The sequence below is a fragment of the Kluyvera genomosp. 1 genome (assembly GCF_001266615.1).
GTDB lineage: Bacteria > Pseudomonadota > Gammaproteobacteria > Enterobacterales > Enterobacteriaceae > Kluyvera > Kluyvera cryocrescens_A.
Window position 1 is genome coordinate 1 of record NZ_LGHZ01000009.1, and the last position, 56,109, is coordinate 56,109.

At 53.7% G+C, this 56,109-nt stretch carries 59 protein-coding genes and 1 pseudogene (1 of these 60 only partly in view); 37 read left to right on the plus strand and 23 right to left on the minus strand.

What is annotated here, in order from left to right:
- The 3 genes and pseudogenes from KP80_RS23050 to KP80_RS05555 form a co-directional block, all read right to left on the minus strand.
- A pseudogene (locus tag KP80_RS23050) lies at positions 1-108 on the minus strand (HTH-type transcriptional regulator RutR); the annotation flags it as partial.
- Between the two features lie 114 nt (positions 109-222).
- Positions 223-399, minus strand: coding sequence for a general stress protein (locus KP80_RS22250; RefSeq protein WP_053390153.1), 177 nt, complete (start codon positions 397-399; stop codon positions 223-225).
- Positions 400-647: 248 nt separating this feature from the next.
- A complete protein-coding gene (locus KP80_RS05555) occupies positions 648-950 on the minus strand; it encodes a hypothetical protein (RefSeq protein ID WP_052282600.1) in 303 nt (100 codons plus the stop codon).
- A gap of 311 nt (positions 951-1,261) precedes the next feature.
- On the opposite strand from KP80_RS05555, the gene wrbA reads away from it, so the two are divergent.
- Both wrbA and KP80_RS05565 read left to right on the plus strand, forming a co-directional pair.
- A complete protein-coding gene (wrbA, locus tag KP80_RS05560; protein ID WP_052282601.1) occupies positions 1,262-1,870 on the plus strand; it encodes an NAD(P)H:quinone oxidoreductase in 609 nt (202 codons plus the stop codon).
- A 15-nt stretch (positions 1,871-1,885) separates the two neighbouring features.
- Positions 1,886-2,113, plus strand: coding sequence for a YccJ family protein (locus KP80_RS05565; RefSeq protein WP_052282602.1), 228 nt, complete (start codon positions 1,886-1,888; stop codon positions 2,111-2,113).
- A gap of 80 nt (positions 2,114-2,193) precedes the next feature.
- Here the strand turns inward: KP80_RS05565 and KP80_RS05570 are convergent, their stop codons facing one another.
- From KP80_RS05570 to KP80_RS05585, 4 genes are read right to left on the minus strand one after another with little or no spacing between them, the layout of a single operon-like run.
- A complete protein-coding gene (locus KP80_RS05570) occupies positions 2,194-2,877 on the minus strand; it encodes an amino acid ABC transporter permease (RefSeq protein WP_052282603.1) in 684 nt (227 codons plus the stop codon).
- A complete protein-coding gene (locus KP80_RS05575; protein ID WP_052282604.1) occupies positions 2,867-3,649 on the minus strand; it encodes an amino acid ABC transporter permease in 783 nt (260 codons plus the stop codon). Before KP80_RS05575 ends, KP80_RS05570 begins: the two co-directional genes overlap by 11 nt.
- A complete protein-coding gene (locus tag KP80_RS05580; RefSeq protein WP_052282605.1) occupies positions 3,646-4,467 on the minus strand; it encodes an amino acid ABC transporter ATP-binding protein in 822 nt (273 codons plus the stop codon). The genes KP80_RS05575 and KP80_RS05580 overlap by 4 nt, the downstream gene beginning before the upstream one ends.
- A gap of 1 nt (position 4,468) precedes the next feature.
- Complete coding sequence (locus KP80_RS05585) at positions 4,469-5,296, minus strand: ABC transporter substrate-binding protein (protein ID WP_052282606.1); 828 nt, start codon at positions 5,294-5,296, stop codon at positions 4,469-4,471.
- Between the two features lie 391 nt (positions 5,297-5,687).
- Between KP80_RS05585 and KP80_RS05590 the strand changes: the two genes are divergently transcribed.
- The 4 genes from KP80_RS05590 (at position 5,688) to KP80_RS05605 (ending at position 8,247) form a co-directional block, all read left to right on the plus strand.
- Positions 5,688-6,092 (plus strand): Spy/CpxP family protein refolding chaperone, encoded by a 405-nt coding sequence (locus KP80_RS05590; protein ID WP_052282607.1) that lies wholly within the window; start codon positions 5,688-5,690, stop codon positions 6,090-6,092.
- A gap of 205 nt (positions 6,093-6,297) precedes the next feature.
- Entirely contained in the window at positions 6,298-7,035 is a 738-nt protein-coding gene (locus tag KP80_RS05595; RefSeq protein WP_052282608.1) for an SDR family NAD(P)-dependent oxidoreductase, read from the plus strand.
- An 11-nt stretch (positions 7,036-7,046) separates the two neighbouring features.
- Entirely contained in the window at positions 7,047-7,256 is a 210-nt protein-coding gene (locus tag KP80_RS05600) for a tautomerase family protein (RefSeq protein WP_052282609.1), read from the plus strand.
- A gap of 76 nt (positions 7,257-7,332) precedes the next feature.
- Positions 7,333-8,247: a LysR family transcriptional regulator gene (locus KP80_RS05605; RefSeq protein ID WP_052282610.1), complete on the plus strand. Its 915-nt coding sequence runs from the start codon at positions 7,333-7,335 to the stop codon at positions 8,245-8,247.
- 43 nt (positions 8,248-8,290) lie between these two features.
- Here KP80_RS05605 and KP80_RS05610 read toward each other — a convergent pair whose 3' ends face one another.
- From KP80_RS05610 to KP80_RS05620, 3 genes are read right to left on the minus strand one after another with little or no spacing between them, the layout of a single operon-like run.
- A complete protein-coding gene (locus KP80_RS05610; RefSeq protein ID WP_052282611.1) occupies positions 8,291-10,075 on the minus strand; it encodes an aryl-sulfate sulfotransferase in 1,785 nt (594 codons plus the stop codon).
- 23 nt (positions 10,076-10,098) lie between these two features.
- A complete protein-coding gene (locus KP80_RS05615) occupies positions 10,099-10,842 on the minus strand; it encodes an ABC transporter ATP-binding protein (protein ID WP_052282612.1) in 744 nt (247 codons plus the stop codon).
- Positions 10,842-12,407: an ABC transporter permease gene (locus tag KP80_RS05620; RefSeq protein ID WP_052282693.1), complete on the minus strand. Its 1,566-nt coding sequence runs from the start codon at positions 12,405-12,407 to the stop codon at positions 10,842-10,844. Before KP80_RS05620 ends, KP80_RS05615 begins: the two co-directional genes overlap by 1 nt.
- Positions 12,408-12,630: 223 nt before the next feature.
- On the opposite strand from KP80_RS05620, the gene KP80_RS05625 reads away from it, so the two are divergent.
- On the plus strand, positions 12,631-13,698 hold the full coding sequence (locus KP80_RS05625) for an ABC transporter substrate-binding protein (RefSeq protein WP_052282613.1): 1,068 nt from the start codon (positions 12,631-12,633) through the stop codon (positions 13,696-13,698).
- On the opposite strand, the gene KP80_RS05630 is transcribed toward KP80_RS05625, so the two are convergent.
- Both KP80_RS05630 and KP80_RS05635 read right to left on the minus strand, forming a co-directional pair.
- Positions 13,695-14,639: a LysR family transcriptional regulator gene (locus KP80_RS05630; protein ID WP_052282614.1), complete on the minus strand. Its 945-nt coding sequence runs from the start codon at positions 14,637-14,639 to the stop codon at positions 13,695-13,697. The two genes, KP80_RS05625 and KP80_RS05630, sit on opposite strands and share 4 nt — an antisense overlap.
- Positions 14,640-14,738: 99 nt before the next feature.
- Positions 14,739-15,209, minus strand: a complete 471-nt coding sequence (locus KP80_RS05635) for a GNAT family N-acetyltransferase (RefSeq protein ID WP_052282694.1) — start codon at positions 15,207-15,209, stop codon at positions 14,739-14,741.
- Between the two features lie 201 nt (positions 15,210-15,410).
- Between KP80_RS05635 and KP80_RS05640 the strand changes: the two genes are divergently transcribed.
- Positions 15,411-16,205 (plus strand): hypothetical protein, encoded by a 795-nt coding sequence (locus KP80_RS05640; protein WP_052282615.1) that lies wholly within the window; start codon positions 15,411-15,413, stop codon positions 16,203-16,205.
- A gap of 255 nt (positions 16,206-16,460) precedes the next feature.
- On the plus strand, positions 16,461-17,267 hold the full coding sequence (locus KP80_RS05645; protein ID WP_052282616.1) for a hypothetical protein: 807 nt from the start codon (positions 16,461-16,463) through the stop codon (positions 17,265-17,267).
- A gap of 176 nt (positions 17,268-17,443) precedes the next feature.
- Here KP80_RS05645 and KP80_RS05650 read toward each other — a convergent pair whose 3' ends face one another.
- Positions 17,444-18,160, minus strand: a complete 717-nt coding sequence (locus KP80_RS05650; RefSeq protein ID WP_052282617.1) for a YebC/PmpR family DNA-binding transcriptional regulator — start codon at positions 18,158-18,160, stop codon at positions 17,444-17,446.
- Between the two features lie 595 nt (positions 18,161-18,755).
- Between KP80_RS05650 and KP80_RS05655 the strand changes: the two genes are divergently transcribed.
- From KP80_RS05655 to KP80_RS05680, 6 genes are all read left to right on the plus strand, one after another.
- A complete protein-coding gene (locus tag KP80_RS05655) occupies positions 18,756-19,493 on the plus strand; it encodes a metallophosphoesterase (protein ID WP_052282618.1) in 738 nt (245 codons plus the stop codon).
- 139 nt (positions 19,494-19,632) lie between these two features.
- Complete coding sequence (locus KP80_RS05660) at positions 19,633-20,721, plus strand: ABC transporter ATP-binding protein (protein WP_052282619.1); 1,089 nt, start codon at positions 19,633-19,635, stop codon at positions 20,719-20,721.
- Complete coding sequence (locus tag KP80_RS05665; protein ID WP_052282620.1) at positions 20,714-21,343, plus strand: ABC transporter permease; 630 nt, start codon at positions 20,714-20,716, stop codon at positions 21,341-21,343. Before KP80_RS05660 ends, KP80_RS05665 begins: the two co-directional genes overlap by 8 nt.
- Complete coding sequence (locus KP80_RS05670; protein WP_052282621.1) at positions 21,343-22,020, plus strand: ABC transporter permease; 678 nt, start codon at positions 21,343-21,345, stop codon at positions 22,018-22,020. The genes KP80_RS05665 and KP80_RS05670 overlap by 1 nt, the downstream gene beginning before the upstream one ends.
- A gap of 29 nt (positions 22,021-22,049) precedes the next feature.
- Positions 22,050-22,940 (plus strand): ABC transporter substrate-binding protein, encoded by an 891-nt coding sequence (locus KP80_RS05675; protein WP_052282622.1) that lies wholly within the window; start codon positions 22,050-22,052, stop codon positions 22,938-22,940.
- 55 nt (positions 22,941-22,995) lie between these two features.
- Positions 22,996-24,312, plus strand: a complete 1,317-nt coding sequence (locus KP80_RS05680; protein WP_052282623.1) for an LLM class flavin-dependent oxidoreductase — start codon at positions 22,996-22,998, stop codon at positions 24,310-24,312.
- Positions 24,313-24,316: 4 nt separating this feature from the next.
- Here KP80_RS05680 and KP80_RS05685 read toward each other — a convergent pair whose 3' ends face one another.
- The 4 genes from KP80_RS05685 to KP80_RS05700 all read right to left on the minus strand — a co-directional run bounded on the left by KP80_RS05685 (position 24,317) and on the right by KP80_RS05700 (position 28,625).
- The gene (locus KP80_RS05685; RefSeq protein WP_052282624.1) at positions 24,317-25,117 is read right to left on the minus strand and encodes a phosphate/phosphite/phosphonate ABC transporter substrate-binding protein; all 801 of its coding nucleotides are present in this window, start codon (positions 25,115-25,117) and stop codon (positions 24,317-24,319) included.
- Positions 25,110-26,081: a fatty acid desaturase gene (locus tag KP80_RS05690; RefSeq protein WP_052282625.1), complete on the minus strand. Its 972-nt coding sequence runs from the start codon at positions 26,079-26,081 to the stop codon at positions 25,110-25,112. Before KP80_RS05690 ends, KP80_RS05685 begins: the two co-directional genes overlap by 8 nt.
- 219 nt (positions 26,082-26,300) lie before the next feature.
- A complete protein-coding gene (locus KP80_RS05695; protein ID WP_052282626.1) occupies positions 26,301-27,428 on the minus strand; it encodes an MFS transporter in 1,128 nt (375 codons plus the stop codon).
- Positions 27,429-27,566: 138 nt separating this feature from the next.
- Complete coding sequence (locus tag KP80_RS05700) at positions 27,567-28,625, minus strand: alpha/beta hydrolase (RefSeq protein WP_052282627.1); 1,059 nt, start codon at positions 28,623-28,625, stop codon at positions 27,567-27,569.
- 264 nt (positions 28,626-28,889) lie between these two features.
- Here KP80_RS05700 and KP80_RS05705 point away from each other — a divergent pair, with 264 nt between their 5' ends.
- Positions 28,890-29,774 carry a LysR family transcriptional regulator gene (locus KP80_RS05705; protein ID WP_052282628.1) on the plus strand — a complete coding sequence of 295 codons (885 nt, stop codon included), beginning with the start codon at positions 28,890-28,892 and terminating at the stop codon, positions 29,772-29,774.
- 183 nt (positions 29,775-29,957) lie between these two features.
- On the opposite strand, the gene KP80_RS05710 is transcribed toward KP80_RS05705, so the two are convergent.
- The 5 genes from KP80_RS05710 to KP80_RS05730 all read right to left on the minus strand — a co-directional run bounded on the left by KP80_RS05710 (position 29,958) and on the right by KP80_RS05730 (position 35,247).
- Positions 29,958-30,482: a GrpB family protein gene (locus tag KP80_RS05710; RefSeq protein WP_052282629.1), complete on the minus strand. Its 525-nt coding sequence runs from the start codon at positions 30,480-30,482 to the stop codon at positions 29,958-29,960.
- A 339-nt stretch (positions 30,483-30,821) separates the two neighbouring features.
- On the minus strand, positions 30,822-31,487 hold the full coding sequence (locus KP80_RS05715) for an HNH endonuclease signature motif containing protein (protein ID WP_052282630.1): 666 nt from the start codon (positions 31,485-31,487) through the stop codon (positions 30,822-30,824).
- Positions 31,488-31,598: 111 nt separating this feature from the next.
- A complete protein-coding gene (locus tag KP80_RS05720; protein ID WP_052282631.1) occupies positions 31,599-32,447 on the minus strand; it encodes a hypothetical protein in 849 nt (282 codons plus the stop codon).
- Between the two features lie 423 nt (positions 32,448-32,870).
- Positions 32,871-34,283, minus strand: a complete 1,413-nt coding sequence (locus KP80_RS05725) for a hypothetical protein (RefSeq protein WP_052282632.1) — start codon at positions 34,281-34,283, stop codon at positions 32,871-32,873.
- A 172-nt stretch (positions 34,284-34,455) separates the two neighbouring features.
- Positions 34,456-35,247: a PhzF family phenazine biosynthesis protein gene (locus KP80_RS05730; protein WP_052282633.1), complete on the minus strand. Its 792-nt coding sequence runs from the start codon at positions 35,245-35,247 to the stop codon at positions 34,456-34,458.
- Positions 35,248-35,589: 342 nt separating this feature from the next.
- Between KP80_RS05730 and KP80_RS05735 the strand changes: the two genes are divergently transcribed.
- From KP80_RS05735 to KP80_RS05745, 3 genes are read left to right on the plus strand one after another with little or no spacing between them, the layout of a single operon-like run.
- Entirely contained in the window at positions 35,590-36,168 is a 579-nt protein-coding gene (locus KP80_RS05735) for a TetR/AcrR family transcriptional regulator (protein WP_052282634.1), read from the plus strand.
- Positions 36,169-36,188: 20 nt separating this feature from the next.
- Positions 36,189-36,986, plus strand: a complete 798-nt coding sequence (locus tag KP80_RS05740; protein WP_052282635.1) for a winged helix-turn-helix domain-containing protein — start codon at positions 36,189-36,191, stop codon at positions 36,984-36,986.
- Positions 36,983-37,501: a FidL-like protein gene (locus KP80_RS05745; RefSeq protein ID WP_052282636.1), complete on the plus strand. Its 519-nt coding sequence runs from the start codon at positions 36,983-36,985 to the stop codon at positions 37,499-37,501. Before KP80_RS05740 ends, KP80_RS05745 begins: the two co-directional genes overlap by 4 nt.
- A 4-nt stretch (positions 37,502-37,505) precedes the next feature.
- On the opposite strand, the gene KP80_RS05750 is transcribed toward KP80_RS05745, so the two are convergent.
- Positions 37,506-37,925 carry a FosA family fosfomycin resistance glutathione transferase gene (locus KP80_RS05750; protein ID WP_052282637.1) on the minus strand — a complete coding sequence of 140 codons (420 nt, stop codon included), beginning with the start codon at positions 37,923-37,925 and terminating at the stop codon, positions 37,506-37,508.
- A gap of 466 nt (positions 37,926-38,391) precedes the next feature.
- Here KP80_RS05750 and KP80_RS05755 point away from each other — a divergent pair, with 466 nt between their 5' ends.
- The 18 genes from KP80_RS05755 to KP80_RS05840 all read left to right on the plus strand — a co-directional run.
- Entirely contained in the window at positions 38,392-38,670 is a 279-nt protein-coding gene (locus KP80_RS05755) for a BMC domain-containing protein (RefSeq protein ID WP_010634659.1), read from the plus strand.
- Positions 38,671-38,686: 16 nt separating this feature from the next.
- Positions 38,687-38,971: a BMC domain-containing protein gene (locus tag KP80_RS05760; protein WP_052282638.1), complete on the plus strand. Its 285-nt coding sequence runs from the start codon at positions 38,687-38,689 to the stop codon at positions 38,969-38,971.
- A 15-nt stretch (positions 38,972-38,986) separates the two neighbouring features.
- A complete protein-coding gene (locus tag KP80_RS05765; RefSeq protein ID WP_015585230.1) occupies positions 38,987-39,265 on the plus strand; it encodes a BMC domain-containing protein in 279 nt (92 codons plus the stop codon).
- Positions 39,266-39,317: 52 nt separating this feature from the next.
- Complete coding sequence (locus tag KP80_RS05770) at positions 39,318-40,919, plus strand: acetaldehyde dehydrogenase (acetylating) (protein WP_052282639.1); 1,602 nt, start codon at positions 39,318-39,320, stop codon at positions 40,917-40,919.
- A gap of 26 nt (positions 40,920-40,945) precedes the next feature.
- Complete coding sequence (locus KP80_RS05775) at positions 40,946-41,203, plus strand: EutN/CcmL family microcompartment protein (RefSeq protein ID WP_052282640.1); 258 nt, start codon at positions 40,946-40,948, stop codon at positions 41,201-41,203.
- 15 nt (positions 41,204-41,218) lie between these two features.
- Positions 41,219-42,376, plus strand: coding sequence for a 1-propanol dehydrogenase PduQ (locus tag KP80_RS05780; protein WP_052282641.1), 1,158 nt, complete (start codon positions 41,219-41,221; stop codon positions 42,374-42,376).
- 23 nt (positions 42,377-42,399) lie between these two features.
- The gene (gene cutC / locus KP80_RS05785; protein ID WP_052282642.1) at positions 42,400-45,786 is read left to right on the plus strand and encodes a choline trimethylamine-lyase; all 3,387 of its coding nucleotides are present in this window, start codon (positions 42,400-42,402) and stop codon (positions 45,784-45,786) included.
- 53 nt (positions 45,787-45,839) lie between these two features.
- On the plus strand, positions 45,840-46,787 hold the full coding sequence (gene cutD / locus KP80_RS05790) for a choline TMA-lyase-activating enzyme (RefSeq protein ID WP_052282643.1): 948 nt from the start codon (positions 45,840-45,842) through the stop codon (positions 46,785-46,787).
- An 11-nt stretch (positions 46,788-46,798) separates the two neighbouring features.
- Positions 46,799-47,203, plus strand: coding sequence for a BMC domain-containing protein (locus tag KP80_RS05795; RefSeq protein ID WP_052282644.1), 405 nt, complete (start codon positions 46,799-46,801; stop codon positions 47,201-47,203).
- Complete coding sequence (locus KP80_RS05800; protein ID WP_052282645.1) at positions 47,200-47,820, plus strand: phosphate propanoyltransferase; 621 nt, start codon at positions 47,200-47,202, stop codon at positions 47,818-47,820. Before KP80_RS05795 ends, KP80_RS05800 begins: the two co-directional genes overlap by 4 nt.
- 10 nt (positions 47,821-47,830) lie before the next feature.
- Entirely contained in the window at positions 47,831-48,514 is a 684-nt protein-coding gene (locus KP80_RS05805; protein WP_052282646.1) for a hypothetical protein, read from the plus strand.
- 20 nt (positions 48,515-48,534) lie between these two features.
- Complete coding sequence (locus KP80_RS05810; RefSeq protein WP_052282647.1) at positions 48,535-48,945, plus strand: DMT family transporter; 411 nt, start codon at positions 48,535-48,537, stop codon at positions 48,943-48,945.
- Between the two features lie 17 nt (positions 48,946-48,962).
- Complete coding sequence (locus KP80_RS05815) at positions 48,963-49,292, plus strand: DMT family transporter (RefSeq protein WP_052282648.1); 330 nt, start codon at positions 48,963-48,965, stop codon at positions 49,290-49,292.
- Positions 49,293-49,982: 690 nt separating this feature from the next.
- A complete protein-coding gene (locus tag KP80_RS05820) occupies positions 49,983-51,518 on the plus strand; it encodes a sensor domain-containing diguanylate cyclase (RefSeq protein WP_156315607.1) in 1,536 nt (511 codons plus the stop codon).
- Between the two features lie 475 nt (positions 51,519-51,993).
- A complete protein-coding gene (locus tag KP80_RS05825) occupies positions 51,994-52,971 on the plus strand; it encodes a TRAP transporter substrate-binding protein (RefSeq protein ID WP_052282650.1) in 978 nt (325 codons plus the stop codon).
- Positions 52,972-53,033: 62 nt separating this feature from the next.
- Entirely contained in the window at positions 53,034-53,543 is a 510-nt protein-coding gene (locus tag KP80_RS05830; RefSeq protein ID WP_052282651.1) for a TRAP transporter small permease, read from the plus strand.
- Between the two features lie 29 nt (positions 53,544-53,572).
- Positions 53,573-54,859 (plus strand): TRAP transporter large permease, encoded by a 1,287-nt coding sequence (locus KP80_RS05835; protein ID WP_052282652.1) that lies wholly within the window; start codon positions 53,573-53,575, stop codon positions 54,857-54,859.
- A 228-nt stretch (positions 54,860-55,087) separates the two neighbouring features.
- Positions 55,088-56,109: the 5' portion of an EAL domain-containing protein gene (locus KP80_RS05840; protein ID WP_052282653.1), read on the plus strand. It continues 541 nt past the right edge of the window; only the first 1,022 of its 1,563 coding nucleotides appear in the window; its start codon is at positions 55,088-55,090; its stop codon lies beyond the right edge, outside the window.

Here is a 56,109-nt window from a genome sequence, read left to right on the forward strand (position 1 = left end):
GATCCCATACTGTGAAAAGGTATTCAGCGCGGCGGTCAGAATGGCCTGTTTCTTTGCGCTCACCGCCTGTGAACGCTTGCCACTCTTCTTTACTGCATCCTGAGCCATGCGCCCTCTCCTTTATATTTACGGCTTCAATACCTATTTTGCGGGCTACGGCCAAAAAAAGAAACCGCCGGGATGAACCGGCGGCTTGGAGAAACGCTAACCTGTCATTCATCGCTAGGTGCCGCGATGACTACCATGGCTATTTTTCCCTCCTTTTTTGCCCGCTTCTGAGGCGCGTTGGGGATCGTTTTTAAAATTCCCGCCGCTATGCTGGCCCCCCTTACGACCTGCTTCTGATGCTCTTTCACGGTCTTCGGCAAAGTTGCCTGAACCGCCACGATGGTTTGCCATTACTGACCTCCAGTTGAGAGAACGATACAGTGCATTACGTAGATGAAAAGCGTAATCGCCCGCACAGTTGCGCGGGTACTGTTAAGGTTAGTCGCCACAGGGCCATACGAGGGGATTTGGTCATATTTTGTCATATCTGTCGCCGGATTTTCTTCCGGAAGACGGGGCCTGCGTCATAATTAGCTATTATGGCGCAGGAAAATGGACGCACAAAAATGTGTCATGATGCGTCAAACCAGCGCGCTGGTTTATTTCAGGATCCCCAGATACTGGCCGTCTTTCATCAACCGCACTTTACCGGTGCGCTGGTGAAACACGACGCGATAGGGTCCGTGAATGAACACATCGGCATCCACATTCGACTCTTGCTTAGTGGCCGTCTCGCCGTTCACCGTCACTCGGTCACCCACGCGCGTCACCGTCACGTCGAATCCCTGATAAACGCGCTGCTTCGCTATTTGTGCATACTGCACCACCGCCTGCGCAGGCGTCAGAGACGCCATGAATAGACTTGCCCCCGCCACCATTGCCGCTACCCTCAATTTGCTCATCCGTTGACCTTCCCTGTTTTCCTGTACTGCGATGAATTCTCCAGTAATCATCCCTAAAGATTGTTGATAATAATCAATCAAATAAATAGTTAGCGATCGGTACTATTGATAGAAAATATAAATTCAGCAAAAAACCTTCATTCAAAATAAAAGTGATTTTCGCTCAAACAATGGCCGCATTGCCTATTCCATAAGCAAAGTATCATCTTTTCACTGATTTATTGCTGGCTCGATGCAGCGCTCCCGCTATTTAGGTCTATGCTTAATAGGGCTTGTTATATGACCAACCAATTTGACACAGGAGAGTTAAGATGAGTGGAAATGCAAGTGTTCTGGTGCTCTATTATTCGATGTATGGACACATTGAGACGATGGCAAAAGCCGTTGCCGAGGGCGCGAACAAGGTCGATGGCGTAGATGTTGTCATCAAGCGTGTACCAGAAACCATGCAAGCTGAAGCCTTTGCAAAAGCAGGCGGTAAGGCACAGGCCATTCCCGTCGCGACCCCGCAGGAACTGGCAAATTACGACGCGATTATTTTTGGTACGCCTACCCGTTTCGGCAACATGGCCGGACAAATGCGGACCTTCCTCGACCAAACCGGTGGCCTATGGGCATCCGGCGCGCTGTACGGCAAACTGGCGAGCGTTTTCAGCTCAACCGGGACCGGCGGCGGCCAGGAACAGACCATCACCTCCACCTGGACGACCCTTGCGCACCACGGTATGGTGATTGTTCCTATCGGCTACGCAGCGCAAGAACTGTTTGATGTTTCACAGGTTCGTGGCGGTACGCCTTACGGCGCAACGACCATCGCTGGCGCGGACGGCTCACGTCAGCCAAGCCCTGAAGAGCTGGCGATTGCTCGCTATCAGGGTGAGTACGTGGCGGGGCTGGCCGTCAAAATGAAAAGCGAATAAGTAAGGGAGCAAGTTATGCCCACACAAGAAGGCAAAGCACATCGTATTGGCGAATGGGCCAGTTTGCGTAACACCTCACCGGAAATCGCCGAGGCGATTTTCGAGCTGGCGAAATACGATGAGAAAGTCGCGGAACAAATTTGGGAAGAAGGCAGCGATGCTGTCCTTGAATTGGCCTTCAGCAGAACGGATAAAGACGCGCTGTTCTGGGGCGAGCAAACCATTGAACGCAAAAACGTCTGATTGATAGCGTCTAATACGCCGACGGCCGGTACTACCGACGTCGGCGTTTTTTATACCTCACGCGCGGGCGTGACAAAAGACTACGCCGCCACCCGCCGCTGCCAGCGTTTCGCCACCCGCTCCAGTCCAAAGCACAATACGTAATAGACCGCGCCGATAAAGATAAAGATCGCCGTCGGGTAGATCTGCACCCGGTTATTCACCTGTCCCGCCACCGTGGTTAATTCCGGCACATTCACAATAAACGCCAGCGACGTATCCTTAAGTAGACCGATGAAAATCCCTACCAGTGATGGCAGCACGTTACGCAGCGTTTGCGGCAGCAGAATCAGCCGCAGACCCTGTCCAGCGCTGAATCCCTGAGTTAAAGCCGCTTCAAATTGCCCCTTCGGCAAGGCTTGTAAACCAGCCAGCACCGAGTGCATCACCATCGCCGCAGTAAACCAGGCTAAGGCCAGCGTCACGGTGACTGCCCCCGGCATGTCGCTACCGGTGAGCATGGGCAGCAAATACCACAGCCAGAAGATGACAAAAATCAGTGGGATCCCGCGAATAATCTCCGCCCATAGATACAACAATCGCCGCACGGTACCGGGAAAACGCCAGGCCACGCAGGCCAGTACTATCCCCAGCGGCAGCGCCAGTGCGCCTGCGCCTAGCGCCATCATTAGCGTCAACGCCACGCCGCCAGGCTCCCCTACCGCTAGTCGTCCCCACAAGAGATAGTCGAGATTGTCGTAAATCACCGCCAGATTAGCGTTCATGCTGAATTCCTCCCTCCACGTGGGCGGCTTCGCGCACCCGCCTTGCCTGGCCAACGGGCCTTGGCCCAAGTCGAGTCAACAGCAGCCCCAGCACCACGCCGGTCAACAAGTACAGCAGGGTACCGACGGCAAACGCTTCCAGCGCATGCGCGTTATAGCTTTCGATTTGTCGCACCTGATAGGTCAGCTCGGCAAAGCCGATGCCGCTGGCCAGCGATGAGAGTTTCATTAGATTGAGATACTGACCAACAACGGGCTGCCAGGCGTTAGCCAGCCCTTGCGGTAGCAGCACATGACGCAGCAATCCAGCGGTTGAAAAACCCTGAGCCAGCGCGGCCTCGCGTTGGCCGTTGGGAACGCTTTGCAGCCCGGCTGCTACCTCTTCAATCAAAAATGCCGAGGTAAACACCCCCAGCCCCCACGCCGAGCAGAGAAATTCCGGCGTCAGCCACCAAACGTCACCCGGCAGAATCGACCAATCGTGCGGGTCATTGACGAAATCTCGCAGCCCCTGCGGCAGGAAATTCCACGCTGCGAAGTACCAGAACAACAGCTGCACCAGCAGCGGAGTATTACGAAAAATCGATACCCAGCAGGCGGTGATCCCCTGCCCCAACCGACCACCCGCTAAGCGCAGCAGCAAAAACAGCGTCGCCAGTGCGCTTGCCAGTACCACACCGGCGAGCGTCACCCACAGGGTCGTGAGAAAACCGGAGACAATCCATTGCAGAGGCTGCCCGCTAAGCACCCCCTGCCAATCAAAATGCATCATGGCTCGCTCCGATCCTGATGCAGCGGGTCGAGCACCTTTTGCAGAAAACGGACCGCGCGCGGATGCTGCGGGTGGGTAAAGAACTCACCAGGCGGCGCCACTTCCAGCACATCACCACCGTCAATAAACACCACCCGGTCGGCAATTTCACGGGCAAACTGCATTTCGTGGGTGACCACAATCATGGTAATACCGCTGTGCGCCAGCGATTTCATCACCTGCAAAACTTCGCCGATCATTTCCGGATCCAGCGCCGAGGTCGGTTCATCAAACAAGATGATTTGCGGCGACGAGGCCAGCGCCCGTGCGATCGCCACGCGTTGCTGTTGGCCACCGGAGAGCTCAGACGGCATGGCATCGGCTTTTTCCGCCAGCCCCACCCGCTCAAGCAGTTCCCGTGCCCGCGTTTGTGCCTCGCTGCGCTTCCAGCCGTGCACCGACTCCAGCGCCAACGTAATGTTCTGCGCCGCCGTCAGGTGGGCGTAAAGGTTAAATTGCTGGAAAACAAAGCCAATTCGGCTGCGCAGCTGGCGTAGCGCTTTCCCGCTCAGTTGCCGGGTCGGTTTATCATCCACCAAAATTTCGCCGCCGCTGAGTGTCTCTAGCTGATTAATCAGGCGAATCAGGGTCGACTTTCCCGAACCAGAAGGCCCGAGGATCGCCACCACTTCACCGGGATTTATCGCTAAATCAATGCCATTGAGCACGCGATGACGACCATATTCTTTTACTACCTGGCGAAACACCACGCTGGCGTTGTCCAGATGTGAAAAATCCGCGGCCCTGGCCGCGGAGTGAGAGAGTAAAGCCGACAACATATTATTTTGCTTCTATGGTAAAGGAACGTGGCTGCGGGGCTTTGGTCGTCGGGCCAAACCAGGCATCATAGATTTTCGCCGCTTCACCGGATTTTTCCAGCGCCACCAGCTCATCATTCACCGCTTTCAGCAGCGCCGGTTCACCTTTTTTCACGCCGACGCCTATCTCTTCTTTGCTCAGCAGCTCCGGCAGAATTTTAAACTTGGCTTTGTCCGGCGCTTCGCCCAGTAGCCCTGCGAGAATGGTGCTGTCCTGGGTAATGGCCTGCACGTTGCCGTTACGCAGCGCGGTCAACGCCAGCGGGATATCGTCATAGGAGAGCACGCGCGCCTGCGGGAAGCGCTGGTGCAACGTCTGCTCGCCGGTGGTGCCTTTTACCGCACCGATGCGCGCTTTGCTGTAATCATCCAGCTTGTCGCCGCCTGTAGCGGGTACCAGGAACTGCTGTCCGGTGACAAAGTACGGCGTGGAGAAATCAACAACCTGAGCACGTTCCGGGGTGATGGTAATATCGGCGACAATCAAATCCGCCTTACCGGATTGCAGCAGTGGAATACGGTTTGCCGGGTTGGTCGCCACTAGCTCCAGCTTCACGCCAAGTGCTTTGGCCAGCGCTTTGGCGAAATCCACGTCGTAGCCCACCAGTTCGTGAGTTTTGGCATCCACGGAGCCAAACGGCGGGTTGGCGTCAAAGGTGGCAACCTTTACTACGCCTTTGGCTTTAATATCCGCCAGTTGGTCAGCCTGAGCGCTGAAAGTAGTTAGTCCAGTGGCCGCCAGGCCTACCAGCAGTGCGAGTTGTGTGAGAGTCTGTTTTGCCTTTGCCATAATTTTTCTCGATACCCTGTTTTTGTCGTGTCTTTTTACGCTCCCACAGTGCCGTCAGCGGAACAAATAACGATTCGTTATTCCTTATAACGAAAAAGGGTATACCCCAACCTATTGTTATTAAAAGGTAAAAAAACATCATGACTGGTAACCTATGCGCAAAAATCGCCATTGCTTTGACCCATTTCGCATTTGCAAAAATAATGGTTTTACTGCTGAAATAGAGAGGGCTGATGTAAGTAACCAATTATGATTTCACGATGTGATTGTTTCTTATCGTTACCAGTGGAAACAATAATCCGCAAGCGTCATCGACGACAGGCAACCTATGATGAACCCGGCAAAAAAGTAGGGTTTTCCCCCTGTTACTCGAACGTTATGGATGATTAAAATGTTTAAATTTACCCGCACGGCTTTATTGGTTGCCACACTGGCTGGCGCTGCTTTTGCTTCCCAGGCTGCCACCACCACTCCCGCTCCAGCACAAGATCCGATTGTTCAGCACCTGAAGCTGAGCGATGCGCAGGTTTCTAAAATCCAGTCACTGCACGATCAGATGGTGAAAAACGTCAAAGGCATTTCGTTGAAAGAAGTCAAAGACGGCATGATCATCGACATGATTCAGTCTGGCAAATGGGATGACAACGGCGTTAAACAGCAGCTTTCTGCGTTTAGCAAAGTTGACCAGCAGGTTCGCTACTACAAAGTGAAGTACTATTTTGACCTGAGCCAAGTGCTGACGCCTGAGCAGCGTAAACAGGTTCAGAGCGATCTGGCCCAGGCTGCAAGCGAGTAAGCCGCAAAGCCTCCTCCCGCGGTGGCGAAACCCGCCGCGTGGAATAACCCCCTTCCCCGATTCCCCCTCTTTTGCACACAACCGATTTATCTTCCACCTTTATTTATTCCTCAATGGAATAAAAGATGTAAGTCTGTGAGCGTTCAAACCCTTTCAGCACTGGAATATAGTTTCCCTCAGTTCATAACTCATAAAGGAAACAACCATGAAAACACAATCCGTTATCGTCACCGGTGCATCAAGCGGGATTGGCTTCGCCATCGCTCAGGCTTTCCTCCAGCGCGGTGATAACGTCATTGCCAACGCACGCACGCTGGCGGATCTGCAAAAAGCCGCGAAACAACTCGGTTCACCGGATAATTTACTGCTGGTTGCCGGTGATATTGCTCTGCCTGAAACCGCGCAAACTCTTTTTGCTCAGGCTGAGGAACGTTTTGGTCAGGTCGATGTTTTGGTCAGCAATGCTGGCGTGTTCATCTCTAAACCGGTCACTGACTATAGCGAACACGACGTTGAAACCATGCTGGCGGTGAATATGAAAGGCTTTTTCTATCCGGCCCAACAAGCGGCAGAACATATGCGCGCCCACGGCGGCGGTCATATCATCGCCATCACGGCGGCCATTGCCATGCAGCCGAATATCCATGTTCCCGCCCTGCTGCCCATCATGGTGAAGGGCGGGCTAAATCAGGCCGTGAAGGGGCTGGCGCTGGAGTTGGCAGATAGTGGGATCATGGTCAACGCGGTCGCCCCAGGTATTATCGCCACGCCGATGCACGCCCAGGATCCGCAAACGCTGGAGGCGCTAAAAACCATGGCCCCGACGCATCAGGTCGGCAACGTGCAGGATATCGTTAGCGCGGTAATGTACCTGGCCGACTCTCAGTTTGTCACCGGCAGCATAATGGCGGTAGACGGTGGTTCAACCGCCGGGAAGTGGTAATCGGAGGACAGATGCCATACGTCAATATTAAAGTGACCGATGAAAATGTCACCGCGCAACAAAAGCGCCAGCTGATTGAAGGGGCGACGCTGCTGCTTGAACAGGTGCTGAATAAACCCCGCGCCACGACCTATGTGGTTATCGATGAGATAGCGACCGACAACTGGGGCGTCGGCGGAGAGAGCGTCACCGCGCTCCGGCTGAAGCCTCCTCAGCGATAAAACGCCGGTGTGATGCCTGGCGCTTGTCATATATCATGAGAACGCTCCCGGCCAGCAGTAAGGATACCGACTCTCTATGACGCAGCGTTTGAACGACATTATGATCAGCAGCATCACGCTTTTTTGCCTTGCTGCCGAGCATCAAAGTTTCACCATAGCGGCGCAGGTCGCCGGTATCTCGCCGGCGGCGGTGAGCAAAACCATCGCGCGATTAGAAGAACGCCTCGGCATCGTGCTGTTTGTCCGGTCTACCCGGCAGGTCAGGCTCACCGATGCGGGCAGGCAATACGCGGCGCAGTGTCGCGCCGCGTTAGCGTTATTGCAGCAAGCTGAACAGCAGGCAACGGGAAAGCAGGAAGTCCCTTCTGGAACCGTGCGAATCAGCCTTCCTGCCGCCTACGCCCACTGGCGGCTCTTCCCGCTCATTCCGCAATTCCAGCAGCGCTACCCGCAGGTGCATCTGGAATTTCACATCAGCAACCGTTGCGTCAATTTCTCTCGTGATGATTATGACCTGGCGATCCGCGGCAGCGAACTTGCCGACTCCAGCTTGATTGCGCGGAAACTTGAAGATGCTGAACTGGCAATGGTGGCCTCGCCCAGTTATCTCCGGCAGCACCCGCCGCTGAAAACAGTCGACTGTCTTGCGCAACATCAGTGTATCCAGTTTGTGCTGCCCGGCAGTGGGCGACAGGCGGCGTGGCTGGTACGTCGTGATGGCAAACAAAAAGAGATTCTCCCCAGCGGTAATCTGCTGTGTTCGGAAGATTACCTGGGTGGATTGTCGCTGGCAAAACACGGGGCGGGGATTTATCAAATCTATCGTTTTGTCGTGGCAAATGCGCTGGATAGCAATGAATTGCAGGAAGTTTTACCGGACATCAACCGCGCTACGCGCCCTTTCTACCTGATTTACCCGCAGCTCCAGCATATGCCGCAACGAATCCGGGTATTTGTTGAATTTATGCTGGAAAATCTTCGCCGCGATTAGTCGCCGGGCCCGAACTGAAACATCCTGGGCCCAGCGACGTTTATCACGCCGTGACGTTGCTTAACCACGCGCCCAGGTTTTCCACCGACAGCTGCGACGGCGCGTGTTCGGCTGGCTGACCTTGCCTGATGACCAGCAGCGTCGGCAGTCCACGCACGCCTAAACTGGCGGCCAGTTCCTGATGCAGATCGGCATCCAGATAGCGGGTTTCCAGCGGCGCAATCCGTGCCGCCAATTTGTCATGCGCCAGCAGCTGCCAAAGCTTGCGGCAGTGCACACAACGCTCCGCGCCCACGAACAGCAGTATCGATTTTTCGCCATTCAGCTCTTGCGCGGTGCTTACCGGCGTAAAGGCGCTTTCCGTTACCCGGAACAACTTCGGGCTGCGGCGCAGAGTGTCGTTATCCGTCGCCACGCACAACGCATCGGCGCTTTTGCTGTAGGGCTGTACGCCCGCTACGCGTACCACGCTTTGTGCCGACCCCGCTGCCGCCCCCGGCTGGCGCAACGTTCGCACATCCACCGGTTCAATGGGCGTCTCCTGCTGCAGCGCCAGCTGAGGGATCCACGCATACGGAATACGATAGGCGCGATAGACCATATTGTTATTCAGGGTCTTACCCCAATACGGCGAGATATATTCCCAAACAATTTCATGGTCGCGCGTCACTTCAAAAATACGCCCGTTCGAGCCTTCGTTAATCAGGGTATTGCCGTTTTCCAGCCGCTGCATATTGCTGATGTACGGGCTGTAGAAACGGTAAGAGTCTGTCGGCTGCGGCAGATCCGCCTCATAAGGCGAGTAGCGCCATTCGATATCCAGCGTCAGCGGGTTGATCTCAAGGATGCGTGAATAGTCGCGCCAGGCGTTTTTTACTCCGTCCGCCGAGGCCGGGTTCGGCGCGCCGTATCCTGCCCAGCCACCGTTATCGAAAATCAGGATATTGCCCGCACCTGGCAGCCCTTGCGGGATCATATGCGCATGGTGCTGGCCGATAATCCAACCGATATGCTTAAGCTCCGGCTTGCTGTAATCCGGCCCCAGCTGCCAGACAATTTTGCCGCTGGATTTATCGATGATGGCGATAATATTGGACTCACGGGCGTCCCAGATAATGTTATCGGGGTGGAAGCGTTCATCCCCCGCGTCATACCATTTATTCGGCCCCAGCGCCGACATCGAGTTAATGTGCATCCAGTCGCCCATGCCGCCGCCACTGGCGCGCATGTTGGGGTTCTTGTACAGCGCGGTGCGCGCCGCATCGTCAAAACCCAGCTCGTGGAAATGGTCGCTGCAGCGCCACTCCCACACCACATTGCCCTGCCAGTCGACTTCAATAATGGTGTCATCGAGCAGCAGTTTGTCAGAGATGTCTTCGTTCACCAGGTTAGTGTGGGCAAGAATCAACGTATTCCCCCCCTCCACCTGTGGCTCCAGTCCAGGCGCATAGTAGCCCACCGGGTTGCCCGCACGCTGATAGTCGTGGTGCGCGCGCGCCATCCAGCGCGTTTCATTACCCGGATCGCTCACCTTCTCATAGCGGTCGAATGACCAGGTGACGTTCCCTTCCCAATCGACCTGGATAAGGTCGAGCATATCCTGCATGCCATAGCGTGGGTCGCGCTCGCCGCTATGGCCAAGGATGGCGCCACCGGGCAAAATTTTGTTCGGAAAACCGTGCAGCTCGGGCCATTCACGCACCACCTGGCCGTTCATATCCACCAGCACCGCCCCGTGTTCGGTGGCCTGAAAAAGGGTGTAACCACTCCAGGCACGCTTGGGATCGTAAAGGGTAGCGCCGGTCGGATAAACGGAAGGAAATCCCATGTTATTGCTCCTTAAATTAAAAATCAGGCAGAAGTAATCAGATTACGGATATGCCGGCAGGCGGCGGAAAACGCGGCGTCATCACGCTGGCGCGGATGCGGTAGCGCGAGGCTGACAATCTCTTTGATTCGTCCCGGCCGCGGCGACAGCACCACCACCCTGTCGGCAAGCGCTACCGCCTCTTCCACATCGTGGGTCACCAGCAGCGTCGTGGTCCCCGCGTCTTGATGAATGTGTAACAGCTCCTGCTGCAGGGTATGGCGGGTCAGCGCATCCAGCGCGCCAAACGGCTCATCGAGCATCAGAATTTGCGGCCGGGCGACGAGCCCCCGGGCAATAGCCACTCGCTGGGCCATGCCGCCGGAAAGCTGCGCAGGCAAAGCGTCAGCAAACTCGGTAAGCTGCACGAGGTCGAGCATCTCCAGCGCCCGCTGGTGCTTCGCCGCGCGGCTCAGTTTTTCCTCCGCCAGCCCCAGCATCACGTTGTCGACCACGTTCAGCCACGGAAACAGGCGCGGCTCCTGGAACACAATGCCGCGCTCTTTGCCGACGCCGGTGACCGGCTCGCCATTGATGAGGATCTCCCCCTGGGTGGCGGATTCCAGCCCCACCAGCATGCGCAAGAGGGTGGATTTGCCGCAGCCGCTGCTGCCTACTAGCGCCACCAGTTCACCGGCGGCGATGTCGAGGCTGAAATTGTGCACGGCCGTCACCTGCTGCCAGGATTTACGCACGTGCTGAAAAGAAACCAACGTCGAGGTTGTCATCATTGCTCCTGTTGGCGCCAACGGGTGGCGCGAATCTCCAGTAAACGCCCGGCTTTATCCAGCGCCGCGCCGGTCAGGCCGATAAGCACCATGCCGCAGAGAATGGTCGGCATATCCAGCAGCTGTTGGGCATTGATCATCAGGCTGCCGATACCGACGCCGGAGGACATGAAGTATTCCGCACCGATATTGCCAAGCCAGGCATAAATCAGCGCCAGCCGCAGCCCAGCAAAGATCCCCGGCGCGGCACCGGGAAGGATCAGCCGACGCAGGCGCGTCAGGCCGCTTAACCGCAGCACCTGGGCCACTTCATCAAGCTGCGGGTTACGCTGGAGCACCGCCTGAAGCGTGCTGAAAAACATCGGAAAGAACGATGCCAGCGCGATAAAGACGATTTTGCCGCCGTTATCGTTTCCGACCCAGGCGGTCAGCAGCGGCAGCCAGGCAAACAGCGCGATATGGCGCAAAACGTTAAGGGTGGGTGTGAAGATCTGCCCGGCGCGTGGACGCAGCGCCAGCAGCAATCCGCACAGCAGACCGCTGGCAATGCCGATAGCGCCGCCAACCAACGCCCGGCTTAGGCTTGCCAGCATCGCGTCGCTAAGCTCGCCGTTGACCACGCCCTGGACAAAACGCTCACCCACCGCCAACGGTGACGAGAAGAGCGCCCCGTCAATCCAGCCCCCCTGATTCGCCAGTTGCCACAGCACCAGCAGCACGACGGGTAATTGCAGCGCACGCCAGCTGGCCTGCGGCTTCCACGCCAGACGGCCGGCCGCTGGCTGCGGCCAGAACACCAGCCGGGAATAGGCGCGGTTCACCGCCCACTCCATGAGCATGCCGCTGATACCTACCACCGCGATGGTGACGAAGGCAATATCCAGTTGAAACAGCTGACGCCCCCAGACCATCAGGTAGCCAATCCCTTCCGACGAGGCCAGCAGCTCAACCACAATCAAGGAAACCCACGCTTGCGACAGCGCCAGCCTCAGGCCAGTAAACCAGCCCGGTAAGCTCGCCGGAATCACCAGCCAGCGTAGCCGCTGCCAGCGGGAAAAGCGCATCACGCTGCCCGCCTCGCTCAGCGCCTGCGGCACGCTGGTGACCGCCTGCTGGGTGTTGATGGTCATCGGCACCACGGTAGTTTTCACAATGACCGCCAGCTTGAGGCCGTTATCAATGCCGAACAGCACCATAAATAGCGGGATCCATCCCAGCGTGGGGATTTGCGCCAACGCATAAAACAGCGGTTCCACCCGCTGCGCGGCGGCGGGCACCAGGCCAAACAGCGCACCCAGCAGCGTGCCGGCTATCGCCCCTAGCAGCAGGCCCAGCGCCAAATGCTGAAGGCTAAATCCCCACTGCGCTAACAGATCGCCGCTGAACAGCGACCACGCGGTCTCGGCCACCACCGACGGCGCGGGCAGGATTTGCGCTGGCATCCAGCGCTCCTGCGCGGCGACGTACCACACCAGCAGTACGAGCGCCGGTAGCAGCCACGGCCAACCGTTGAGACTGAGGCGCGGCCTGCTGGCGAGGCGGGTTCTTAAAATCATCTGCGACATAGCGGTCCACATTTCAGAAAGTGATATCGCTATAAAAACGTGCCTTGCGCCGCACTGCCATTGCGTTAAGCGAATAATCCCGATGCAGCGAATGCATTTCAGCCTGCCGGGTACGCCGCCTCTGATTTAGCTTTTTTTCACCCATTCTTTGCCAATAAAAGCATTTAACACCCGGGCCATCGGCTCATTAGGGTGAGAAAAAAACGCACAGGAGCAATACGTTATGATGAAAGCATTTTTTAGCCGCACCGCGCTGGCGCTGGTTGCCGTGTTTGGTCTGCTGGCCAGCGCCCACGCCGAAGAGCTGCGCACCATTCGCATTGGCGTGCCGGACCAAAGCGCCGGAAGCCAGCCGTTTATCGAAGGGCCAGTCGGGATGGCCTATATCCGCCATCAGCTGGAAGAGGTATTCAAGCCCCAGGGCATAGAAGTGAAATGGCAATTTTTCAAAGGCGCAGGCCCCGCGGTGAATGAGGCGTTAGCCAACCAACAGCTGGATTTTGTCTATCTGGGCGATTTAGCGGCAATTATCGGCAAAGCCAACGGTCTGCCAACGCGCCTGCTGCTGGGTAGCCGTGGTTCGGAGTCATATCTGGCGGCGACCAAAGCCTCTGGCATTAAAACGCTGGCAGACTTGAAAGGTAAACGGGTGGCGGTGTATCGCGGTACGGCAGATCAACTGGCTTTTGACCGCGCGCTGGCCACCGTCGGCCTCAACGAGCGCAGCTTACAGGTGATTAACCTCGACTGGACCGCGGGGAAAGCGGCACTGGCAGCCGGGCGCGTAGATGCGGTGTGGGGCGGCGTTTCGCTGCTGGCGCTGCGCGGCGATAAAATTGATGTGGTGGTGAAAAGCGGTGACTCTGGCCGCCAAAACACCACCCAGGCGGCATTCCTCGGAACCCAGAACTTTATCGAAGCGTGGCCGCAGGCGACCCAGCAGATTATCAATGTGCTGGTCCAAAACGCCGCGGAAATCAGCGATTCGGCCAATACCCAAGCCTGGTCCGCCGAGATGGCGAAGCAAAGCCAAATCCCGCAGGCGCTGTTCCTGGAAGAGCTCAAACCGCAGGATCTTAACTTCACCACCTCACCACGCATCGATCCGTTTCTGACCGATAGCTTTAGCAGCAGCGTGGAACAGGCCAAAACGGGCCGCCTTATCCGCAGTGCGTTTGACGCCCATCAGTGGGTGGACGGTCAGTTTGTTGAGCAGGCGCTGAAAAACCAGCAACTGGAAAAACACTGGCCGCAGTACGATACCAAAGGCCAGCCGACCAACGCCGGTTAACCCCTCACCTCCTCCGTGAGCCGCCGCGCATGATGCTGGCGGTCAAGCTGGAGGATAATCGCCATCAGCTTTTCCACCAGCGGCGGCTGGGCCGCATGCACCGGGGAGATAATGGCAAAGCGGGTCTGCATCAGCCGCCACTCATCCGGCAAATCGCTCAGCTCCAGCTTCACCAGACGATGGCTGTGCTGGCACAGCGCAAAGCCATCTTCACTGGCAAAACTTATCGCATCGGTATGCGCCAGTGTGGAGAGCAGCGCATAGATATGATCGCACTGGATCGCTGGCGTAAAGTCCTGCTGCTGGCTGAGCGTCGCCAGCACCTTACGCACGCCAGGTGGTAAATACGGCGCAGCAAAGGGATAGCGCAGCAGGGTTTGAATGGATACCGGTCCCTGCTGCGCCAGCGGGTGATCGGCATGGCAGACAAAAAAGCAGCGCTGCGGGCTCAGCGGCTGCACGCGCAGCTGCGGATCCAGCTCGGCCTGCCAGCTATCGGCCACCACGAACGGATATTGCTGGGTGGTCAGCGCGTGATGCAGGGCAAACCAGTTATCGATATGAAAGCGTACCCGCGCCTGCGGGAGCTGACGGTGAAACTCGCCGACGGCGGCAGGAATCAGCCGCGCTGCAGGCGCCGGGCCGCAGCCAAAGGCCACTTCACCATTTTGTGCATCATCCGCCTCTCGCAGCTGACTGCTCAGTTCAACGTTGAGTTCCTGAAAACGACGCGCGTAGGGCAACAGCTTTTGCCCATGCAATGTGAGCGTCGGAAGCTTGCTTTGCCGGTCGAATAGCGGATGGCCGACGCTCTGCTCCAGCGCCTGAATGCTGCGGCTAAACGCCGACTGCGACAGACAAACCGCTTCCGCCGCACGATTAAAACTGCCGTATTCTACCAGCGCGACGAAATTACGGAGTTGGCGAAAATCCAGATGCATATGCCCGCTTTATGATTACCTTATTTCCAATAACACTACTGGATTACTGCCGGGTTAGGCAACGTTGAACATTTACCCGCCGCGTTAGGGAAATAGGATTTAGAGATTAATAGCCATATCAATGCAGCGTAATCCTTCAGGTACCAGCCGCGAGGGAGAGATATTTTCTTTGATAAAGCGAAAGCCATGGCGTTCGTAAAAGGTTTGCGCATTGGGCGTTGCGCAGAGAGTTAATTGTTTAAATCCCCGCGTCCGCGCTTCGTCTTTAATCGTGGTAATAATCCGGCTGGCCAGTCCCTGACCAAAATAACCCGGCAGGGTAAAAATCGCCTCCACGCTTCCCGCTGACACATCAAGATAACCTGTAGCCACCAGCCCCACATCCGGAATATCAACGGCAAAGAACGGATTTTCCGTTATCACCACTCGATAGCCTTCCGGCATCTCCTCCGGCGTCCAGGCCTTGAGCACGTCCGGGCTATAGCTGGCCTGACAGCCCTGTCGAATAGACAGATTGCGAATAGTCCAACAGGCTTCCGCTTCTTCGGGTGAGACGAGTCTTATCTTCATTTTATCGGTTTCCATTTTGCCATCATCACCCAAGTAGATTTATCATAGATGAAGACAATTTCGATATCTCTTCTCTGGAAAGTGCAAAACGGACTGACTCAAGAGACCGATGTATTGCCGTATTATCCGGGTGAAATCCCCCCATTTATTTCTTTGCGGCCCAATAACAAAGGCCCGAGCTATTTTTAAAACGAGTCACACATGGATAAGAGTAAAAAATCAGAATATATAAAATTAGGGGTGGTTTTGTTTATCGCCTTTGTGGTCATTAAAGCCTGTACCGACAGCGACAATAGCGCACCGCCTGCGGCATCAAGTGCACAGGCAGCGCCGGTTGCCGCAACCGCTGACGCCACGCAGGAAAAGACCGCTGCAGATAAGCCACCTGCCGTTGATACCGGCTACACCCGCAAAATAGCCGAATACGCCTTCGACGATTACACTCCCGACCAGTTTCCCATGCTGAATAAAGCGTTGGGTAAAAAAGGATTAGCCGAAGCGGCAAAAGGAACCCACTCCGCCGCCTTCCGCGCGGCGCAATCCCCGGACTGTGACCAGGTAGAAACCGCTGCTATCGTCAATGAATCGACGAAGAAGAACGTGCGCTATTTCGTGAACTGTACGAACAACAATCAGTGGCACTTTAAGGCATCGGAGTTGAAAGACAGCGCAGGGAAATGGTACACCGCGGAGAATGCTCCTGCTGTGGGTATGAGCGACACCGCCCGCCGGGCCGCAGAGCGTGAAAACCTGGAGAAAAATGCACCGGGAAGTATGGGGGAATGTGTCCAGTTGCTTAAATCTCGCCTAAAACATCCTGATAGCGCGGATTTTCACATCCTGATGGGATCAGCTGACTTTATTAATCAGGATGATGAACGCACTATCCAGGTCGAGTTTGAAGCGAAAAACGGCCTGGGTAATGAGTTAACCTATACCGGACAATGCGTCTTCCATAAAAATGGTAAAACCGCCGTCGATATTTTTGACCGTTAGCCCTACCCCGCCGCAATGCCGGGGGTTGGTTTGCAAACGGTAAAGTTAAACGCTTTTAAGGGCGATAAAATTGACGCCCTTAAAAGTCATTAGCGCCTGCCAAACGCCTCTCTTCTGTTTCTCCTGCGCACTCAACGACCGCACGAACAAGCACATCACGGTACTCTGGTGTGCCATGCTGAGTATGGTTAAATCGTTATGAAACAGCAGCTACCGAGCACGATGCTGACAAAACGGCACATTGAGGAGAGCGGAATGATTACATTATGCAAAGCCTGCGGGACGTCCTATGAAACAACCGATTCCCATCCCACACATTGCCCTATTTGTGAAGATGAACGCCAGTATGTCCCCGCAAGCGGGCAGCAATGGGTCGATTTTGACGCCCATTGCGCTTCGCACACCAATACATGGCAACAGCACGACAGTTCGCTCCTCAGCTTCCGCACCGTGCCTGATTTTGCCATCGACCAACGTGCGTTCATTCTCCGCACGCCAGAGGGCAATATTTTGTGGGACTGCATTGCCACACTGGATGACGCCACCAAAACGCTCGTTCACGCCCTGGGCGGCCTTAAAGCCATCGCGATATCGCATCCTCATTACTACAGCACCATGCAGGATTGGGCTGCGGAGTTTAACGCCCCCATTTATCTTCACACCAATGACCGCCAATGGGTCATGCGCGACAGCCCGTGGATACGTTTTTGGCACGGCGACACTCTTGAGCTGACTCGCGATGTCCGGGTGATCCGCCTGGGTGGACATTTTGCTGGCGGCTGTGTTCTGCATTGGGCACGGGATGAAGGCGTGGTGCTTTCCGGCGACATCGTTCAGGTTACCCCCGGTGCGCGTGCCGTCTCGTTTATGTGGAGCTACCCTAATCTGCTGCCGCTGTCAGCCGCAACGGTTCGCGACATCACCCAGCGTCTAAGCGTGGTGAAATTTAAGCAACTCTACGGCGCATTTGAAGGGAAGGATATTACGGAAAATGCCGATGAGATTGTGCGGGTTTCGGGAGAGAAGTATGTTTCTTGTCTTGGGGATGGGAGCGATAAATAACCAGCAGCGCATGGCTGGGCTGCCCCTCTTCCATTAAAGATACGAAGGTCAGGAATTTCAATGAGTATTATTGGGAGGGCATTCCATCGATTTATGATAAACAGCCTATCTTGTCAGATAGACTGTTTATAGCAGCTTTATCATTTAAAAAGCTGCCATAATGACAGTCGCTTTAATTAGAGATTAGCAACGTTATGATAGACTTTTTGAACATCATCGTCAGCTTCAAGCGCATCAACGAGCCCTTCAAAGATTGCTAAATCTTCTTCTGAAAGTTCAATTTCTGCTTGAGCAATCATTTCTAATTCAGTTGATGTAAATTCAGTAATGCCCGCTGCTTTCAGCGCTGCAATACCTTTGTGAAGATCGGTGGATTCAGTATAAATAATGATGTTCCCTTCTTCTTCGGTAACATCGCGAACTTCTACTTCAGCATCCAGTAAAATTTCAAAAATACGGTCTGGGTCAGTACCTGCAAATACAATCACGCCGGTATTATCAAACATATAGCTGACAGAACCCGCTGCGCCGATATTCCCGCCTTTTTTATTGAAGATGTTGCGGACATTAGCAATCGTGCGGTTAACGTTTGAAGTCAATGTTTCGGCGATGACCATTGAACCATTTGGCCCAAAGCCTTCATAACGGCCTGGCACAAACGTTTCGTCTCCGCCGCCTTTGGCTTTATCAATCGCTTTATCAATAACGTGTTTTGGAACCTGGGCCTGCTTCGCACGTTCAATAACGAATTTTAACGCCGAGTTTGATTCTGGGTCTGGTTCACCTTGTTTAGCAGCGGCATAGATTTCTACACCGAATTTTGCATATACGTTTGACGTTGCACCGTCTTTAGCCGTTTTTTTAGCAACGATATTGGCCCATTTACGTCCCACTGGAACAGTCTCCTCAAAAATGTATTTACATTAACGGCAGCTTAATAAAGCGACACGTTTTTCTGTCACATTATATCATGACATGTAAATTCTCGTCTATGAGAAATAAAAAAGTGAAATATTACGGAATGTTACTTTAAATTCATTAATAGTTAACATTATGGATAAATCATTCTAAAACGCCATTGTGATTCCTTTGCTTTTTATTCTCAATATTAAGCTGCAGCAAAAATAGATATCAGGCAAGGGGAACAAAATACAGGCTATGTGAGGATAAATACGAAAAGATGAGCCCGTTATATAAAAAACTCGCTAATACATTAGCTAAATCGCTATCGTTATTGCTGGATTTGACATTATGCAATCTACAGGGTCTGAGCAAGGAGTATTTATGATAAATACCATTCTGACCTTTTATCCAGAACGTTCTTATCTGATTCCGGTATGGAACGGACCCATCAAATTGGCGGGCGTTCTGCTATGCGCAAAGCGCGGACCTCTCGCATCCATACTATGATTTGTTCTAAACAACCGGAATTGAACCTAGCGATTCCTTGCTCTCATGTTCTCCACACCATAATTACATGGAGTCTTTATGTTGATAGCGCAGGTTTCAGACATTCACGCCTCACCCGAAAATGATCATCTGTTTCGGTTTGACCAGGTCCTCAATTGGCTTACGCATCTGAAACCAAATGTACTGGTACTTACTGGTGATCTAACGGATGGGCATTGGCTGGAAGGTTATAAACAGATAGCCGAGCACCTGAATCAACACAATTACCCTTCATTGATACTGGCTGGTAACTCAGACGACCGCAGTATGATGCGTTCTGTTTGGGGTGAGAATAAATGGGCGCGCGAGGCCCAAGGAGAGGCTATGCACTTTGTCCATGACACAGGAGGCATTCGGCTGATTGGTCTGGATTCAACGATAGATGGTCAGGATGACGGCAGCGTGGCTGACCATCTGGTATGGCTGGAGACTCAACTGAACGACGCAGGCAGCCTTCCGTCATTACTGTTCCTGCACCATCACGTATTTGCATCGGGTATTCCAACGCTAGACGAAATGATGTGCAGAGGTCTACCAGAAATGGAGGATTTGATCAGATGCGCTCCGGGCAGACTACTCGCCATTTCGACCGGTCATGTCCACAGACCGATAGCAGGGACGTTTGCGGGCATACCTGCATACATTTGTGGCTCCGTCTGCCCGGCTAATCCGGTTTGGTTTGGAACAGCCAACGTTCCTCCTGCGAATGACCCGGCAGCATTGATGATTCATCGCTACGTCAGTCACTCTCTGACCAGTCACCACGTTTGCGTTTAACGGGTATTCAGAAAACGCATCATTACCAAAAGCCAAATACCTGCAATACAAATGCAAATATCATATTTGCGCCCTGTTCATCGCCTCTGTAATTTGTGTTTTATATAAATGCAATAATTTCAGGGCGCTATTGTTTCATATGATAAAACTCGAAAACATAAACAAAACGTACCCTGGTAGTACGCACGCTGCGATCGGAAATTTAAATATCGTTATCAATGAAGGTGAATTCTGCACATTCGTTGGCCCCAGCGGCTGCGGGAAAACCACTATATTACGGATGATTAATCAACTGGATATCCCGGATGCCGGTTCGGTTTATGTTCAGGGAATTAAAATAGCCGATACCGATATTATTCAGGTGCGCCGAAAAATAGGTTTTGTGATGCAAAGTGCAGCCTTATTCCCGCACCGGACGGTTTCCCAGAATATCGCCACCGTTCCGCGCCTTCTTGGCTGGAATAAAAAGCATATTCAGGCACGTATTGATGAGTTGGTTGAGATCATGTCCCTCGACCCGAGCCTGCTTGCGCGCTACCCCCACCAGCTTTCAGGCGGACAGCAAGGGCGGGTGGCGATTGCCCGTGCGCTGGCGGCCGATCCCCCTATTCTGTTAATGGATGAACCCTTTGCGGCTATCGACCCGGTCGTGCGAGAAAAGCTCCAGGACGAGTTGTTGCAGCTCCAGCAGCGCCTGCACAAAACCATCGTGCTCGTCACCCATGACATCAACGAAGCCATTCGCCTGGGCGATAAAATTGCCATCTTTCAGGAAGGGGGTGTCCTGGCTCAGTTTGATACGCCCGATAATATCCTCGCCCAACCAGCCAGCGAGTTCGTGGCGCGATTCATCGGGCCTGAGCCCAATTTAAAACGCCTTGCCAGGCTTCAGGTTGGGCAACTGCCGCGTCACGATGTTCCCCTAGTGGACGAGGCGCTAACCCCCATTTTCAGTCAACATCCGGTGGTGGCCAGCCCGCTGCGGCTGGTGCTCGATAAACAGCTGCGCCCGTTGTACTGGCTCGACCCTGAGCGGCGTACCACCCTGCCCGTTTCACTCACCCTGAAGGCGCTTCACTCCCTGCGTTTCGCGTACAGCGCACTTCTGGATGCGCCGGGGGGTGTGCTGGTGCACGTCAACGGAGACGGTCAGTATCAGGGAAGTATTTCCCACGGGCTGCTCCAGCACGTACTCAACGGGCATGTGGATGTTCGCCGCTATGATTGACTGGCAATGGATTGCGGATAATCAGGGCCCGATTGCAGCCCTGCTCTGGCAGCACACGCTGCTGGTGGCGATATCGCTCTTTTTCGGCACGGCACTCACCGGGATATTGATTGGCCTGACCCTGCGCTGGCCCGCATCGTCTCCGATACTGCTCGGTCTGTGCGGGGTGCTGTTTACCATCCCCTCGCTGGCGCTGTTTATTCTGTTGATCCCGTTTACCGGTCTGTCGCTCACCACGTCAGTGATCGGCTTAACGCTCTATTCACTGCTGATCCTGCTACGCAACGTAGTCGCCGGGATAGAAAAACTGCCGTCGGACGTGCTCGAATCCGCCCGCGCGCTGGGCTACACGCGCTGGTACCGGTTTATTGACGTTGAGCTGCACCTGATGACTCCGTCTTTGTTTGCCGGGCTGCGTATTGCCTCGGTCACGCTGGTCGGGCTGGTCACGGTCACGGCGCTCATTGGTCAGGGCGGTCTTGGGCAACTCCTGCTGTCGGGCTTTAACCAGGATTTCCTTACGCCAATTGTGGTGAGCGTGGTGCTGAGCCTGGTGCTGTCGTTTATTTTTGACTCTCTGATAGCACGTCTGGGCTATTGGATAACTCCCTGGGCACGCTAATGGATATCTTAACCGCAACCTGGCACTGGTTAATTCAGCCGGACCACTGGCTCAGCGATACGGGGATCCTACTGCGCTTACGCGAGCATCTCTGGTATGTGCTGGTGAGCATGGCTATCGCCTCGGCCATTGCGTTACCCCTGGGAGTGGCGCTGGGCTACTGGCGCAAAGGGGCTTTCCTGGTCATCAACCTGTTCAACATTGGCCGGGCGATTCCCTCTCTTGGCCTGATTTTATTGTGCATTATTCTGGTGGGTTTCAATGATACGCCGGTCTTTCTTGCGCTAATCGCCCTGTCAGTCCCGCCGATTCTGACCAATACCTGGGTGGGGATTTACCACGCCGACCGCACCCTTTGCGATGCCGCCACCGCAATTGGCATGACGCCCATACAGAGCCTGTGGCAGCTGCGCATCCCGCTGGCGATGCCATTGATCTTTGCAGGAATTCGCACCGCGCTGTTGCAGCTTATCGCCACGGCGGTGGTCGCCGCCTATGCCGGGCTGGGCGGGCTGGGCCGCTTCCTGATTGATGGTCTTGGGCAGCGCGATATGCCGCAGGTCATTTCCGGATCTCTTGTGGTGACGCTGCTGGCACTGACCTGTGAGGGGATATTTTCACTTATCAACAACGTGTTATTTCAGTCAAAGGCCGCACCCGCAATAACGGAATCATGATAAAAACCACCTGCAAATAAAGAGGCACTATGAAGCAATCATTATGGCAAGCGTTTAACCGCCGTGGATTTAAGTTATCCCTTCTGGCGGCAGGATTATTCAGCTTAAGTTTTACCACCCTGGCGGAAACCGTCACCATTGGCGGGGCGAATTTTACCGAAAGCTCAATTCTTGCCAATATTTACGCCAGCGCATTAAAGAAAAATAATATTGATGTTAAAACGCGGCTTAATCTGGGTAACCGCGAAATTATTATTCCGGCCCTGAAAAGCGGCGAAATAGATATTGTCCCGGAATATCTCGGTGCACTGCTGAATTATTATGACACGAAAACCCTGGCGACCACCCAGAGCGATGTCAGTGCCGGGCTTGCAAAAGTGCTGCCGGCAGAATTCACACTGCTTACCCCCTCTCCCGCCAGTTCGGTCACAGCCTGGGCCGTCCGCGCCGAAACGGCCAAAAAATATGGGTTAACCAAACTCTCCGATCTAACGCCTGTTGCACACGAGTTGGTGATCGGCGGGCCGCCGGAGTTTCCGGTTCGCGCCCTCGGTTTGCCGGGCCTCAAGCGCGTCTACGGCCTTGAGTTTAAAGAGGTGAAATCCCTCGACATGGGCGGGCCGCTGTCCCGCCTGGCGCTGAACTCCGGAAAAATTGATGTGGCAACGGTGGTCTCCACCCAGGGATCGCTCGCCAAAGAGAACTGGGTAGTCCTGGAAGATGATAAACACGAGCAGCCAAGCCAGAATGTTGTCCCGCTGGTACGCAAAGCGGCGCTGACGCCAAAAATCGACGGCATCCTCAATCAGGTGTCTCACAAGCTGGATAACACCGCGTTGGTCGAGCTGAACAAGCAGGTCGATCTCCAGCACAAAGATCCGGCTGCCGTGGCAGAACAATGGGTCAACACCAATCTTTAACGCTTTTCATCATTCAATGGCCAGGGATCGGCCACAACCTGACGCAGGCACCACAATGTCGCACAACACCATGATCCTGAACCTGTTCTTTTTCAATCCACAGGGTGATTATCGGTTCTCATGGCGTCACCCGGACGCACCCGAACACGAGATTTTCACCCTCAGTTATTACACCGCCCTTGCCCGCAAGGCCGAAGCCGCTACGCTTGATGCCTTGTTCATTGCCGACCATACCGGGGTCTGGGACAGCGGCCTTGCCCATTACGCCAATGCCCGGCTTGAACCGCTGACGCTACTCTCGGCGCTGGCAGCCGTCACGGACAATATTGGCCTGATGGCAACCGCTTCAACGTCTTACACCGAACCCTATAACCTGGCGCGCTACTTCGCCTCGCTCGATTTCCTGAGTAACGGACGCGCAAGCTGGAATATTGTGACCTCCTGGCTGGAAGAAGAAGCCGCCAATTTTGGTCTGGATCAGATCCCGCAGCATGGTAATCGGTACCAGCGTGCCGGGGAGTTTATCGATGTAGTTACCCGTCTGTGGGACTCATGGGAAGATAGCGCGCTGCTGTTTGATAAACAGCGCGGCCTGTTTGCCGATGCCGATAAGGTGCATCATCTTAACCATCACGGCGATTTCTTTAAGGTGCGTGGCCCGCTTAATGTGCCACGTCCCCCGCAGGGGCATCCTGTTCTCGTGCAGGCAGGCTCTTCCGAAGCTGGTAAGCAACTCGCCGCCAGCCGGGCGGATATGCACTTTGTGTTTATCAAGTCCATCGAGCAGGGAAAAGCCTACCGCGAAGAGATGAATCAGCGCCTGAAAGCCCTCGGACGTTCCCCTGAAGCCTTTAAAATCATCGCTGGGGTGTTGCCGGTAGTGGTGAATTCCGAAGCCGAAAAAGCCGAGCGCCAGCAGCTCAACGCGCAGTTGATGAGCGATCGGATGGCTATCGACCTGCTGTCGGCTTATCTGAAACTGGATCTGAGCCCTTATCCCTACGATAAACCGCTGCCGCCGCTGCCAGACGACGCAAACTTCGACGGGATTCGCACCGTACTGCAACTCATCCGGGATTACGACCCAGCCCTGTCTATTCTCGAGCTGGGCCGTCTGTTGCTGCAAAGCTCCGACAGCTGGCTGGTGATGGGCAGTGCGCAGGAAGTTGCCGACACGCTGGCGGAAATCTATCTTTCCGGGGCCGCAGACGGCTTTAACCTGATGTTCCCACTGCTGCCGGGGGATTTTGACAGCTTCACTGAACAGGTTGTCCCGATTCTCAAAGCCAAAGGGGTGATGAAAGCCGACTATGCGGCGGGAACGCTGCGGGAAAAACTGGGCCTTCCAGTGGCCAGAAACAACTTTGCCTGAATAGCTACAGCCGGGTGACACCGGCTGTTTGCGCCGCATTGCGCCAGTCCAGTAACTGCGAGTAAGGCTCGCGCGTCACCGCACTAAACCCGCCAATCAGCAGCGCGGCACAAATTTCCCGGTATTGCGCCGCAGTCACCAGCGTATGAAGTGCATCCTGCAACGCAGCAAGCATGTCGGCAGAGGTTTTCCCCGCGGTGATGAGCGGTAATCCAGGCGCCAGCGGGCTGTGGTCGATAACCGCCAGCCCCTCCAGTAACGCGGGTTCATGACGTTGTAATAGCGCCCAGGTTACGCAGTCGATGGCTGCGATATCCCCTTCACCGCGTTTCACATCGATAAGCGACTGACGATGGCTGCCGCTCAGGACAACGCGCGAGAAAAAGCGCCCGTTCACCGCCAGTGGCGTCACCATTTTCATCAGTACGTTGTAACCTGACTGCGAATCGGTGGAGTTGCACACCACTGGTCGGCCGCGAAAATCAGCAAAGGTTTGCTGTTTATCCTTTTCGCGCGCCACCAGCACGCTGCGGTAATAGATGTTCTCGCAGCCCGGCGCGGTGTAGTGAAAACAACCGACCACCTGAGCGTCCAAAAGCTGCGTCACAAGCGGATAACCGCAGGTCTGACTCAGGATCAGCTGTGGGTTTTGCCAGTGTGCCACCAGCGCCTCCTGTGGCACCACTGGCGTGAGACGCTCTACCGGAACGCCCAGGGCCACCAGCAGTTTCTGCACCGCCAGCCACAGAGCATCGGTGTCGCGGCGGTTAACGGCGTACATCGGGAATGCCAACGGATCACTCATGACCTTCTCCTTTATCACTCCCCGGATGTACCGTCACATCCACCGGTTTCCCCCAGAACTGGCGTAACCATTCACCGTACCCCTTCACCAGAAAACCGTGGTTGCGCTGCTGATAGGCCTCGCGGTTGTGCAGGTAAACGGCCTTCAGCCCATACCAGGGCACACCGGGCAGATCGTGATGTACAGAATGATAGTTAAGATTCAAAAACAGGACCCGCCAGAACAGCCCGGCCTCGTTGATGACCGAACGCGCCAGCGGATCGTCCGCCGCCCGGTGCTCAAAAAAAGATCGCACTTTGGTCAGCGCCAGCGCGGGATAACTCACTGCCAGAACAAACCACAAAGGCGAGAAGCCAAGGTGCGACATCCAGCCAAAAAGCACGGCGAGTAAGGCCCCGTGGATGACCCACATCAGCATGGCGGCAACCTGCACGCGGCGAAAGGCGGACACGGCGCTTGCCAGCGTCTGCACGATATCGATCAGCGGCCCCAGCAACAGCCGTCCGATAAAGGTGTTACGCAGATGAATCACCCGCTTCTGCCACGGCCGAAACCGCGCCCAGCTTTCATCGCTAAAGTAATAAGACTCAGGATCGTCCACCGGGACGGTTAGATGATCGTTACGGTGATGCGCCAGATGGGAGTCGCGGTATAGGCCATACGGATACCAGACCGCCAGCGGCAGTGTGCCAAAAAGCTGGTTCAGCCGGGGATATCGGGTGGGATGTCCGTGGATCAACTCATGCTGTAGCGACATGTACCAGGCGGTAAAGCCGATAAGCAGCACGGTGGCGGGATATAACCCCAACGCCTGCCAGTTCGCCAGGATCGCAAACCAGCCGCCATAAATGGCTATCATGATTATCCAGGTCGGGAGTTCGCTGCGCCACAGGATGCTGGTTGAAAGCTGGTGAATATGTTCGCGTTGTTGTTGGTGCAAATAGAGGGAGTTTCGTTTACCCATTCCTTCAGACGCCCTTTCCGCCAGTGAATATAGGGTATGAAGATCCGGGATAACGCCTGAAATAACAAAGAACTTAAATCGCTATGCTTTGCCAGAAAAACAGGGGCCGTACCAGCGCCAGCCCCTATCCAACAACTTGATAAGATAACCATACTGACCAGCCCCTCTGGCGGTGGGACGGATGCTGTTAACATTTCTGGGGCGCGGGCCTTCGCCGGATTAAAGCGCACCGGCCTTATGGCGTGCGGTGAAAAAGGTCAATACGCCCGCGAAAAGGAGCAGTACGCTACTCATAGCAAACGTGCTGTGCCAGCCGAGGTGGTCAAACACAATGCCTCCTGCCGTTGATCCAAGGGCGATGGAGAGCTGAATCACCGCGACCATGAGCCCGCCTCCAACTTCCGCGTTGTCGGGCAATGTGCGCGCAATCCATGTCCACCATCCGGTTGGTGCGGCGGTTGCCAGCATGCCCCAGAGGCCTAACAGCAGCGAAACCGTCCAGACCTGATGCCCGGCAAACATCAGGCTGATGGCAATAACGGCCATCAATCCAGGTATGGCCATCAGCGTGGGGTAGAATTTCCAGTTGAGGAATGTCGAGACAATCAGCGTGCCAATAAACCCGGCCACACCGATAACCAGTAAAATCAACGACAGGCCTGAGGAATCCACCCGCGTCACGGTCTCCAGAAACGGGCGCACATAGGTAAATAGCGCAAACTGGCCCATGAAAAACAGGCCACAGGCCAGCATGCCAACCGCAACCCTGCGGTGGCTAAGTAAATGGAATACCGCGCTACGTGACGTGTGGTTTTTATTCGCATCCATACTGGGTAGGCTGACGCACTGCCAGATAAGGGCGACAACAGCGATAGGGACAAGGCACAAGAATGCGCCTCGCCACCCGACTGTGGCCCCAAGATAGCTCCCCAGCGGCGCGGCCACGACCGTCGCCAGCGCATTACCGCCGTTGAAAATCGCCAGCGCACGGGTGACCTGATGCTGCGGCACCAGACGAATCGCCGTTGCCGCAGACATCGACCAGAATCCGCCAATGGCCACACCAATCATCGCACGACCGGCCATATACATCAGATAACTGGAAGCCAGCGCAATAATAAGCCCCGATACGGCCATCAGAACCGTCATCCCCAGCAGCAGGAACTTACGATTCACATTTCCAGCCAGCGTCGAAAGCGTCAGGCTGGTCAGGACCGCCAGCGCGCCGGAGATGGCAATCCCCTGCCCTGCCATCCCCTCCGTCACGCCCAGGTCACGGGCAATCGGCGTGAGCAGGCTAACGGGCATAAATTCAGAAGCAATCAGCACGAAGACGCACAGGGTCATGGCAAAAATCCCTCCCCAGTAAGCGTGCTGATGATGAGGTGATAATGTTTGGTTTAGTGTCGACATAGGGATTCACAAAGATCAGGATAAAAGCCACCAGCCTTAGACCGGTGGCTTTTTATCAATTCAGGAGAGGGGTTATTTCAGCTTGGTTTGGAAAAATTGTTCAAACTTCGCGAAAGGTATTTTCCCGGCAACGTTATCGTACAGATCCACGTGATTTGCCCCAGGCACCACCACCAGCTCTTTATCTTTACTGCCGACCACCTTATAAGCATCTTCAGCAAAATAGCGTGAATGCGCTTTCTCACTGGTCACGATAAGCGTCGGAATGGTGATTTCACTGGCGTAGCTGAGCAGCGGCATATTCATAAACGACAGCGGCATCGTTGCCGTCCACGCCCCGGTCGAGTTCACGGATCGTGCGTGAAAACCACGCGGCATACGATAGTAATCGAAGAACTCTTTCAGTACCGGATGCGGATTTGCCGGCAGCGTTTCTGGCAGAATACGCTCGCCCGCGCTGACCTTACCATTGCTGTCGACGTTAATATCATGACCACCGTGAGCGAACGTTCCGCTCTGCGCGTCCTTCCAGCGCTGTTCATTCAGATACTGCAGAACAGCACGACGGTCGGCGGTGGAATAACGGTCCTTGCCATCACCCACGCCATGGCCCATCGCCCTGCTCATGTCGTACATCACGCTGGTAGCCACCGCTTTAACGCGGGTATCCATCGCGGCGTCGTTCAACGCCATGCCACCCCAGCCGCAAATACCGAGCAGCCCGATACGGTCGCGGTCCACCTCTTTTTGCAGCCCTAAGAAATCCACCGCCGCGCTGAAATCTTCCGTGTTGATATCCGGTGAGGCGACGTTTCGCGGATAGCCGCCGCTTTCACCCGTGTAAGAAGGATCGAACGCCAGGGTAACAAAACCTTGTTCCGCCAGCGTCTGCGCGTACAGACCGCTGGATTGCTCTTTCACCGCACCAAAAGGCCCACTGACCGCAATCGCCGCCAGTTTGCGATCGCCACGATCTTTTGGCAGATAAAGATCGCCCACTAAGGTGATGCCATATCGGTTCGGGAACGAAACTTTACGATGTTCGACTTTCTGGCTCTCAGCAAAGGTCTTGTCCCATTTATCTGTCATGGAAACAGGAGCATTAGGATTGGTTGAATCAGCATAACTCATTGTCGTGACTCCACTTAATGATGCGAATAGCAGCATGGCCGGTATCGCGGTTTTTAGCGTTAGGGTGAAGGCTTTCATAAAAATCCCCATAAAAAACAACAGAGAGATACAGGTTTCCGACGGACAACGCTGCGGTGCTTTTCTTTGATGGGGTCATTATAGTGAGCAGAATTAGTGCTGATTAGGGGGCGATTACTGCTAAGATTGATACCATATTGTTATAAATTAATACTGAGTTTGCTGTCATGCAGGGGGAATTGTTCAATGGCAAAAAGGGAGAATTACAACGAGCTGTACCTATTTATGCAGGTGGTACGAGAAGGAAGTTTTACCGCAGCGGCTCAGCGGCTGGGGCTTGCTCAGTCAGGGGTCAGCCGTTCCGTTCGTGAGCTTGAAGAAAGGCTGGGCGTCCAGCTGCTGGTGCGCACCACGCGTAAACTGTCGCTGACGCAAGCAGGCGAGCAGCTCTACCAAAAGACGGCATCGGGATTTGATACGTTAGATCTTGGGCTTGCCACGCTGGCGCACTATCGTGAGACGCCCTCCGGCACAGTGCGTATCAATGCCAGCCAGCACGCGATTGATAAATGCCTGCTGCCAAAGCTGGCGGTATTTAAACAGCGCTATCCTGATATCAGGCTTGAACTGATGAATGAGAGCCGGTTCGTCGATATTATCGAGGAGCGATTCGATGCCGGCGTCCGTCTGGGGCCTGAGGTCGGCCAGGGCATGGTCGCGGTGCGCATCACGCCCGATATGGAGATGGCCATTGTGGGGACTCCGGAACATTTTCGTCGCTACGGTTTTCCGCAAACTCCGGCGGATTTAAAGACCCATCCTTGTATTGCCTATCAGTTTGCCGACGGCAGCGAATACCAATGGGAACTCATTCAGGATGATAAAAAAATTACCCACCAACCTGAGGGACAATGGGCCTTATCCGACAGCTATATGGAAGCAGAAGCCGCCCGGCTGGGACTCGGGTTAGCCTATGTCCCTGTTGAACTGGTCGCCGATGATTTAGAACACGGTAAGCTTATCAGGGTATTACAGCGTTATAGCCTGCGAATGGAAGGATTGTTTCTCTATTATCCCCATCGTAACGTCTCCCCCGCCCTGCGGATGGTCATTGATACATTGAAAATCTGAGCATTAACGATGACCGACTCTTCACAGCGCAGAATTATGTTAGGGAATTTCTCTGCTTTCAATTCCAAGGGGCCGCTTTGAGCGAGGGGGGAAGCTAGCGATAACGGTGAGCTAGCATTGCAAAGCCATCGATATGGACTCTGACACATCGATTAGAGCAGTGGCGATTCAATCACGATATTTTCAGGATGACTGATTTTGCTCATGAACAATGAGAGCCAATCTGAGGTGGTGTTCAATGAATCCCGCCTTGAAAGCACTATAGCGACGAATATCGTTCTCGCTTGCTAATGCCCCAGCCCGTTTAATTTCTGCGTACTGTTCTGCTATGTCTTCATTTTTTATAAGGTAATTGCGAAACGCGAGAAGCTTCAGGATGTGTGCATCACCCATGACAAAAGCATGGACCTGATGGCTGCGTTGCTCACCGCCTTTAGAAAAATATCTGCGATTCGGAATTCCATACTCTCCACGAGCCATATAACCGGCGCTTTCCATAGCGGGGTCTAAGCTATCCAGAGCCGCACAATCAATAACCTCCAGTAAAATATCTATGACGGGTTTTGCCGCCATACCGGGTACCGAGGTGCTCCCGACGTGATGAATTCTCGAAATTTTGTTTTCAAGCGCAGCTAGCAACACTGCGGACTCCTCGGCAAACAGACTTGGCCACTGCGTATTGTAATCAACAACGTCTATTACTCTCATCACTTTCTCCGCCAATACCCTTTTATTCATTAGTGGGGTTTCAAATGACTCTTGTCTAGCGGGCCGTTTACATTGACTGGCACCGCTAGCCAACGGGGCATCGTATAGGCCGCTGTCAATAAAGGCGAGTTTTGTGAAAGGTCAGGAGGGTTATGGCAAATATTTCAATGATAATTATGACTGAAACCACCGAGTCCGGTTCTGGCACGGAGCGGACGAGCTAACTGAGATGAAGGTCTGCTGTGAGCGAGAAGCGGACATTCGTACAGATAGTAATCACTTCAGTAACATTTTAACGTCTGATTATGGAAATAAGTTAGCAAAAAACATCCGTGAATATCATGTATATTGTTTGTTGTATTCATTCCAGCCTTCTTCAAACCCACTCCAGTTGATATCGGTTTTAAATCCATTAATACTTTTCTCATTTAAATTTTTAAGATCAGAGTCCATATCCATAGCTGACTGTTTGAAATAAATTTTCTTATTAATAGGATCAATAGCACAATCCCCACTATCTAACATCAGGTGTATATCTGCACGTAGAAGTAATCCATTAGAAACGGAATAATCAATATCTCTGTTATGTGGAATGATGTGCGCAGCCTGGAGCCGTGAACCTACACAACATCCAGTAACAACGCATTTGTTGCCACAATTTTCTCTGACTGCTAAAGAAAATTCGGCTTGCCCATTTCTTATCTCTGCCTCGCCATAACGACGAGATGTATCAACTTCATTTTGTTCTGATTGTAAGGAGGGCGAGTTCTTGTTAATAGATGACAAGAAAAAGTGAATCAATATTTCACTTTGTTTTTCAAAGCCTTCTTCTAATAATTTTTTTATATTTTCATTAAGCCAATCCTTCCATTCTTGCCTCTGGTTTGATGGTATCAGTTCCTCCACAAGTTCTGACCAATCTTCTGTATTGGCTTCGATATCCCTTTCTAATGCCGCCCTCATTTTTAATATACTCTCTGAAGTTTTTTGCTTACCAAATATCATTTTTGATCCGATTTCATATAAAGTGTTAATGGTGTAAGAATAAACGCATGCCTCTATTTCTTTAAGCAACCACCACGAAACTTAACTCGATAGCTTTCTGATAAAATTGTTTCAGTCTTCGCTATAAGGGTGATCCATCATAAATTCATCTAAGGTTAAAATTTTCACGCTCAATAAATCTTTCGGGAAGCGTTGATAAATTTTGTCATTGGAAATAAATAAATCAATATGATCGCAGTACGCTATATGACATATGTCGTGACTATCGTTCTTACCCGGTTGGCTACCTGTTTTTATTGCATCTAAAATATATATAGTTAAACATTTCAAATAATTATCTAGTATTTTATTTTGATTGTATTTGTTGATGGCGTTTAAATACTCAGGAGTAAAATCCCTCTCAGGATCAGATTCAGCCCCCGGTCTAAATTTCCTTATTCCGAGCGAGTGGAGAAATTTGATTAAAGTTATTTCAGTATGCACTCTTATTTCTGCTGCTGTATAAGGATTGTTTCGAAGATATTTTCTATCTTCTTTTTCTGTTAGCATTGTTTGTTTGAAAAGTAATGTTGATTCCTCTACAAGCATATTGTCATAATTAGTTAACGTCTCAATGGAGTACACTTTTCCACCTAGTTCAACTTTTACATTCTTTGCCTCAGGTAGTGTGTCTGTTTTTATAATCTGTTCCATTAACAACTTTGTGGCTGGCACATCATAATCATTGAAGACAAGACCAAATGCCTTAGCCTGTAAGGTACCTACGGATTCCCATACGATTTTCACCTTACGATTCAATATATTAATCAGCGAGACTTTCCGTATATTGTACTCTTTTTCTGACGTCATCCCTGCAATCAGTTCCAAGATGCCAAGTTGTGAACATATTAATTCAATATTACTTTCGTTCGGGATTTTATTCAGCTGTCTTAGTATATTTGTATCCAGATAAGCTTTCATATATTTTAAATGCACCTTTTTTTTGTTATTTTTGTAAAGTGATTATTTATCACTGAATGAATACTCTTACATTTATAAAAAAAACTCAAGAGGCATCTTTGCTCACTTATTGCTGATGACCGTTCTTGGAGCATTTGTCGCAACAGACAACTCTGACGTGAGAGGGGCTTTACCCGCCCCCTTTACGGCTCGCTCCCGGGGAAACGCCCCTGATGAATTATGCACACCTGCATGCCTATGCGGTGAGATCTTTTCGCTTCAGACTAGTAAATACAGACTTTTGTGATGCCCGCTTTTGGCACCAAGCGGACCAAAGTACTGGCTTATCCAACCTTAAGAAAAGCATGGATGCTCGTAATTTTCCTCACAGACGGTTATTGTAGACGAGGGCTCACCAGTTTAAGTGGTGAGCCAACTGGTTGATTAGCGTGACACGCTAACGTTTTCCAATTTCACCGGGCTTTCAGGTTTATCCCCTACTTGCATAGTGACAGGGACAAAGACGTTTAACTCTTGCAACCAGGCGAGTTTGTTACTGCTCTCCATCTGCCCTTCATTCGTCTGGTGGCAGTCAACTAATAGATACTTTCCACTAAACTCGGGTGCCAGGTTGCTTGCATTCCCTTCTTCCGTTACATCGCAGCGTAAGGTCGCAGTAACCACTTTCTTATCGGCATCAATACTGTCCCATTGCGCCTGATATTGCTGGCCTTTTGCTAATGGGAAACGCAGATCCGTATGCAGCTTGTTGAGCAGTGAAGCACCACTGCTGATGGACATCGCGAATTTCAGTTGAAGTTGATTAGCTATCGTTAAACGTTGCACCGTCCAGATGCCGTATTCTTCCAACTTACGAATATAGCCATCCGCTTGCGCATCCAACTGGACATTGACCTTTCCAAACGCGCTAGATTCCGTATAACGAATCTGTTTAAAGCGCGGAAGCGCCCATGGTTTGATCAATAATTGTGCCTGCTGTTCAATTTCAGCCGAAAGGGGGTATTTGTTTAACCATTGCGGATTATTATTGCTCAGATCGGGCATCGTGGGCCCCATCAGCGCTGATGCTTTTTTATTAACCGCAGACTCAAAATGCCCCTTAGCAGTGAACATTTTACCTGCAGGTAATTGGCATAATTGCGTGAAGTGCTGCGTCTTTTCAGGGCTAATATTGAAGCTACTCTTGCGGCGAACAATATCTGCGGTGATAAGTGAGTCGGTCACCCGCCCATCACTATCGAAATTCATTGCAGCGACAGCATCACCCTTGTGGGTTTTACAGTTATATAAATAGTGTTCAACTTTTAATCCCAGCGGAGCATCGTAAGGGGGTTCCCAGATGATATCTGCAAAGTCATATCCCATACGTACCGATAAAATATCGCCATTACGCTGGATGCTATTTACATCAACAAGATCGGTAATACCCGTTGTAGAGGTGGTTGACAGTTTTTCCCACCTTGCCTCTTTTACCGGTAGCTTACAAACCGTACGGATATCCTCTGCTGTCATATACTTATCTTCTTGCGCAGGCGCATAACGGAGGTAGCTTTTGCCATAAAAACGAGCTTTAGTGAACCCCTTCTCGTTCAGTAAATCCTTATACAGGAGCTGCGCTTCCCCTCGTTTACAATCCACAGAGCGCCACTGCTGAGTTATTTTTCCATCATTGAGATTCAATGACATCATGTAATTCACACGATCGTGGATTCTGGTGACTGATAGGGGGTTAATGCCGCCACCAGTCACCATTGATTTATCCGCAGCCTGAACGAACAAAGAAGGTAGAAAAGTGAGAATAAAAAGTGAGCGTATTAAAGGGCGAGCGCTAGACATACATGTTCCTTCATATATTGATTAAGAAATAAAGGTATCGGCAGCAAGGCGTGAATTTTTAGATAAACATCGAGTGAGATGAGGGCAACGATAAACATATCGACAGCTTAGCCCCCATCAGAAACAAGCTGGTCTCCCACTTCACCCAGCGCCGAGACCAACTTTCCCCCATCTACCGCAACAACACCTTGCCAATCAAATATGTCGTTGCCTGGCCGCCGATATGCACCCGCTCGCCTAGCAGTTGGCAACGGAGATCGCCACCGCGTGCGGAGACCTGGCGCGCCAGCATTTGGGTTTTATTGAGCTTTTCCGCCCAGTAAGGGATCAGCATGCTGTGCGCCGAACCGGTGACAGGGTCTTCGGCAACGGCTTCGCCTGGGCAGAAGAAGCGGCTGACAAAATCATATTCCCCATCTCCGGGCGCGGTAATGCAGACCATTTTGCCCAGCGGCTGCATGGCGTGAATATCCGGGCGCGCGGCTTCCACCTGCTGTTGATTCTCCAGCACCACCATATAGTCTCGCGCCACGCGCACCTCCTGGTATTGCGTGATGCCCAGCGCTTCCAGCAGCAGGGCCGGTGGCGTGACCGGCTCGGTTTTCCAGGCAGGAAAATCGAGGGTGAGCCATTCGCCGCTGCGCGTCACTGCCAGCGGGCCGACAAAGCGGGTGTCGAAGCGCACCGTGGTGTCCGGGTAATCGAGATATTCAAAAATCACGTGGGCGGCGGCCAGCGTCGCGTGACCGCAGAGGTTGATTTCACCCTGGGTGGTAAACCAGCGCAGCTCAAAGCCGCTGTCGGTTGTCACAAAAAACGCGGTTTCCGACTGATTATGCTGCTGCGCCATCTTCAATAATGTCGCATCGGGCAGCCACTCGGTAAGCGGGCAGACTGCCGCGGCATTGCCGCCAAAGGTGTCGGAGGTGAAGGCATCTACCATATAAAAATCAATTTCTTTCATTACTTAAGCCTCTCGTTATTCTTGTGACCACTCACGCTCTACCATGCCACGACATCACGCAATGTCGAATGCTTTTCTGTGGATTCATCCCCGTCATAAATAGCAGGTATCCCCCGCCGCTAAAGATCGCCAACGGCCAGCCATCTCGCCATCAATCGGCTACAGCGAGAAATATCGCTGCCTCGCGGCGTTTCATCTCTTCAGCCTGTATGGCCCCTCCACTTCAGTACATCGCCCTATTGATAAGACAATTTGTGACCCGCCACGCATTAACCATATTCATGATAAGGACATCCTCATGCCTTTGATCGCTATCAAAAATATACATACCGTCTGGTCGGTATGATTCACCACATGAATACAGAAGTGCAGCACCGCAAAAAAGATCCGGTCCGTCTACACCAGCAATTGCTGGAGTCGGCGGCGATGATTGCCGGTCGTGATGGTATCGCCGCCCTGTCGCTAAACGCCGTGGCCCGCGAGGCAGGCGTCAGTAAAGGGGGATTAATCCACCACTTCCCCAATAAACAGGCGCTGATTTTCGCCCTCTTTGCCCGACTGCTGGCGATTATGGAAGAAGCCATCACCGCGCTGATGCAGCAGGACAATATCAGCTACGGGCGATTTACCCGCGCCTATCTGAACTATCTGGCCGACTTGACGGATACCCACGAAAGCCGTCAGCTGATGGTGCTGTCGCTGGCGATGCCCGATGAACCAGTGCTGCGAAAATGCTGGCGCGACTGGATGCTGGACCACCTGGCGCGCGGTGATGAACTGGATAACAGCCCCATCGGCACGCTGGTGCGCTATACCGCAGACGGTATCTGGCTGTCTGAGTTGACGGAAGGGATAACCATGAACGAGGAACATCGTCGGACGCTGGTTGCCTCTCTTAATAAGATGACGCTTCCCGCGTGAAGCCTACTGCTGAGGCCGCGATGCGCTACAACATCAATGCCCGTTTTATTTACGACACCACCGACGGCACAATCATGCTGCCGCAAAGCGATGAACCCGATAGCCAGCTGTCGATCACCGCCAGCGCCCTGCTCAATTATTTTCTGCACAACACCGGCATCATCAGCCGTGATGAAGTATTGAAAAAAGTCTGGGATGACAACGGATTAACCTCATCCAACAGTAACCTGAATCAGTACCTGAGCATGCTGCGTAAAACCTGTCGCCACTACGGTATCGACAATATTATCGTCACCGTCTCACGCGGCTATTTACAGCTCAACCCCGACGTGGTGATTCAAGCGTTGGATGAATCACCCGCTGCGCCGTTAAAACCGCCCGCGGCAGAAACCGATCTCGCCGTATCCGCACTGCCCGTCACGCCGCCACCAACACCGCACGCGCGCGGCATGTGCTGGTATATCGCCGGAGCCTGTTTGCTGACCATCGCAGTACTGCTGGTGGCGTTTAGCCTGGTCGGTACCCGTGAATCCCGGCCTCTCAACTTAACGCAGATAAGCCACAGCCAGTGTGAACTGCTGGCGAGCGATGAGATGCTGCGCTCCGTCAGCGCTAGCGGCTACGCCACGAATTTCGATAAGGTGCGCCAGCGGCTGAACGTGGAATGTAAACCCGGCGAGCGTTTTCTGTTCTTCTACGGCGACCGGCTCGAAACCAACGGCCTCGGGCGTGTGTTCTTAGCCCACTGCGCGATGCACGAAGACAACCCGTTTAGCTACTGCGATAACTACTTTTACTACTCCTGGAAGCCGCAATGAAACTTGCCCCGCGTCCTTTCTTCGCCCTTTGCGTGCTGGTATTTATCGCCGCTGCCGCCTTTTGCGCCTGGCGTTTGCTGCCGGCAGAAAACGAAGGCGCAATGAGCTGTTCAACCAAAGGCATTATGCGTTTTGAAAACATGGATAAAGAGAACGTGAACGGCAATATCCATTTTACCTTCGGCGGCAACGGTAAAGGGTCGATGGTGGTGGAAGGTTATACCGACTCGGCCGCAGGTTGGCTCTATCTCCAGCGCTACGTCAAATTCACCTACAGCAGCAAACGCATCTCCACCACCGAGCGCCATTATCGGATCAATAAGTGGGAATCCAGCGCATCGTCGATTGATGAATCGCCGGACGTGATTTTCGACTACTTTATGCGCGAGATGTCCGACAGCCACGACGGCCTGTTCCTGAATGCGCAAAAGCTTAACGACAAAGCCATTTTGTTAAGCTCCATCAACTCACCGCTGTGGATTTGCACGCTGAAATCCGGCAGCAAGCTCGACTAACCTCTCACGCGTCGTAGAACACCATTCCGGCATAGGGCTTTTCGCGGCAGGCATCCAACCGTTGAGCAAGGTTGCCAACGTGCAGTTCGAGCTTATGGCCGTCCGGGTCAAGAAAATAGTACGACTCCCCTTCACTGCGATTTTCCTTCCACACCACCACACCGCTTGCCGCCAGCTGCGAAGTGACCTCAGCAAACTGCTCCGCCGCCACGCTGAAAGCGTAATGGGTGTAGTCGCTCGCCTCCGGTGGCGTTATTCGTCGCTGAGCGTCAAGTGACAGGCACAGCCACAGTTCGCCGCAGGAGAGATAGGCGCCGCTGTCCCAGCGGGCGTGAAGCCGCATACCCGGAAGCTGCTGATAAAACGCCACGCTTTGCGCCAGTTCGCTCACGGCGAGGGTAAGGTGATTGAGTCCAGTTAGCATTGATTCCCGCTCTTTTTGTGATGTTCTGCCCGCACGGCTGCGCGGCAGAGTGTGACCCACCGCGCACGGCCATTTTCATGCCCGCTTTTCCCAATACAAAACCGCATTTTTTGCGTTTAGCTTCGTCGGCAAAATTTGCGCCGCCCCACAGATAGCTTCGCGCGATGTCACCTGATTCTCTTAATTTTTTAGCAAGTTAGCAACATTCTCAGCCTCCCTAATAAACGGCTAAAAAACCGCCATACACAACGCAAAATCCCCAACCGACAAACAGCATAAACAGATAAATCTAAGGCTAAATCACGCTAAATTTCAGAGCATTATTCTAATTACACACCCCATACGGATTTAAATTCCACCGAACTTGCCAGCCTCTATAGTGACCTTCGAACGCCGCTGCCGTGGGTTAACGCCGTGACGCGGACGGTTTTCCGGTAATCACACAACCTGTCCAGAGGAAAAAACCATGGGTGATGCATTAGGGCTTATCGAAACCAAAGGTCTGGTGGCCTGTATTGAAGCCGCGGATGCGATGTGCAAATCCGCCAACGTTGAACTGATTAGCTACGAGAACATCGGCTCCGGCCTCGTCACCGTGATGGTGAAAGGCGACGTCGGTGCGGTGAAAGCCGCGGTGGATTCCGGTGTGGAATCGGCGCAGCGCATCGGGGAAGTGGTGACGTCGCTGGTGATTGCGCGTCCACACAACGACATCAACAAAATCGTCATTAAACACAAGGCGTAAGGCCGGGAGAACGCAAATGGGTGATGCATTAGGTCTGATTGAAACCAAAGGTCTGGTGGCCTGTATCGAAGCGGCGGATGCGATGTGTAAAGCCGCCAACGTCGAGCTTATCGGCTACGAAAACGTCGGTTCCGGCCTTGTGACCGCGATGGTGAAAGGCGACGTCGGCGCAGTGAAAGCGGCTGTTGATTCCGGCGTGGAGTCCGCGCAGCGCATCGGCGAAGTGGTCACCTCGTTGGTGATTGCGCGTCCGCACAATGACATCAGCAAGATTATCTCGCACTACAAAATTACCGAATAAACCGGAGAGAACATGATGAAAGAAGCGCTTGGCTTAATCGAAACCAAAGGTCTGGTGGCCTGCATTGAAGCGGCAGATGCGATGTGTAAAGCCGCCAATGTCGAGCTTATCGGCTATGAAAACGTCGGCTCCGGCCTCGTCACCGCGATGGTGAAAGGCGACGTCGGCGCGGTTAACGCGGCGGTGGACTCCGGCGTGGAAGCGGCAAAACGCATCGGCGAAGTGGTCACCTCTCGCGTGATTGCCCGCCCGCACAACGACATCGAAAAAATTGCGTCGCAGCACAAAGCATGACTGAGCGGGTACGCCCCGTCTGCACTCTTTTAGTCTGATGAAGGATAGACTCATGATTGAACTGGATACCGATTTGCTCTCCCGCCAGAACGCGAGAGAACTGGTGCGCAACGCCAAAAAGGCACAGGCGATAATGGCCACCTTTTCGCAACAGCAAATCGACGCCATCGTGAAAAACGTGGCCCAGGAAGCGGCGCATCACGCCGAGTCGCTGGCGAAAATGGCCGCGGAAGAGACCGGCTTTGGCAACTGGCAGGATAAAGTCCTGAAGAACCGTTTTGCCTCGCTGCGCGTTTACGACGCCATCAAAGATATGAAGACCGTCGGCATCATTCATGACGATCAACAGAATAAAGTGATGGACGTGGGCGTACCGCTGGGTGTGATTTGCGCGCTGGTGCCGTCAACCAACCCTACCTCAACGGTTATCTACAAAACGCTGATTGCGCTGAAAGCCGGCAACGCCATTATCTTCTCGCCGCATCCGGGCGCACGGCAGTGCAGCTGGAAAGCGATTGAGATCGTTAAACGCGCGGCGGAAGCGGCCGGTGCCCCAGTGGGTATCGTCGATGGCGTGACCGAACTGACGCTCGAAGCCACCTCCGAACTGATGCACAGCAAAGACGTGTCGTTGATTCTGGCGACCGGCGGCGAAGGGATGGTGCGTGCGGCGTACGCGTCTGGCACCCCAACCATCAGCGGCGGCCCGGGCAACGGCCCGGCGTTTATCGAGCGCAGCGCCGATATTCACCACGCGGTGAAAGATATCATCACCAGCAAAACCTTCGATAACGGGGTGATCTGCGCCTCCGAGCAGTCGATCATCGTCGAACGCTGCATTTACGACGAAGTCCACCGCGAGCTGGAAGCCCAGGGCGCGCACTTTATGAGCGAAGCCGAAGCGGCGAAAATGGCGGCCCTGCTGCTGCGTCCAAACGGCACCATCAACCCGAAAGTGGTGGGTAAAACCGCTCTCTACTTAAGCCAGATGGCGGGCTTCTGCGTCCCAGCCAGCACCCGCGTGCTGATTGCCGAGCAGACCACCGTCTCGTCAAAAAACCCCTACTCCCGCGAAAAACTGTGCCCGGTACTGGGCCTGTACGTGGAAGAGGACTGGAAAGCCGCCTGCCACCGCGTGGTTGAACTGCTGACCAACGAAGGACTTGGCCACACGCTGGTGATCCACACCCGTAATCAGGACGTGATCCGCCAGTTCTGCCTCGAAAAACCAGTGAACCGCATTCTGATTAATACGCCCGCGGCCCTCGGCGGCATCGGTGCCACCACCAATATCACCCCGGCGCTAACGCTCGGCTGCGGTGCGGTGGGCGGCGGTTCCAGCTCCGATAACGTCGGCCCGATGAATCTACTGAATATTCGCAAAGTGGGCTACGGCGTGCGCTCTATTGATGAATTGCGCGCACCGGGTACACGCGTGGAGCCACAGCCAACCATCGTCGCCTCTGCCCCTGCCGCCGACCCGCGCCGCAGCATTCTCGACGATGCCCGTTTCGCCTCCCCCGCTCCGGTGAGCCACGCAAGCCACGCCGATGACCGCTTTGCGGCAACCGCGACGGCAAGCGTTGAAGGCGAGATCAGCGAGCAGAACGTGGAGCGCGTCATCCGCCAGGTGCTGGAACGCCTTGGCAAGTAACACATTGATATAAGGCGATATAAACAATGATTCTCGCAAAGGTAGTCGGACATGTGGTGGCCACGCAGAAGTGCGATGAGCTCCGTGGCAGCAATCTGCTGCTGATCTGCAAATTAGATGATGAACAGCAGCCGATGAAAAACCAGACCTGGGTCGCCGTCGATAGCGTGGGTGCCGGCATGCACGACATCGTGCTCGCCGAAGAGTACCTGGCGCTGAACAAAGACCGCTACCGGGCCATGTCAGTGGTTGCCATTGTCGAGAACGTGTTTCGGGACGCTTAAGGAGTCAATAACCCAATGAGTGAATTTTTGCTGAAACCCCGGATCCGCTTTGGCCAGGACGCGCTGTCGGCGCTGGCCGACGTGCCCGCCCACAGCGTACTGCTGGTCACCGACCAGGCGATGGTCAAATTTGGCCTCGCCGAGCGCGTGATAACCATCCTGCGCCAGCGCATCATCCCGTTCCAGATTTGGGACGATGTGGTCGCCGACCCGGATATTGCCACCGTGGTGCGCGGGATGAAGCTGATGGATAGCCACTATCCGGATCTGGTTATCGCGCTGGGCGGCGGTTCGGTGATTGATGCAGCCAAAGCGGTTATTTTCGCCCTGGCGCAAACGCGTCCGGAAAGCCGCCGCGAACGTCCATGCTTCGTGGCCATTCCGACCACCAGCGGCACGGGTTCCGAGGTGACCAGCTTCTCCGTGGTGAAAGCCCACGCCGAGAAACTGGTGCTGGTTGACCCGTCGCTGCTGCCGGATATCGCCATCCTTGACCCAACGCTGGTGGCCTCGGTGCCACCGGCTATCACCGCCGACACCGGAATGGACGTGCTGTGTCACGCGTTGGAAGCCTACGTTTCACTGGCCGCCAGCGATTTTTCCGATGCGCTGGCAGAAAAAGTGGTGCAACAGGTATTCCGCTATCTGCCGACCTGTTGGCGCAACGGCCAGGATCTGCAGGCGCGTGAAAAAATGCACAACGCCTCCTGCATGGCAGGCATGGCATTTACCAACGCCTCGCTTGGCATCACCCACAGCCTGGCTCATGCCCTTGGCGGCGTGTTCCGCGTGCCGCACGGCCGCGCCAACGCCCTGCTGATGGCCGCTGTGGTGGCGTGGAACGCCGACTTCAACGGGCAGTGCGATACCGCCGCCGCCCATAAATATGCCCGTTTAGCCCATCTGCTGGATTTGCCTGCGCATACCCCTCATGAAGGCGTGGCCAGCCTGCTGGTCGCCATTACGGCGCTGAAAGATGAAATGAACATGCCGGAGGGGATCGCCGATACCGGCGTTGACGCCAGCGAATTTGAGCGCCGATTAAGCGAGATGGTGGCACAGGCGCTGCGCGACGGTTGTACCCCAACGAATCCACGCGCGCCGGACGCGCAGGCATTAACCGAACTTTATCGCCAGGCATGGAACGGCCGCGCCGTTCACCGCCACGGATAACAAGAACTGGAGAAACCTTACCTATGGCACACTACAGCTTAACGCCGCGCGTCAAAGTGCTGGCTGAACGTTTACAGGCACACGCCAGCACGCTGTGCACCGAGCACGCAACGGTTCTGCATTCACTGGATGGCGATATCGCCGGTATTCCGGCCGCCGTCAAACCGGCACGCCGCTTCTATGAATTGATGCGCCAACTGCCGCTGACCATCAGCGCTGACGAACTGATTGTTGGCAACCAGACCCGTAAACCGCACGGCGCAATTTTCCACGACGAAAGCGCGGGCCAGCGGCCTTGCGCCTTCCAGTTCCTCAATCTCAACAGCGCTATCGATTCACCGGACTACAAGCTGGTGGTGGAAAAAGGCGTACTGGCGATTAAACACCAGTTAGAAGAGAAAACCCGTTCTCTGGGCAGCGCGGTCAGCCGCAGCGGCATGGATGAAGTCAACGGCTGCCGCGCGGCGATTTACGCCTGCGACGCGCTGATGGCGCTGGCGCAGAATCTGGCCAACAGCGCTGAAACACTTGCCGCCGCCGAAACCAACACCTTCCGCAAAGCCGAGCTGTTGGAAAGCGCGGCCATTTTGCACCACGTTCCGGCACACCCGGCACGCAGCTTTAAAGAAGCCTGCCAGGCGTTCTATCTGTTCCAGCTCGCTCTCCAGCTCGATAACGGTAGCTACGCGGTCAACCCGGAAGGCGCCGACAAAGCGCTGCTGCCGTACTACCAGCATGACATCGCTAACGGCACGCTGAACGAAGCCCAGGCGTATGAAATCGTCGAATGCCTGTGGTTCAAGCTGGCTGAACTGAGCGAAGTACGCGCCGCCAGCGCTATTGATGGCTATCCAATGTTCGACGCCCTGCTCCACGGCGCGAGCCTTGAAAAAGCCAATATCAACGCCCTGTCTGAGATGTTCCTTAGCGCCCAGCAAAACCTGAGCGCCCTGCATCTGCCGGTGCGTCTGTTCAAAGGCGTACAGGCCGTTTCCAGCGCACCGTTTGCCGCCACCAGCGCGACCACCACGGCCGAAGGCTTGACCCCGCGTATGCAGCGCCTGCGCAACCATTACCTGACCGTGCGTCCAAGCGTGTCGATTTACCGCGCGCTGGCCTTTACCGAAGTGGTCAAAGCCAACCCGGGCATGCCGACCATTCTCCTGCGCGCCAAAGCGTTCCGCCACGCCTGCGAAACCGCGCCGATTCTGATTCAGGACGATGAGCTGATCGTCGGCCATCCGTGCGGGAAGCCGCGCGCCGGGGCCTTCTCACCGGATATCGCCTGGCGCTGGGTACGCGACGAACTCGACACCATGAGTACACGTCCACAGGATCCATTTGAAATCAGCGAAGAAGACAAGAAAACCATTCGCGAAGAGATCGTGCCTTTCTGGGAAGGCCGTTCGTTGGATGAGATTTGCGAAGCCCAGTACCGTGAAGCGGGCGTGTGGGCATTCAGCGGCGAAACCTTCGTTAGCGACCTCTCCTACCACCAGATCAACGGCGGCGGCGATACCTGCCCTGGCTACGACGTGCTGCTGTTCACCAAAGGGATGAACGGCATTAAAGCCGATGCCGAAGCCCATCTTGCCAGCCTGAGCATGGAAAACCCGGAAGATATCGACCGTATTTACTACTACAAAGCGGCGATTGAAACCTGCGAAGGGGTGGTGAACTACGCGCACCGTATCGCAGCGCATGCCCGTGAACTGGCAGCCGTTGAGCAAAACGCCCAGCGTCGCGCCGAGCTGCTGACCATCGCGGAAGTGAACCAGAACGTCCCGGCCAATCCGCCGAAAACCCTGCAGGAAGCGCTGCAAAGCATCTGGACCGTGGAATCACTGTTTGAAATTGAAGAGAACCAGACCGGCCTATCGCTGGGTCGCGTTGACCAATATTGCTACCCGATGTTCGAGGCCGATATCCGCGAAGGCCGCCTGACCCACGACAGCGCGCTGGAGATGATGCAGGCCTTTATCATCAAATGCGCCGAGCTGATGTGGATGTCCAGCGAGCTGGGAGCGAAGTATTTCGCGGGCTACCAGCCGTTTATCAACCTGACCGTGGGCGGCCAGAAGCGCTCCGGCGGCGATGCCTGTAACGATTTGACCTATCTGATTATGGACGCCGTGCGCTTTGTGAAGGTTTATCAGCCGTCGCTGGCCTGCCGTATCCACAACCAGTCGCCGCAGAAGTACATGGAAAAAATCGTCGACGTGGTGAAAGCGGGCATGGGCTTCCCGGCCTGTCACTTCGATGACTCGCATATCAAGATGATGCTGCGCAAAGGCTTTGATTTCGAAGATGCGCGCGACTACTGCCTGATGGGCTGCGTTGAGCCGCAGAAATCCGGCCGCATCTACCAGTGGACCTCCACCGGCTACACCCAGTGGCCCATTGCCATCGAGTTCGTCTTAAACCGTGGCCGGATGGTGCTGTTCGATAGCTATCAGGGGCTGGATACCGGCGACCTGCGCGACCTGCACACCTTCGAGCAGTTCGATGCCGCCGTGAAACAGCAGATTGCCCATATCGTGCGCCTGTCGGCTATCGGTACGGTCATCAGCCAGCGCGTTCACCGCGACGTGGCGCCAAAACCGCTGATGTCGCTGCTGGTGGAAGGCTGCATGGAGAAAGGCAAAGACGTCGCCGCCGGCGGCGCGATGGTCAACCACGGTCCGGGGCTGATTTTCTCGGGCCTGGCGACCTACGTCGACTCCCTCGCCGCCATCCGCAAACTGGTGTACGAGGACAAGAAATATAGCCTCGAACAGATGCGCGATGCGATGCTCGCTAACTTTGAAGGCTATGAAGGCCTGCGCCGCGACTGCCTGAACGCGCCGAAGTACGGCAACGATGATAACTACGTGGATCAGTACGCGCTGGATATCACCGAGTGGACCGAGCGCGAGTGCCGCAAATACAAAATGCTCTACTCCACCCTGAGCCACGGCACCCTGTCTATTTCCAACAACACGCCAATCGGCGAACTGACCAACGCCACGCCAAACGGCCGACTGGCGTGGATGCCGCTCTCCGACGGGATCAGCCCAACCCAAGGCGCGGATAAGCAAGGCCCAACGGCAATCATCAAGTCGGTCAGCAAGATGAACGTTGAAACCATGAACATCGGCATGGTGCACAACTTCAAATTCCTGCAAGGGCTGCTCGATACCCCTGAAGGACGCTACGGCCTGATTACGCTGCTGCGCACCGCGTCGATTCTCGGCAACGGCCAGATGCAGTTCAGCTACGTCGATAACGAAGTGCTGAAAAAAGCGCAGCAGGAGCCGGAAAAATACCGCGACCTGATCGTCCGCGTGGCGGGCTACAGCGCCTACTTCGTGGAGCTGTGCAAAGAAGTTCAGGACGAGATCATCAGCCGTACGGTGATTGAGAAGTTCTGATAGACGGAACGCGTTGGGACAAGGAAGTCCGAAGTTTTCAGGAGACAAGCGTGATGGGCAAGACTCAAGAATTAACCGGTCGAATTTTTAATATTCAGAAGTATTCGATCTATGACGGTGATGGCATTCGCACGCTGGTGTTTTTCAAGGGCTGCAATATTCGCTGCCCGTGGTGCGCCAACCCGGAAGGGCTGAGCAGTCAGTTTCAGGTGATGTTCTCGCAGGACAAATGCATCAACTGCGGTGATTGCGTCAACGTCTGCCCGGCGGGGATTCACTACCGCGTGGAAGAAAACGGTGAGATGAAGCACTTCGTCAACCGCAACAAAGACTGCATTGGCTGCCGCAAGTGCGAAGAGATTTGTACCCAAAACGCGCTGGATATTATGGGCAAAGACGTCACCGTCAGCGAGCTGATGGAGATCATCATGCAGGATTATGATTTCTACATCTCCTCCGGCGGCGGCGTGACCATCGGCGGCGGCGAGATGAGCCTACAAACCGATTTTGCCGTCGCCCTGTTCAGCGAATGCAAAAAGATGATGCTCAACACCGCCGTCGAAACCCAGGGAACCACCCCGCTGGCCAACTATCAAAAGCTGGCGCCGGTCACCGATACCTTCTTATTTGATATCAAGCAAATCGACAGCGACCACCATAAAACGCTGTTTGGAATCGGTAACGAAGGCGTTCGCCGCAACCTCGAATGGCTGGTGGACTCGGGTGCCAATGTGATTGTGCGTATGCCGCTGGTGCGCGGCTATAACGATTCGTGGGAAGCCATTACCGGGGCAATTGACTACGTTCAAAAGCTGGCAAAACGCGGCAATATTCGCCGCATCGATATGCTGCCGTACCACCAGCTCGGACGCAAAAAGTATGAGCGCCTCGAAATGCCCTACCCGATCTTAAAGGATCCGACCTACAGCGTCGAAGAGCTGGACAAGCTGGAGACGTTCTTCACCCAGTTTGATTTTGATATTCGCTTAGTGCGTCATTAAAGGAGCCGAAAATGAAAAGTTTAGGCGTGATAGAAACGCGAGGATTGGTCGCCGCCATTCAGGCGGTTGATGCGGCCTGTAAAGCCGCAGGCGTCACCTGTATTGGCTATCGCAAGGTCGGTTCAGGGCTGGTGAGCGTCTGTTTTGAAGGCGAGATTAGTGCCATTCATACCGCTATCGAGCGCGGCGTCGCGGTGGCTTCCACCACCGACACGCAGGTGCATTCGCTAGTGATTGCCCGTCCGGAACGCTGCGTGGTTGAGGCACTCAGCAATCTAAAAGGCCAGCCGTGCGTCAAAGCCGCCGTGGCGGAAAAAGTGGTGATGGAAGACCCTGCCGCTCCGATTGCCATCCCTCAGGAGAAAGCCCCCACTCAATCTCCGGTCGCCAATGATAAGAAAGGGAAAAAGGCATGATTGACGCCCTGCTACAGGAGAAAATCAGCGCCCGACTGAGTGAGACCGCGCCGGCGATCCCGGTCGGGATCTCTAATCGCCACGTCCATCTGTCACAGCAGGACGTCGAGGTGCTATTTGGTAAAGGCTACGCGCTGACGCCCTTTAAGCCGCTACGCCAGCCAGGACAGTTTGCCGCCGAAGAGTGCGTCACCATCGTCGGCCCGAAAGGCTCGCTGACCCACGTGCGCGTGCTCGGTCCGACCCGCCCTGTCACTCAACTGGAAGTGTCGCGCGCCGATTGTTTTGCGCTGGGTATTAAAGCCCCGGTGCGCGAATCCGGCCAACTGGACGGTGCGGGCAGCGCGCTGCTGGTTGGCCCAAAAGGCCACGTCGAGCTGAACTCGCAGGTGATTTGCGCCTGGCGACACATTCATATGTCGCCGACGGATGCTCGTCACCTGAACGTCAGCAACGGGCAAAAGGTCAGCGTACGCAGCAACGGCGAACGTCAGTTAATCTTTGATGAAGTGGTGGTGCGGGTGCGGGAGGATTTCGCGCTGGAATTCCACATCGATACCGAAGAAGCCAACGCCGCCGGGTTGAAAAACGGTGCGCAGGTGACGCTGGTGCGCTAAGGAGGCCGTCATGACCGAGCAGCAGATTGACCATTTGGTCGCGCAAATTCTCAAGCGAATGCAGCCGCCGGTGCTAGTGCTGGTCACCGCCGCCTCCGGCTATCGCGACGAGATTCGCCAGCGGCTGGCAGGATGTGGTGAACGCCTGCATCTGGCGCTGGACGGTGAAATGGATGACGCTGCGTGCTGGCAGGCGCTCGGTCAGTTCCTGCCCGCCGCCGCCTGGCAAAACGCTCGGCCCGGCGTGGCCTATAAAGCGCTGCTGGTACCGTTTATCGACTACCCGCTGGCAGCGGATCTGGTCAGCGGCCGGTTAGACTCACCGGCCGCACGTCGGCTGCACGAGGCGCTGCTGGCGGATGTTCCAGTGCTGGCGCTGCGGTATCACTGTAGCCCGCACAGTGAGCTCAATCAGCTGCGCGGTACGGTCGCCGACAGCGCCTATGCGTCCCACGTGGAAACGACATTGAGTCAGCTGGCCGCGTGCGGCGTCAGCCTGTGTACGATGAATGAACTGCTGGAGAAACTGGCATTGGGAGAGCGCGAATCGACGGCGAGTGCGACGCCGCGTCGTTATCTGACTGTCACAGATATCGTTAATAATCCGTCGCTGGCCGGGACACCTAACGCCGTGATGACCGATGCTGCCGTCGATTTTATAAAAGCACAGAAAAAAAACACCTTACCTCGATAATACACACTGGAGTTTAGATTATGTCTTCGAAAACAAAATGCTGGCTATGGATGCTGCTGGTTATCGTGTCGGAAACCTCAGCCACGTCAACGCTTAAGATGTTCGATTCCAGCGAAGGGATGACCAAAACCCTGCTGCTGGCGCTGATCGTCGTGCTGTACTGCGTCTGCTACTACTCGTTATCCCGCGCGGTAAAAGATATTCCGGTTGGGCTGGCCTACGCCACGTGGTCCGGTACCGGCATCCTGGTAGTGTCCACTCTTGGGATGGCGTTCTACGGCCAGCACCCGGATACGGCGGCCATCATCGGTATGGCGATTATCGCCAGCGGCATTGTGATCATGAACCTGTTCTCGAAAATGGGTCATGAAGAAGCGGAAGAAACACCGCCAACGCCGGTTTCCACTCTCGATAAAAACGTTGCCAACTAATAGAAAAGGAATGACCTATGTTTAATCTTGGATTTTTATGGCTGGCACTGTCTATCGGTTCCGAAATCACCGGTACATCAATGATTAAAAAGACCAATGGCTTTAGCAAACTGGGGCCGTCGGTACTGGTGGTGTGCGCCTATGCGCTGTGCTACTTCGCGTTGACCCGCGCGATGAGCACCATTCCAGTCGGCGTGGCCTACTCGCTGTGGTGCGGTTTTGGTATCGTTGGCGTGACCATCTGCTCAATGATCCTCTATAAGCAAAAACCTGATCTGCCCGCCCTATTCGCCATGCTGCTGATTATCAGCGGCGGGATTATCATGAACGTCTTCTCCGGCATGTAAGTTTTATCAGGCCTTCCCCTCTGCGGGAAGGCCTTTTGCATCCTCACTCACGGTCCCCTTTATTATTTCATCCACGAATCGTCGTTGTCTGCTATATTCCTCTGAAAAAATACGCATTCACATAAATATATTCCACCCGGGCCTCCTCCAACATTCCTCAAATTTATAAACGGAAGGATTCATTCCATAAATTCAGGAACAAGACCTTCCTCAATGACAAATATCTTCCGCCTCCACATACACAATCCTGAATACCATTCGGAAATACTATCAGTGATGAAAAGTTTTTATTTATAATTGATTTACACAAAACCATAAAAAGCTGAAAAACCATCGCATTTTTATTTTTATCTCATTGTTATATAAAGATATAAGACAGGCAATCATTATAAATAAAGATCGTTTTAACCAATCAATCATTGGCTATCGATCGTTCCTTCCTGGTTTATCATTAATATCATTTACGATCGGTTTGAACGATCGATAGGAATCACTTCAATCGACTTTGACAATGATATTTACAGGTTGTAACATGCGCCCCCTTAAATAAATAGCAGCCTGGTTAATACCAAAACCTTAAGAATAGCGCAGAGGGGAAATAATACTTCCTCCCCTGACTCATTGCTGCTATCACACGAAAAACTGTTCTTGCTCGAATGGATTTATCGATTTTTGCTTCTGGAGAAAGCTGTGATTCGGAACCTCAATTTCCGCCGCCCGTTGAATGTTTGTTTTTTGATAACGGCCATCGTCCTGACCATTGCCTGCACTTCGCTGCTGGCTATCCAATGGCACGATGTCAAAAATGGCTACCAGCGGCAAAACCTTCGCTACGTGCAGAATCTGGCCTCATATACTGAGAAGTATCTCTCTGGCTACGAGAGCATGCTGGATGAGACCATCACACAGCTTATCAATAGTGATCGTCATAGCGCGAACAACAATGTCGCCGAGAACGATGAACTCCGACACTGGCTGTTTGAGCGCTTTAACGCCATGCCTGATGCTCGCTCGCTGGTTTACGCGGACCGCAAAGGCAATTTTATCCGCCTGCCAAACGTCGAGCTCAGCGAGAAAGCCAGAAATGATACCGATCCTCGGACCAAGATTTGGTATACCGACGCAACCCGCGACGACTTTGACAGCGCGCACTACACCAGCAGCCACGACATTTTCGACAACGGCAGCAGCACCTTGACCATTTCGAAATCGTTGGTTAACAGCATCGATGGCGAAAAGCTTGGTGTGCTGGCAATACGCCTTAACGAAGAATCCAGTTCAAACATTCTGGGCTCTGCCCATCCCCCCCTTCCCGGCCAAAAATGGATCATGGATGCCAACGGCCAACAGGTAGCCAGCGAAAGAGGAAAAATCAATCCCGTCCTGCTGGCAGATGTCGCGCAACGGCTCCATAAATCCTCACCCTTCTTCTATCTCCCCGATACCGATAAATGGTACTTCGTTAGCGCCATCGGCGAGACGGGTTGGTTTCTGGTGCATGAAGTGCGCGATGGCGATTTAACCTCACTGGTGTATGACCGCAGCGCAAACGTACTCTACTGCCTGTTCTTCGCTCTGCTGGCGCTATTTGTTTGCTGGTGGATGGTGCGTATTTCCTTAAACGCGCTGTACATTCGTATTGCTAACGGCATCCGCAATGGCGCAATTGAACAAAAGGCGGCTGAAGAGCTGCTGTATGAGGAGATCCATAACACCTCCGTGCAGCAGGAGGTGAGCAAGAACGAAGCGCTCACCGACGGATTAACCGAGCTGAAAAATCGCCGCGCCTTCGATAACGATATTGAATTCCATCAGCAATCCAACAATCTGTGCGTCGCCCTTATTGATATCGATAATTTTAAGGCTATCAATGATACCTACGGCCACGCGACTGGCGATATGGTACTGAAAACCGTGTCGGATATTGGCCTACGCCTGCGTGGGCTGGAAAACATCAGCCTCTACCGCTACGGCGGCGAAGAAATTGCCGTACTGTTTCAGGACATGGCTGTGGAAGATGCGCAAGCTTTCCTCGAAAGATGGCGCGAAACCTGTGCCCAGCGTCGGTTCCGCGAAACGAAACTGCATGTGACCTTCAGCGGTGGCGTCAGCGCGAAAGGCAGCCTGAGCATGGAAGCGTCTCTGGCTCAGGCGGATAAGCTGCTTTATCAGGCCAAGCGAAAGGGTAAAAATCAGATTCTTAGCGGTAACGCTGAGGCGGCCTAAGGACGACCTTTCCTCATAACTCACCACAAGGTGCGCCACGCCGCGATGAGCAACCGGCAGCGCACCTTGCCCTATCCCCCAATAACCAGCGTTCACAAAATAAAGCCGCTGACCGCGTGTTGAATTACCGTCTATATTAAGTCATCAATTGAATACGTGCCTCTCAATAATAGACCGCCAGCTATTTTGTTTTATTTTTAATGAAACAAAATAAGTGATAAAAATCACAACAACCAACCCAAACCCTCTCATCCTTTAGCAACAACACGCGCCAGCCTGCATTTTTGAAACATCGTGCCACTTTATCTCCTTCGGGGTTATTTTTTGTGAACGCGGTCGTCGAAATAAATTGTTACAGCAATTAATCTAGCGACGTAACATCGTTAAAGTCATTATTCGCCGTCTCCTTAACCCAGACGGTCATCACTCTGTTTTTCCCTATTAATGGATATTAATAAGTGTCTGGAGAAGGAAAATGAAGCTGACGAAAACCCTGTTAAGTTTATGTATTAGTTCAACCCTGTTGTTCACCACCGGTTCTGCCCTCGCCCAGACTCTGCGCGCGGCAGACGTTCATCCCGCTGACTATCCCAACGTTGTCGCCGTTAAACACATGGGCGAAAAGCTCAGCAAGGCTACCGAAGGTCGTCTGGATATCAAGACCTTCCCTGGTGGCGTGCTTGGTGATGAGAAGCAGATGATTGAGCAGGCACAATTGGGTGCAATCGATATTATTCGCGTATCAATGGCGCCTGTTGCCGCGATTTTACCGGAAATTAACGTATTTACCCTGCCGTATATTTTCCGTGATGAAAACCATATGCACCAAGTGCTGGATGGGATGATTGGCCAGGAAATCGGCGATCGTCTGACCGGCAACAGCAAGTCGCGCCTGGTATTTCTCGGCTGGATGGATGCCGGGACTCGCAACTTGATTACCAAAGAGCCGGTGGTCAAAGCCGACGACCTGAAAGGAATGAAGATTCGCGTGCAAACCAGCCCGGTAGCGCTGGATACGCTCAAAGCCATGGGCGCCAACGCGGTGGCGATGGGCACCAGCGAAGTCTTCAGCGGCATGCAGACCGGTGTGATTGATGGCACCGAAAATAACCCACCAACATTTGTGGCACATAACTATTTGCCGGTGGCTAAAAACTATACCTGGAGTAAACACTTTATTATTCCTGAACTGTTCTTATTTTCTAAACCAAAATGGGACAAGCTGAAAAAAGAGGACCAGGAATTAATATTAAAACTGGCTAAAGAAGCCCAGACCGAACAGCGTGAGCTGTGGCAAGCCTATAATGAGAAATCTCTCGAAACCATGAAAGCCAATGGCGTTCAATTCCACAATATCGATACCGAATATTTTTATAATGCCACACAAGCCGTGCGTGATAAATACGGTAAAGACCATCAGGATCTGATCCAGAAAATTCAGGATGTGAAGTAATCCTTCAGGCGGGTGATTGATTCCACCCGCCTGAACCTGCGTATTAATTCGAGGTTATGCTTATGGATGAACGCTATTCATCAATCATGGATATTATCTACCGCATCTCCATGTGGATTGCCGGGCTCGCGCTGTTAGTGATGGTGGCGGTCATTCCGGTCGGGATTTTTGCTCGCTACGTCATGAACAGTGCGCTCTCCTGGCCTGAACCCGTCGCCATCTTATGCATGGTGACCTTTACTTTTATCGGTGCCGCCGTTAGCTACCGTGCCGGTTCGCATATCGCAGTCAGCATGGTCACCGATCGATTAAGCGAAGGCGCTCGACGCCTCTGCCTGATTCTGGCGGATATCACCATGATGGCGATAAGTCTGTTCATCCTCTGGTACGGCACCCTACTGTGCTATGAGCTGTGGGAACAGCCGGTGGCAGAATTCCCACTCCTGACTGCCGGCGAAAACTATCTGCCGCTACCGATAGGTTCCGCGATAACCATTCTTTTCATCATTGAAAAGCTCTGGCGCGGCCCGCAGTATCAACGCCCTATCGTCATTCTGGGTTCCAGCAGTTAATCCCCCTCTTTTTGAGAAAAGGAAAGCAGATGGACGCATTTATTCTCGTCTTTACGCTGGCAATTATGTTGGCGATTGGGGTGCCGGTGGCCTTCGCGGTGGGCATCAGCGCCATCGTTGGTGCCTGGTATATCGATATTCCACTTGAAGCGGTGATGATTCAGCTCACCAATGGGGTCAACAAGTTCTCGCTACTGGCGATCCCGTTCTTCATCCTGGCCGGAGCGATCATGGCCGAGGGCGGTATCGCCCGCCGATTGGTCAATTTTGCTTATATCTTCGTCGGTTTTATTCGCGGCGGGCTGTCGCTGGTGAACATTGTCGCCTCAACCTTCTTTGGCGCCATTTCCGGCTCGTCGGTAGCGGATACCGCCTCGATTGGTTCAGTGATGATCCCGGAGATGGATAAAAAAGGCTATCCGCGTGACTTTGCCGCCGCGGTTACCGCCAGCGGTTCGGTACAGGCGATCCTCACGCCACCCAGCCATAACTCGGTTATTTATTCGCTGGCAACCGGCGGCACGGTGTCCATTGCCGCGCTGTTTATCGCCGGTATTCTGCCGGGGCTGCTGTTGAGCTTTACTCTGATGGTAATGTGCGTCGGCTTCGCCCACAAACGCGGTTACCCGAAAGGCGAACGCGTACCGTTTCGTCAGGCGCTGAAAATTTTCGTCGATACTCTGTGGGGATTGATGACCGTGGTGATCATCATGGGCGGGATCCTCTCTGGCATCTTCACCGCCACTGAATCCGCAGCAATTGCCTGCCTCTGGTCGTTCTTCGTGACGATGTTTATCTATCGCGATTATAAATGGTCAGAACTGCCAAAACTGATGTACCGCACGGTGAAAACCGTCACTATTGTGATGATCCTTATCGGTTTTGCTGCCGCTTTCGGTGCCATCATGACCTACATGCAGCTGCCCATGCGCATCACCGAGGCCTTCACCAGCATCTCCGATAATAAGTACGTTATCCTGATGTGCATTAACATCATGCTGCTGCTTATCGGCACGCTGATGGACATGGCGCCGCTGATTTTGATCCTCACCCCGGTGCTACTACCGGTGACCAACGCCTTGGGCATCGACCCGGTGCATTTCGGCATGATTATGCTGGTTAACCTCGGCATTGGCTTGATTACCCCGCCGGTCGGTTCGGTACTGTTTGTGGCCAGCGCCGTCAGTAAGCAAAAAATTGAGCAGGTGGTGAAGGCAATGCTGCCCTTCTACGCGGTCCTGTTCCTGGTGCTCATGCTGGTAACCTACATCCCCGCAATTTCGCTATTCCTGCCTAAATTCTTCGGCGTTCTATGACAGCCAGGGGCTACCTCAGGTAGCCCCTCACATTTTATTGAGTATGACTAATTATGTTTGTTTTGTGCGTTAAGTTAATACTTATGGAGTATTTTTAAACAGACTTCTATTTGAATATTCTGATAATAGGTACATTCTTTATATTGATATAGCCTCTAGGGTTTCCCGGTTCTATAATCCACGCCCTATTACGTCCTCCACTTCCCGCTCGATCGTTAAGGATTATCGATGCCCACGCAGCGTCCGGTCAGACACATCACGAGCGTGCTGATCGTCTCTATATTTTTGCCTATTGCCCTGAGCCTCTGGCTCGCCCATCGTCAGGCCCACGAACTGTTCAAACAGGAAATGGACAACTACACCGAAAGCGTGCTGGAGCGAACCCGCCATGTTAAACAACAGGCGCGGACCGCCCTCGCGGAAGCCAATAGTTTTCGGGGCGTTCCCTGCAGTCCTGAGCATCTGCAGCATATTCAAAAGGTGTCGTACATCCACCAGTACATCCAAAGTATTTTTTACCTGGATAGCACCAAACCCGCCTGCAATATGCTCAGGAACGTCCTCTCAGAAAAAGTGCCCGGCTCTGAATATGTGACGCCCGCTGGCTATCACGTATGGTTAACCTCGCGCCATGACCTGAATATTGATAACAACATGGTCGCCATCAGCAGCGGTCAATATATGGCGGTTATCGATCCCGATTCGCTCATCGATGTGCTTCCACACCCGGCCTATCCGATTTATGCCGCGATTATCAGCACCCGTGGAGAGCGGATCATCGCAAGTAATCATCCTCTCGATCCGGAAATTTGGAAAAATACCCTACACGGTTTCCAGCCTATGACGGAAGCCAACGGTATGGTGTACAAGCAGCAAAGACTGCCACCGGTTGGCGCCATTTTGCTCACCTGGGCGCCCACTGCACCTATCGAGGTCAACTGGATCCGGCAGCTATTGTTCTGGCTTCCGGTCGGTCTGGTACTTAGCGGTCTGGCGACCTTCATCGTGCTGCGCATTGTGCGTCGGCTGCAATCCTCTCACTACCGTATTCTTGATGCGATAAAGGAAGGGGAATTTACCGTACATTATCAGCCTATTGTCGAGCTAAAAACTGGCCGTGTGATCGGTGCAGAAGCGCTAGCTCGCTGGCAGCAGCCGGAAGGCCGTTGGCTGCCGCCGGATATTTTTATCACCCTGGCTGAACAGGCGGGCGTTATCCGGCCGCTGACTGAATATATCGTCCGCAACGT

Excerpts from the sequence above, each read along its gene's own strand:
- KP80_RS05670 (WP_052282621.1), top strand. The coding sequence starts at position 21,343 with ATGGATATCTTAACCGCAACCTGGCACTGGTTAATTCAGCCGGACCAC.
- KP80_RS05620 (WP_052282693.1), bottom strand. The coding sequence starts at position 12,407 with ATGTCGCAGATGATTTTAAGAACCCGCCTCGCCAGCAGGCCGCGCCTC.
- KP80_RS05610 (WP_052282611.1), bottom strand. The coding sequence starts at position 10,075 with ATGGGATTTCCTTCCGTTTATCCGACCGGCGCTACCCTTTACGATCCC.
- KP80_RS05725 (WP_052282632.1), bottom strand. The coding sequence starts at position 34,283 with ATGTCTAGCGCTCGCCCTTTAATACGCTCACTTTTTATTCTCACTTTT.
- KP80_RS05835 (WP_052282652.1), top strand. The coding sequence starts at position 53,573 with ATGGACGCATTTATTCTCGTCTTTACGCTGGCAATTATGTTGGCGATT.
- cutD (WP_052282643.1), top strand. The coding sequence starts at position 45,840 with ATGGGCAAGACTCAAGAATTAACCGGTCGAATTTTTAATATTCAGAAG.
- KP80_RS05685 (WP_052282624.1), bottom strand. The coding sequence starts at position 25,117 with ATGAGTGATCCGTTGGCATTCCCGATGTACGCCGTTAACCGCCGCGAC.
- KP80_RS05660 (WP_052282619.1), top strand. The coding sequence starts at position 19,633 with ATGATAAAACTCGAAAACATAAACAAAACGTACCCTGGTAGTACGCAC.
- KP80_RS05570 (WP_052282603.1), bottom strand. The coding sequence starts at position 2,877 with ATGAACGCTAATCTGGCGGTGATTTACGACAATCTCGACTATCTCTTG.
- KP80_RS05760 (WP_052282638.1), top strand. The coding sequence starts at position 38,687 with ATGGGTGATGCATTAGGTCTGATTGAAACCAAAGGTCTGGTGGCCTGT.
- KP80_RS05595 (WP_052282608.1), top strand. The coding sequence starts at position 6,298 with ATGAAAACACAATCCGTTATCGTCACCGGTGCATCAAGCGGGATTGGC.
- KP80_RS05815 (WP_052282648.1), top strand. The coding sequence starts at position 48,963 with ATGTTTAATCTTGGATTTTTATGGCTGGCACTGTCTATCGGTTCCGAA.
- KP80_RS05640 (WP_052282615.1), top strand. The coding sequence starts at position 15,411 with ATGGATAAGAGTAAAAAATCAGAATATATAAAATTAGGGGTGGTTTTG.
- cutC (WP_052282642.1), top strand. The coding sequence starts at position 42,400 with ATGGCACACTACAGCTTAACGCCGCGCGTCAAAGTGCTGGCTGAACGT.
- KP80_RS05795 (WP_052282644.1), top strand. The coding sequence starts at position 46,799 with ATGAAAAGTTTAGGCGTGATAGAAACGCGAGGATTGGTCGCCGCCATT.
- KP80_RS05590 (WP_052282607.1), top strand. The coding sequence starts at position 5,688 with ATGTTTAAATTTACCCGCACGGCTTTATTGGTTGCCACACTGGCTGGC.
- KP80_RS05625 (WP_052282613.1), top strand. The coding sequence starts at position 12,631 with ATGATGAAAGCATTTTTTAGCCGCACCGCGCTGGCGCTGGTTGCCGTG.
- KP80_RS05810 (WP_052282647.1), top strand. The coding sequence starts at position 48,535 with ATGTCTTCGAAAACAAAATGCTGGCTATGGATGCTGCTGGTTATCGTG.
- KP80_RS05635 (WP_052282694.1), bottom strand. The coding sequence starts at position 15,209 with ATGAAGATAAGACTCGTCTCACCCGAAGAAGCGGAAGCCTGTTGGACT.
- KP80_RS05775 (WP_052282640.1), top strand. The coding sequence starts at position 40,946 with ATGATTCTCGCAAAGGTAGTCGGACATGTGGTGGCCACGCAGAAGTGC.
- wrbA (WP_052282601.1), top strand. The coding sequence starts at position 1,262 with ATGAGTGGAAATGCAAGTGTTCTGGTGCTCTATTATTCGATGTATGGA.
- KP80_RS05630 (WP_052282614.1), bottom strand. The coding sequence starts at position 14,639 with ATGCATCTGGATTTTCGCCAACTCCGTAATTTCGTCGCGCTGGTAGAA.
- KP80_RS05705 (WP_052282628.1), top strand. The coding sequence starts at position 28,890 with ATGGCAAAAAGGGAGAATTACAACGAGCTGTACCTATTTATGCAGGTG.
- KP80_RS05755 (WP_010634659.1), top strand. The coding sequence starts at position 38,392 with ATGGGTGATGCATTAGGGCTTATCGAAACCAAAGGTCTGGTGGCCTGT.
- KP80_RS05615 (WP_052282612.1), bottom strand. The coding sequence starts at position 10,842 with ATGACAACCTCGACGTTGGTTTCTTTTCAGCACGTGCGTAAATCCTGG.
- KP80_RS05770 (WP_052282639.1), top strand. The coding sequence starts at position 39,318 with ATGATTGAACTGGATACCGATTTGCTCTCCCGCCAGAACGCGAGAGAA.
- KP80_RS05735 (WP_052282634.1), top strand. The coding sequence starts at position 35,590 with ATGATTCACCACATGAATACAGAAGTGCAGCACCGCAAAAAAGATCCG.
- KP80_RS05750 (WP_052282637.1), bottom strand. The coding sequence starts at position 37,925 with ATGCTAACTGGACTCAATCACCTTACCCTCGCCGTGAGCGAACTGGCG.
- KP80_RS05675 (WP_052282622.1), top strand. The coding sequence starts at position 22,050 with ATGAAGCAATCATTATGGCAAGCGTTTAACCGCCGTGGATTTAAGTTA.
- KP80_RS05565 (WP_052282602.1), top strand. The coding sequence starts at position 1,886 with ATGCCCACACAAGAAGGCAAAGCACATCGTATTGGCGAATGGGCCAGT.
- KP80_RS05715 (WP_052282630.1), bottom strand. The coding sequence starts at position 31,487 with ATGATATTTGGTAAGCAAAAAACTTCAGAGAGTATATTAAAAATGAGG.
- KP80_RS05800 (WP_052282645.1), top strand. The coding sequence starts at position 47,200 with ATGATTGACGCCCTGCTACAGGAGAAAATCAGCGCCCGACTGAGTGAG.
- KP80_RS05720 (WP_052282631.1), bottom strand. The coding sequence starts at position 32,447 with ATGAAAGCTTATCTGGATACAAATATACTAAGACAGCTGAATAAAATC.
- KP80_RS05695 (WP_052282626.1), bottom strand. The coding sequence starts at position 27,428 with ATGACCCTGTGCGTCTTCGTGCTGATTGCTTCTGAATTTATGCCCGTT.
- KP80_RS05825 (WP_052282650.1), top strand. The coding sequence starts at position 51,994 with ATGAAGCTGACGAAAACCCTGTTAAGTTTATGTATTAGTTCAACCCTG.
- KP80_RS05700 (WP_052282627.1), bottom strand. The coding sequence starts at position 28,625 with ATGAGTTATGCTGATTCAACCAATCCTAATGCTCCTGTTTCCATGACA.
- KP80_RS05740 (WP_052282635.1), top strand. The coding sequence starts at position 36,189 with ATGCGCTACAACATCAATGCCCGTTTTATTTACGACACCACCGACGGC.
- KP80_RS05655 (WP_052282618.1), top strand. The coding sequence starts at position 18,756 with ATGTTGATAGCGCAGGTTTCAGACATTCACGCCTCACCCGAAAATGAT.
- KP80_RS05605 (WP_052282610.1), top strand. The coding sequence starts at position 7,333 with ATGACGCAGCGTTTGAACGACATTATGATCAGCAGCATCACGCTTTTT.
- KP80_RS05765 (WP_015585230.1), top strand. The coding sequence starts at position 38,987 with ATGAAAGAAGCGCTTGGCTTAATCGAAACCAAAGGTCTGGTGGCCTGC.
- KP80_RS22250 (WP_053390153.1), bottom strand. The coding sequence starts at position 399 with ATGGCAAACCATCGTGGCGGTTCAGGCAACTTTGCCGAAGACCGTGAA.
- KP80_RS05710 (WP_052282629.1), bottom strand. The coding sequence starts at position 30,482 with ATGAGAGTAATAGACGTTGTTGATTACAATACGCAGTGGCCAAGTCTG.
- KP80_RS05680 (WP_052282623.1), top strand. The coding sequence starts at position 22,996 with ATGTCGCACAACACCATGATCCTGAACCTGTTCTTTTTCAATCCACAG.
- KP80_RS05600 (WP_052282609.1), top strand. The coding sequence starts at position 7,047 with ATGCCATACGTCAATATTAAAGTGACCGATGAAAATGTCACCGCGCAA.
- KP80_RS05665 (WP_052282620.1), top strand. The coding sequence starts at position 20,714 with ATGATTGACTGGCAATGGATTGCGGATAATCAGGGCCCGATTGCAGCC.
- KP80_RS05805 (WP_052282646.1), top strand. The coding sequence starts at position 47,831 with ATGACCGAGCAGCAGATTGACCATTTGGTCGCGCAAATTCTCAAGCGA.
- KP80_RS05645 (WP_052282616.1), top strand. The coding sequence starts at position 16,461 with ATGATTACATTATGCAAAGCCTGCGGGACGTCCTATGAAACAACCGAT.
- KP80_RS05745 (WP_052282636.1), top strand. The coding sequence starts at position 36,983 with ATGAAACTTGCCCCGCGTCCTTTCTTCGCCCTTTGCGTGCTGGTATTT.
- KP80_RS05585 (WP_052282606.1), bottom strand. The coding sequence starts at position 5,296 with ATGGCAAAGGCAAAACAGACTCTCACACAACTCGCACTGCTGGTAGGC.
- KP80_RS05780 (WP_052282641.1), top strand. The coding sequence starts at position 41,219 with ATGAGTGAATTTTTGCTGAAACCCCGGATCCGCTTTGGCCAGGACGCG.
- KP80_RS05555 (WP_052282600.1), bottom strand. The coding sequence starts at position 950 with ATGAGCAAATTGAGGGTAGCGGCAATGGTGGCGGGGGCAAGTCTATTC.
- KP80_RS05730 (WP_052282633.1), bottom strand. The coding sequence starts at position 35,247 with ATGAAAGAAATTGATTTTTATATGGTAGATGCCTTCACCTCCGACACC.
- KP80_RS05830 (WP_052282651.1), top strand. The coding sequence starts at position 53,034 with ATGGATGAACGCTATTCATCAATCATGGATATTATCTACCGCATCTCC.
- KP80_RS05575 (WP_052282604.1), bottom strand. The coding sequence starts at position 3,649 with ATGATGCATTTTGATTGGCAGGGGGTGCTTAGCGGGCAGCCTCTGCAA.
- KP80_RS05580 (WP_052282605.1), bottom strand. The coding sequence starts at position 4,467 with ATGTTGTCGGCTTTACTCTCTCACTCCGCGGCCAGGGCCGCGGATTTT.
- KP80_RS05690 (WP_052282625.1), bottom strand. The coding sequence starts at position 26,081 with ATGGGTAAACGAAACTCCCTCTATTTGCACCAACAACAACGCGAACAT.